The sequence below is a fragment of the Streptomyces flaveus genome, assembly GCF_014647675.1.
GTDB lineage: Bacteria > Actinomycetota > Actinomycetes > Streptomycetales > Streptomycetaceae > Streptomyces > Streptomyces flaveus.
This window is the reverse complement of record NZ_BMPQ01000001.1, coordinates 407,089-464,759: the sequence shown is the minus strand read 5'-3', so window position 1 is coordinate 464,759 and position 57,671 is coordinate 407,089. Positions and strand designations below refer to the sequence as shown.

Genomic DNA, 57,671 nt, shown 5'->3' with positions numbered 1-57,671 from the left:
GGCGAGTACGTCGGTGCCGGCCCGGAACTCGGTCACCACGGCGTCCCCGGAGCGGACCAGTGGGCCGAGCGAGCGGACCAGGTGTTCGTGGAAGCGGGGCTTGAGGTGTTCGGTGGTCACTTTGCGGGTCTGCCACTGGAGGCGGTGCAGGTCCAGCATGGTGCGCAGGGTCGAGTCCACCTCGTCGGGGCGGACGAAGCGGTGTTCCACGCCGAGTTGGCCGAGCTTGCGGATCTTGGCCTGGATGCGTCCGGCCCGGCCGGGCGGCATCCGGGTGAGCAGCTTGTCCATCGGGTGGGCGGGCAGTTCCAGGCACACCGAGTCGGCCAGCTGTCGCCGAGGGCCGGGCCAGCGTGCGTACACCTGCTCCGCGGAGCCGCCCGGGCGGACCTCGCGGATGTCGATCAGTGCGGTGCGGGCGGCCGTCCAGAGTGTCTGGGTGAGCGCGTCCGCGGCCCGGTCGGCGTGTTCGTCGTCGAGCAGTACGTCCCCGTAGTCGGAGATCGCTCCGCCGAGCGGGACCAGTCGGGGCAGTGGGACGCCGGTGCGCATCAGCGGTGCGGCGGCCCGTAGTTCGCCGCTGCCGTCGCGTACCAGTACCAGCCGTAGTCGGCCCGGGGTGCCGTACGACGTCCACCACGAGTGCAGCCAGGCGTGGCTCTGGAAGGGGGTCGCCGTGCCGCACCTGCGGTACAGCCGTTCCCAGGCCGGGGCCAGTGCGGTGAACTCGCGCTCGTCGGTGCACAGTTCGGCCCGTAGGGTGTCCTCGCCGGCCTGCACCGTCACCCCGCTCACAGCTGTCCGTGCGCGTCGGCGGCGGTGGCCGGGCCGGGTACTACGGCCGAGCCCATGCTGTCGGCGTCCGTGTGCCGTGGGCGGGCCAGCAGTGCGAGGCCGCCCAGCAGGCCGCCGGCGCTCGCGCCCACCAGGCCGGTCAGTGCGGGGGATGCCGAGGACGGCTCGGTGGGCTCGACGGCCCGGGAGAACTGGCGGAGTTCGACGTGCGTGGCGTTCTTGGTGTGGGTGGCGTGCCGGGTCATCGCGCGGGTGACCGCGTTGGCCATGTCGACGGCGAGATCGGGGCGGGCGGAGGTGGCCGTCACGGCGACCATCGGTGCGTCCGGTGAGGTCGCCGACCGTACGCTCTCGCGCAGCGTCCGCACCGGTACGCCCGCCCACACCTGGGCGTCGCCGAGCAGCGCGAGCTGGGTGGCGACCCGGCCGTACGCCTGGGCGAAGCCGAGCGCCGTCTGCGGGTCCGATTTCGCGGTCGGTACGGCGACGACGTAGGCCGAGGCCGAGTAGGCGGGCGGCGTGAGGGCGCCGTACGCGCCGCCGGCCAGGGCACCGGTGAGGGTGCCGACCGCGAGCAGGGACCAGGACGGAAGCGCTCGCAGGCGCCTCAGGGCCCCCCGCGGTCGGCGCGGCGGGGAGGTCGGGGATTCGGTCTTGAGGGTCATCAGGGGATCACTCCCAGGGGTGACGGGGACGGAGACGAGACGGCGGCTGCGTACACGTCCATGAGTTGTGCGGCGGTGCGCGTGATGCAGTAGTGGCGGGCGGCGGCGGGGGCCGGGCGGTCCGTCGGGCGGGAGGGGTCGTGCCCGGTCCGGGCACGGGTCTCGGCCAGGGCGCGGGCGAACGCGTCCGCGTCGCCGCGCACCCGGTGGGCCCCGGCGGCGAGGCACGGCGGGAGGTCCTCGACGGCCGGGCAGCAGGCGTACAGCACCGGCAGTCCCGCTGCCAGGCCCTCCACGGCGGCCAGGCCGAAGGTCTCCTCCGTGCTCGGCGAGGCGAGTACGTCCATCGCCGAGGTCAGCGAGGGCAGATCCAGGGCGTGGGTGCCGTCGGGCTCGTACGGCTGCTCGCCCGTGAACAGCACCCGGCCGGTCACCCCGGCCCGTTGGGCGGCGCGCCGCAGCACGTTCTCCTCGGGGCCGCTGCCGACCAGCAGCAGCATGTAGTCGCGGGGGAGTCGGCCGAGGGCGTCGATCAGGACGCCGAACCGCTTGCCCGCGGTCAGCCGGCCGATGCCGCCGACGACGTACGCGTCCTTCGGCAGCCCGAGTCGGCGGCGGGTGCGTTCGCGGCGGTCCGGGTCGAAGCGGAAGCAGGCCACGTCGATGCCGTTGGGCACGACCTCGATGCGCGGCTCGGGCACGCCCCAGCTGCGGAGCCGGTCGGCCACGGTGGGGGAGACCGCGACCGTGGCCCGGCCGAGGCGCTCGCTGGCCAGGTACAGGGCGCGCATGCCGGAGGTCAGGGCGCGGCCCTCCAACTGCGTGCCGCCGAGGGAGTGTTCGGTGGCCACCACGGCCCGTACGCCCGCCAGACGGGCGGCGATCCTGCCGTACACGCAGGCCCGGTAGAGGTGGGTGTGTACGAGGTCGTAGCCGCCGTGGCGAATCAGGCGGGCCAGTCGGGGCAGGGCGGACAGGTCCCGGTTGCCGGACATGCCGAGGTGGACGACCCGGACGCCGTCCGCCGTCAGGCCTTCGGCGACCTGGCCGGGGTTGGTGAGGGTCACGACGTCGCAGTCGAGGGGCAAGTGGCGCAGGAGCAGGCGGAGTTGTTGTTCCGCGCCGCCTGCGCCCAGGCCGGTGATGATGTGCAGGGCCTTCAAGCCGGGCATCGCGGGGACTCACACTCCGTCGACGGGGTGGCGGTGCAGCCGGCGCTTGAGGTGCAGCCGCCAGGCCGTGTCGCGTTCGCCGACGTGGACGCGGGGGAGGGCGTAGGGGCTGTTCAGGTCGCCGGGGCCGGTGGCGCAGGCGTAGCTGTAGCCCGCCTGGCGTACGGCGTCGGCGGTGCGGTGGTCGACTCGGCCGTACGGGTAGCAGAAGCCGTGGATGTGAGCACCGGTCACTTCGGAGAGCAGTGCTCTGCTGTCGCTCACCTCGGCGCGGAGCTGTGCGTTGTCGGCCCGGGTCAGGTCCATGTGCGTGAGGCCGTGCGAGCCGATCTCGATGCCCTCGGCGGCGGCCTGCCGGATGCCCCCCGCCGACAGCAGCGGCTTGCGCGGGCCGTGCGGATCCCAGGCGTTGTCGCCGCCCAGCCTGCCCGGCAGTACGAACAGAGTGGCGCCGAAGCCGTGGCGGTGCAGCAGCGGCAGGGCGTGCGTGAGGAAGTCGGCGTACCCGTCGTCGAAGGTCAGCCCCACCAGGTTCTGGGCCTCCCCCCTGGCGCGCGCGGCGAGCAGCTCACGCACACCGACGCCACGCAGGCCCCGGCGGCTCAGCCAGCCGAGCTGCTGGTCGAGGCGGCGGGGTGAGACGGTGACGCGGTACGGGTCGTGGGAGCAGTCGTCCACGGAGTGGTACATCGCCACCCAAGGGGGCGGGCCGGGTCTGCGTCGGGACCGGTCGGGTCGGGGTGTATCGGATCGAGGCATGTCGGATCGGGGCATGTCGGGTCGTGCGGCGGTGGGTTGAGGGGCAGTGGGTTGAGGGGCGGCAGTCGGGTCGTGGTCAGCGGAAACGGGCATGGGGAAGCCTCCGGGTGAGGGTGCGGATGGTGGGAGTGAGGCCCTGCCCGCCCGGCATCCCGGCGAGCAGGAGGAAGACGACGGTGACGGCCGTGCCGCCGGCCACGAGCCCGAGGGTGGACGAGCCGACGAGGCTCGCGCCGAACCAGCCCACCCCGCAGGCGACCACCGCGGCGCGCAACGGCCGGCCCATCGCGGCCAGCACCCGCCGGGTGCGGATCGGTACGCCGCGCGTTCCCATGCCGTACAGCAGGATCAGGGCGGTGAGGCTGATGCCGGCCGCGTTGGCCGCGGCGATGCCGAGTACGCCCCATGAGCCGACCGCCCATGCGCCGGCACCGGCCGTGGCGGCGATACCGGCGGTCATGGCGGCCACCGGGTACCAGGTGGCCCGCCCTGCCGAGAAGTACGAGCGGACGAGCGCGCCCACCAACGCCTGGCCGAGCAGCCCCAGGGCGTACACGCGCATGACGGCGGCGGTGGCCGCGGTGTCCTGCGCGGTGAACGCGCCCCGCTGGAAGAGGAGTTGGATGAGTTGCGGGGCACAGGCGATGACCGCGGCGGTGCCGAGCAGCACGACGTACGACACCGCCCTCAGGTCGCGCTCGACGCGGTCGCGGGCCCGCTCGGTGTCGCCCTCGGCCAGAGCCTGCGAGACGACGGGGAAGGTGACCGTGCACAGCATCAGGGCGAGCACCATCGGCAACTGGGCAACCTTCTGGGCGTAGTTGAGGTGCGAGATGGTGCCGGCGGGGAGCGGGGCGGCCAGGAAGCGTTCGATGAGGACCTGGGACTGGCGGCACAGGGCGAAGAGCAGGACGGTGCCGAAGAGGGCGAGGTTCACGGCGCGCCGGTCTGCCGCCGGATCCTCGAGGTCCGCCGGATCCTCGGGGGCCGCGGGGCCCGTCGCGTTCGGTGCGTCCGTCGGGGTTGTCTCGAGGTCCGTCGGTCGGCGGCGCAACTGCCGCAGGAAGGAGGGCAGTTGGGTGAGGATCATCAGTAGTCCGCCCACCGCCACGCCGATCGCCGCCGCGCGTACGCCCCAGCGGCCGCCGAGGACGAACATCGCCGTGATGACGGCGGTGTTGTAGGCGACGTAGATGGCCGCGGGTGCGACGAACCGGCGGTGTGCGCGCAGGGCCGCGCTGCAGTAGCCGGCGAGGCCGAAGGTCAGGACGCAGGTGCCGGTCAGCCGGGTGCAGTCCACCGCGAGCCGGGGATCCGGGAGCCCTGGCGCCAGCACCTCGACCAGGTACGGCGCCCCCCAGATGAGCAGCACCGACGCCACGGTGAACGCCAGTGTCAGGCGGGGCAGCGTGCCGCGGACCAGGGCGCGCACCGGGTCGCCGGCGTCGCTAGTGCCCCGGCAGGCAACGTTCGCCCTGTCGCGACGCCCGGCACGCACTCTCGCCGCACCGGGCACAAGCCCAAGTACGTCCAGTACGAGGGCTTGCACCCGGCACGCCGAGAGCACGCGCCGGACGCCGCTCCTTGACGGGCGAACGTTGCCTGCCGGGGCACTAGTGCCGCTGTGGGCGCGGCGGGCCACGGCCGCGCTGAACGCCGGTACGAGCGCGAAGGCCAGCCCGTCCTCGATCAGCAGCGTCGCCGCGAACTCCGGCACGGTCCAGGCGACCAGGAAGGCGTCCGTCTCGCTCCCGGCCCCGAAGAGATGCGCCAGTGCCTGGTCCCGGCCGAGGCCCAGCAGGGCACCGGCCAGGGAGAGGACGACGGTGACGAACGCGGCTCTGGCGAGGAAGCCGTGCGGGACGAACGTGGTTCTGCCGCCGGGGTCTTCCGGGGCGTCCGTGCCGGAGCCCGCCACGGTGACCGTGGCGTTCCCGGCCTGCGCAGGGGGGACGGTCATCGTGGAGCAGCCTCCTCGGAGATCTGTCCGGAGTCCCCCAGGGCCCACCACGCCGTCAGCCCCAGGCAGACGCCGGTGATGACGGCCACAGGCCCGCCGATGTCGGAGTACGCGAAGTTGATCAGCTGCCAGATCAGCAGCCCGCAGGCGACGAGCCCGCAGTCGAGGGACGATTCCGCCGCCGGTGCGTCGCCGGCATCCCGCGCTCTGAGGGCGCGGAGCAGTCTCCGCAGCCCCAGCACCAGCAGCGCCAGCCAGCTCCCCGCCAGCGTCAGCAGTCCGGTCAGTCCCTGCTCGCTGAGCACCAGCAGGTAGATGTTGTGCGGCGACAGCAGCGGCTGCTTCTGGTACTCCGTGCCCGCGCCCTCGATGTCGCTGCCCGACGACAGTGCCAGCGAGGCGTGGCCGTCGCGGTGCTCGGGGAAGCCCTTGAGGCCGACGCCCGTGAGCGGCCGCTCGCGCCACATGCCGGCCGCCGCCGCCCACATCGTGTACCGGTCGGTGACCGACTGGTCCGGTGCGTCGCCGACCTGGCCGATGCTGCTGACCCGCTCCTGCAACAGTGTGGAGCCGACGCCGAACCCGCCGACGAGGATCACGGCGAGGGCGGCCACGACCGCGCCTGCCACCACCGCCCGCCGCCGACCTGCGAGCAGCAGCTGCGCCCCGCAGGCGACGACCGTCGCGATCCACGTACCCCGGCTGAAGGACACGGCCAGCGGCACGACGAGCAGCAACGCGCACACCACGGCCCACACGCGCTGTCGTACGGACCCGGGCGCGAGCGCCAGCCCCACCGCGCACACCAGCCCGAACGCCACCACGGTCGCCATCCCCATGATGTCCCCCGGCCCGAAGGTGCCGACCGCCCGGATCTCCTGGCCCATGTACGAGGCGCCGGTCCCGGTCGCGTACTGGTGCACCCCGACGGCCCCCTGCCACACCGCGAGCGCCACCATCGACCAGGCCAGCAGCCGGACGTCGCGCCGGTCGCGGACGAGCAGCAGGACGGCGGCCGGGACGAGCACGAAGATCTGCAGCCAGCGCGCGAAGCCGGTGAGTCCCGCGCCCGACGTCGTGGCCCCCGCCGCTGCCACCGCGAACCCGGCCACGGGCAGGCCCAGTACCACGGCGGCGGTACGGGACAGGAGGCGCCGCCGCTGCCGCAGCAGACGGATCGCACAGCACAGGACGACGACACCGGAGGCGGCGTCGGCGGGGCTGGCGCCGCCCTCGACGCCCGGTGCGACGGGCAGCGCAAGCAGGGCGATCACCGCGACCACCGGCAGGACGGGCGTCAGACGGCGCGCGGCGGGCAGGGCGTACGCGTGGCTCACCGGCGGGTCAGCTCCCCGTCGGGCGGACCAGTGCGGCGGCCGTGCGCAGCAGGATGCAGATGTCCTGCCACAGCGACCAGTCGTCGATGTACGCGTTGTCGAAGCGGGCGCGGTCCTCGATGGAGGTGTCGCCGCGCAGCCCCTGGATCTGGGAGAGCCCGGTGATGCCGGTGCGCATGCGGTGGCGGGCGGCGTAACCGGGGTGGGTCCGGCTGAAGTGGGCGACGAAGTACGGGCGTTCGGGGCGCGGCCCGACCAGACTCATGTCGCCTCGGAAGACGTTCCACAGCTGGGGCAGCTCGTCGAGCGAGGTACGGCGCAGGAAGCGGCAGAACCGGCTCATGTCCTGCTCGCCCGCCACACTCCAGCGGGTGGCGGCCTCGTGCTCGTCGGCCGGGCGATGGGTGCGGAACTTCAACAGCGTGAAGGGGGTTCCGTCCTGGCCGATGCGCTCCTGACGGAAGACGACTCCCGGCCCCTCGCCGGCCCGCAGCACCGCCGCGCAGACCAGCAGTACGGGGCCGGCGAGCAGGAGCAGCATCCCGGAGACCAGTACGTCGAGGGCGCGCTTGGCGGGTCGCGCGGGACGTCGGCCGGTGTCCAGGCGACGGCAGGAGAAGCCGGCGATCCGCTCGCGCGGGGCGTGGGGCCAGGCCCCGTGGAGGTTACTTCCTGACGGATCGTAGGGCGGGCGGCCGGTGCGTGCGGGTGCCGTGCCGTCGGGTCCGTCGTGTGGGGCGGGGCCCTCGCCCGTCGTGGTCTCCGGCGGGTCGCAGGCCGTGTGGCCGGCTTCCTCGTACGCGGGGATCCCGGCCCGGTCGTACGACGGTACCTCCGCGTCGACCTCCCACAGCGCGCAGCCCGCCTCGGTCAACTCCCGTACCAGCGGGCCGTGTTCGCCGACAGAGCCGACGAGGAGCACGGACCGTACACCGTTCTGGACGACGGCCCGCTGCACCTCCTCGTCCGTGCTGAGCACCGGCAGCCCCGCATCGCCGGCCGGGTCGTCGGCGAGGACGCCCACCGGTCTGAGGCCGCAGCCCGGGCGGCGCAGGAAGGCGGCGGCCACGCGCTGGGCGGTGGCGGCCGGGCCCACGACGAGGGCGGCGGCGGGGTTGCGGACCAGCATCCGGCGGCGGCGCCAGTGCAGCACGCCGCGGCCTGCGCAGCTCGCCGCCGTCTGCACGGCGACGCCGGTCAGCAGCGTACGGGCGGACGGGGCGTGGGCCGGGGAGAGCGCCGCGACCAGCGCCGCGAGGGCACACCAGCTCACCATGATCCGGGCGCAGACGGCGGGGAGTTCGTCCAGTACGGCGGGTACGGCGGCCGGGCGGTACAGCGCCGCCAGCGCGTTCAGCCAGAGGACGGCGAGCAGCAGGGGCGCGGTCAGCAGGGGGTGGGGAAGAGCCGGAGCGGCGGTGAGCGCGGCCGTCGCGTCCACGACGAGCAGGGGCAGCGCCGGGCCGTGCCGGGCCACGGCCCGCTGCTTCGCGGGGAAGCCGGAGCCGCCGGGGGCCTCGTGGGGAGGGGGGACCGGGACAGGCAGGAATTCCTGCTCCGGTTGCTGGGCTGCGATGGGAGAGATGGTGCGTTCGACGGTCACGAGCGGTTGGACTCCCTGCACTCGATGGTTTTCTGGGTCACCGTGCGTCCGGCGCCGAGGAGTTCGCGGTAGAGGGCCGCGACCGCCTCGGCCGAATGCCGCACGTCGTGCGCGGTCAGTACGTGGTGGCGCCCCTGGTGGCCGAGCGACTCGAGCAGCAGCGGATCGAGCAACGCCGTTGCGAGCGCGTCGGCCAACGGGCCCGGCCGGTCGGGGGGCACCAGACAGTGCGCCCGGTGACCGGGCGGCAGACTCTCGCGCGCCCCGGCCACGTCCGTGACCACCACGGGCCGACCGCACGCCATCGCCTCCAGCGGTGCCAGCGCCATGCCCTCCCAGCGGGACGGCAGCACCACCAGGTCGGCGGCCTGGTACCAGGGCACGGCATCGGCGACGGCACCGGCGAACAGCACGCCCTCGGGCGCGTGTTCCCGCAGCTGTTCCTCGTCCGGTCCGTCCCCGACGAGGGCCAGCCGGGCCGCGGGGACCCGCCGCAGGACCGAGGGCCACGCCTGGAGCAGCACGTCCTGCCCTTTCTGCCGGCACAGCCGTCCTACGCAGACGACCAGGGGGGCGGACGGATCGAGGGTGGTGAGCGGGGTGGGGGCGGCTCGTACGGGGGTGTCGGCTTGTACGGCGTTGTCGGCGGCGGGGTGGAAACGCCGCGGGTCGACACCGTTGGGGATCACCTGCCAGTGGGCGCGCACCCCGGCACGTACACCTCGCGCGCGTTCAGCCTCGCTGACGCACACCACGCGGGCGGCCCACCGTGCCGCCCACCGCTCCCACGCCAGGGCAGCCGCCGCCGTGAGCCCGCCGACCGCCTCGAACGACCAGGCGTGCGGCTGGAAAACCGTCGGGATCCGCCCCCTGACCGCCAGTCGGGCGGCGAGCCCGGCCTTGGCGCTGTGTGCGTGCAGCACCTCGGGCCGGACCTCGTCGAGGATGCGCGCGAGCCGGCGTACCTCCACGGGAAGCGACCGTCCCGGCGCGCGGGTGGCGGGCCAGTGCCGTACGTCCGCGCCGAGTTCCCGCAGCGTCTGGGTGAGGCCGCTGTCGGGGCAGGCGACCGTGACATCGAAACCGGCCGTACGCTGCACACGCACCAGCTCGGTGACGACGCCTGCGACGCCGCCGTCCACCGGCTGGGTGACGTGGAGGACGCGCGGCGAAGTCCTCGGCCGCGACGTGCCGCGCGACGGTCCGGCAGACCGGCTGACCATCACCGTGCGAGTCGACCCGAGGGGCGGCCATCCCGCCCTGACGGGTCATTGGACGGGCGGAACCCCGTGCGGGTCGCAGTGGAAAGACCCTGGGCGTGACGCATGACCGGCGTTGCCCTTTCGCGAGGAACGTCGAATTCGGCTGATGACGCGTCACTCTATCCCGGCATACTTCATATATCGGGCAAGAGTGACGAAGTGTTTAAATTACCGCCTCGTGTCGGCGATCGCGCGGCCGGGTGCTGCCGGGATGCTGCGCCGAACGGGGCGGAGCCTCTGGGGGTCCGACGGAGGCGCTCACCAGTGACGATGCCTGGTCGTGAGGGGCGGGAGGTCGTACTGCGCGCTTGCGCGGTTGCAGTGTGCGCTCGCCGGTTCGAGGGTGGTCACGAGGCCCTGCGCACCCTGGCGACCGACACGGCGCGGGAACGCACTCGCGCGCCGGAGTCGGCTCCCGCCTCCGGCGCGGCCGGTGGCACGGCCTTTCTGAGAACGGGAGTTGCGCCTGAGGCGAAGCAGGCGCAGCTCGGCCCGGGCGCCGTGCCGACCCTGTTGCGGATCGGTACGGCGTCTGTTGCTGCGGTCGGACTCGAGCCGCTCCGCCCCGCGTTCACAGGAGGATGAGAAACGCGGATAAGACACTCCCTTCATTCGGGTGACCTTTTCTGCGGCGGACCGGAATTTGCTGTGTTCGGGTTTTCCGCGGCGTCCGGGCTTCGTTGGTCTCGGTGAAGCAATTCCCGCTGGTGACTTACGAGTTGCCGACGAAAGGAACACGATGAAGTCTCTGAAGGCTGCCGCCATCGTTGCCGGGTCCCTTGTCGTGGCCGGTCTCGCCACTCCCGCTGTCGCTGCGGACGCCGCAGGGAGCCAGCCCGCCGGCCTCAACGGAGGGGTGCGCAACCTCACTCAGGGTGTCAAGGCGCCGGGTCTTGACGGGCAGAAGATGCTCGACACGAAGCAGGGTCTGGCGCCCAAGGCCCTCAAGAAGACGACGGGCGCCGTCGGTAACGGCCGACTGGTGGGCTGAGAACCCATGCAGAACTGAGCGGTTGGGGGCTCTTTCGTCTCAGGCCTTCGCTCGCTCGGATCTCGAACCGGGTTCCTTTCCGGATCTGCGTATCGGGTGCTTGTGACCGTCCCTGGGCCGATTCCGCCGTATGCGGGATCGGCCCTTTGGCCGTGTTCCGCACAGGGACGAGGAGGAGACGGACCGTTGCCGACCAGCAGACCACTGAGGTGTACGCCGGTACGCGTAAGCGGCACGGGGCGGGTACGGGTGAGGTGTTCAGGCCTGTCCGGCCCGGTGCCCGGAGGAGTCCCGCGCCCGTGCGTAGAGGTGCGCTTACTTCTTTCGTGCCACGTAGACGGTGTTGGTCGCGGTGCGGCCCTGGAGCGGGTTGTCGAAGTCGACGACGTGGGCTTCTGGTGCGGCGAAGACCTCCGCGAGTACGGACGTGAACTGCTCGTCCGGCGGGTCGTTGGACCACAGGGCGAAGATGCCGTCGGGGTGGAGGTGGTCGGCGAGGGCGCGGAGCCCTGGTGGCTGGTAGAGCGCCGCGTGGCGTGGGTTCAGTACGTGGCGCGGCGAGTGGTCTATGTCCAGCAGGACGGCGTGGAAGCGGCGGGCCGGTGACTGGGGGTCCAGGCCGGCGGGATCGCCGGCCGCCGCGAAGAAGTCGCCCTGGACCAGTCGGCAGCGGGGGTCCGACGCCAGGCGGGCGCCGAGCGGTACCAGGTGGCGCTCGTGCCATTCGATCACCTCGCCGAGTGCCTCGACCACGATCAGGGAGCGGACCCGCGGGTCGTCCAGCGCCGCTTGGGCGGTGTAGCCGAGGCCGAGCCCGCCCACCGCGATGTCGAGACCGGCCTCGGGCAGCTGTGCCAGCCCGAGCCGCGCGAGCGCGACCTCTCCCGCGGTGAAGAGGCTGGACATCAGGAACTCGTCCCCGAGCTTCACCTCGTACACGTCGTCGCCCGATGCCGGGTCCCGCCGACGCCGGAGACTGATGTCTCCCAGGGGTGTCGGACGCCAGTCGATCTCTTCGAAGCGCGCGCTCATGCGGGCACCTTTCTCTGCGGGCGATGCCGCGTCGTACGGCCGAAGGCCGACGGCCGTACGCGGTACGCCGGTGCCCGGCTCAGGCGTCGATGATCACGGGGATGATGAGGGGCTTGCGGCGGTAGGTCCTGAACGCCCAGGACGCCACCGCGCGGGCGATGAGCTGTTCGAGTTGGTGCGCGTCGCCGACGCCCTCCTGGGCCGCGGTGGCCAGGGTCTTCTCGATCACCGGGATGACGGGCTCGAAGGTGGCGTCGTCGTGGACGAACCCGCGGGCCAGGAAGTCGGGGGCCTCGGCGAGGGCGCCGGTGTCGGCGTCGACGAGGGCCACCACCGTGACCACGCCCTCGTTGGCGAGGGTGAGGCGGTCCTTGAGGGAGGCTTCGGTGGCGCCGCCGACCTCCATGCCGTCCACGTAGACGTTGCCCGCGGGCACCTTGCCGGTGATCGAGGCGCGGCCGTCGACGAGGTCGACGACGACACCGTCCTCGGCGATGACGACCCGGTCGGGGTCGAGGCCGGTACGGATGGCGAGGTCGCCGTTGGCCCGCAGGTGGCGCCATTCGCCGTGGACGGGCATGACGTGCCGGGGCTTGACGATGTTGTAGCAGTAGACGAGTTCGCCGGCGCTGGCGTGGCCGGAGACGTGCACCTTGGCGTTGCCCTTGTGGACGACGTGGGCACCCCACCGGGTCAGCCCGTTGATGACCCGGTAGATGGCGTTCTCGTTGCCGGGGATGAGGGAGCTGGCGAGCAGGACCGTGTCGCCCTCGCCGATGCGGATCACATGGTCGCGGTTGGCCATCCGGGACAGGGCGGCCATCGGCTCGCCCTGGGAGCCGGTGCACACCATGGTGATCTTGTGGTCCGGCAGCTTCTCCAGTTCCTTCATGCTGACCACCAGGCCACGCGGAACCTTCAGGTAGCCCAGTTCGCGGGCGATGCCCATGTTGCGGACCATGGAGCGGCCCACGAAGGCGACCTTGCGGCCGTGCTGGTGCGCGGCGTCCAGGACCTGCTGGATGCGGTGCACATGGCTGGCGAAGCTGGAGACGATCACGCGGCGGGGCGCGGTGCGCAGGACCTGCTCGATCGCCGGGTTCAACTCGCGCTCGGAGACGGTGAATCCGGGCACTTCGGCGTTGGTGGAGTCGGTCAGGAAGAGGTCGACGCCCTCCTCGCCGAGGCGGGCGAAGGCGCGTAGGTCGGTGATGCGGTCGTCCAGCGGGAACTGGTCCATCTTGAAGTCGCCGGTGTGCAGCACCATTCCGGCACCGGTGCGGATCGCGACCGCGAGACCGTCCGGGATGGAGTGGTTGACCGCGACGAACTCGCAGTCGAACGGACCGAACCCGCGCCGGTCGCCCTCCCGCACCCGCACCGTACGCGGGCGGATGCCGTGCTCCTTGAGCTTGGCCTCGAGGAACGCCAGCGTCAGCTTCGAGCCCACGACGGGGATGTCGGACCGCTCGCGCAGCAGATACGGCACGCCCCCGATGTGGTCCTCGTGCCCGTGGGTCAGCACCACGGCCACGATGTCGTCCAGGCGGTCCCGGATCGAGGTGAAGTCCGGCAGGATCACGTCCACGCCGGGCTGGGTCTCTTCGGGGAACAGCACGCCACAGTCGACGATCAGCAGTTTGCCGGCGTGTTCGAAGACGGTCATGTTGCGGCCGATCTCACCCAGGCCGCCCAGGGCGACGACCCGCAGCCCTCCTTCGGGCAGTGGCGGGGCGGCTTTGAGTTCTGGATGCGGATGGCTCATAGCGTGACGTTATCGGAGAGACGGACGGAGTGATCCACCACCTGCTCGCTCGCTTCTTTCCCGACGGCAGGTGTCATGCGCGGCGAGTGCCCTGGATCACCCGGATTACACGGAGGGCCGGGACAGCCCGTGGTGCAGGTGATGGGTGATTACTGGGCTGCGGCGCGAGGGGCCGCTGAGACGGACATGGGAACAGGCCGAGCGGCACCCGTTCCTTCAAGGGCGGGCGCCGCTCGGTGATCTCGCTGTGGGGAGGGGCCTGGCTGTGTCTCAGCCAGGCCTCAGCCGGTGAGGGTGGGGACGTAGGGGGACAGGGCAGGGGCGAGCTGTACGCCGGGGGCCAGGCCCAGGGCGACCAGGGCGTCCGGAAGGCCGCGGCCGACGCGCGCCGCTTCCGCGGTGCCCGGGGCGGCCAGTGGGCGGCAGCTGGCGGAGATGATGTCGAACAGGTGCTGCACCCGGCCGGGGCCTCGGGGCAGCAGCTGGCCGTGGAAGTCCTCGTGGTGGGCGAGTACGAGGGCGGCAAGTCCGGCGACATGGGCCGAGGCCGTGCCCGTACCGTCGAGGGCCGTGTATCCGCCCTGCGGCGAGCACGACAGGACTGCCACGCCGGGAGCGGCCGCGTCGACCCCCGGGCCGTAGCAGCTGAACGGCGCGGCGAACAGCCCTTCCGGTGTCAGCTGCGGTCCCGCATGGGTGGCCTGGGAGGTGTCCTGCGGGTAGGAGCCGAAGACTCCCAGCGCGCCCACGGCGAACACGGTCGGCAGCGAGCCGGGGAAGGCGACCGGTCCGCCCGTGTCGCCCGCCGGAGCGACGCAGGCGATGCCCGCGGCGTTGGCATCGGCAAGTTTGCGGGAGACCAGCGCCGACGCATACGGGGACGCCACCGCGATGTGGGCGACATCGACCTCCTGCTCGACGCAGCGGTCCAGTGCGGCGATCAGGTCGCTGAAGCAGCCGCCGGGCTGCACCTGGCAGACCTCCAGCTCGGCGTCGACCGCGATGCCGATGACGCCCTTGCCGGTGTCGGCCCCGGCGATGACGCCCGCCGCATGGGTGCCGGTGCCCACCCTGTCCTGGGCCCACCCCTCTTCCGTACGGCGGACGAGGTCGGCCCCGGAGCGCACCCGCTGCTTCAGATCGGGGTGCTCGGAAGCGACGCCCGAACCGATGACCGCGACCTTGACCCCGAAGGCGCGGAACGTGGGAGGCAGCCGGTCCACCCGCATGGCCTGCTGGCCCCAGCCGTACTGCTGCCTCTCGTTCAGCCCTGGGTACACCTTGTCCAGTGGTGTGAGGGTGATCAGGTTCACCCGGGTCACCGACAGATCGGGACGGCTGATCCAGCGGTCCGCATAGCCGCTGGCGGGCCGGATGTAGAGGGACTGCACGGACTCCGCGGTCTCCGTGGCCAGCGTGACGGTGACCGTCCCGTCGGCAGCGGTGACGCCCTGCCCCGGCCATGACGAGCCGATCAGGTACACCCCCGCGCCGGTCAGCGGTTCGCCCTCCGGGCCGCGGACGCGCAGCGAGATCTCCACGGGTTCGTCCAGCGGCGCGACCAGCGCCGGATCGCGGAGCGGCAGGACCCCCGCGGTCGGCGTGACGGCGGGTCCGGTGCCGGTCAGCGGCAGGTCCGGCTCGATGTGTACGTGCAGCGACCGCATCGCCGGCACCTGGGCCTCGGCAGCCTCGACGACCGCGATCTCCGGGCAGGAGGGGTGCAGCCCGGCCGATTTGAGCTTCTCCGAGGGCCGGATCCTGCGGGTCACCTTGACCTCGGGCATACGCTCAAGGCGGTCGCACACCGCGTCCATGCTGAGCTCGGACACTCCTGGTGGGAGCAGATGCTGCGGCAGCGGTGCCACCATGTAGCGCTCGCGGCGCGGTTGCACCGGGCGCGGTGACTGCGCGCCTTCCTCACGTGGCCCCGCCTGCTTGCCCTCGGGTTCGGATCCGGCGGCGCCGTTCCCCTCGGATCCGCTCGCGCGGCTGTTTTCGGGCCTTTCCTTGACCATCACGTCCACCTTCACCACGCCTACCTCGTAACTTGTGCTTCCAATCCGGCGACGGGGGCGGCTCGCGCCTGCACGCTGAGGCGGTGTGCCCGGAGCTGTCCCCGGGCACACCGCGTTACGCCGCCCTCAGATCAGCCGATGCCGAAGGGCTGGCCCATCTGACCGAAGCCGAAGCCGGGCTGCTGGCCCTGCTGGCCGTAGGACTGCTGGCCGAACGGCTGCTGGCCGAACGACTGCTGTCCGTACGGCTGCTGGCCGTAGGACTGCTGGCCGAGCCCGCCGCCCCACTGCTGCTGACCCTGCTGACCCTGCTGACCCTGCTGACCCTGCTGACCCTGCTGACCCTGCTGACCCTGCTGACCCTGCTGGCTCTGCTGAAGCAGGCCCACGATCGCGGTCGGCAGCGCCTGCTGCACGGACTGCTCCACAGCCTGACGGATGCCCGCGTGCAGCGAGCGGTGCAGCGCGAGCGCCAGGTACGGGTGCGCCTGCTGGGCCAGTTCCGGCCGCTGCTGGAGCTGCTGCTGGATCTGCTGGATCTGCTGGATGGTCTGCTGCACCTGCTGCGCGGCCTGCTGCGCCGTCTGCTGGCACGCCTGCTGGATGGCCTGCTGGACCACCTGTGCGACCTGCTGCGTGCCGCCGGCCTGCTGGCCAAGCTGCTGGCCGGCCTGCTGCATGGGTTGGGTACCGGTCATCACCGACATGAATGCTCCGTTCGATGCCTTCACGGGAGAACCGACCTACGGATTGTGTCGGTCCTGTCACGTAATGTGACGTTCATGAAGCTAGGCCGACGCCGACCCGGCCGCAATTCGGACGACCGCTCCCGGAGAAGAAATCCCCCGACTGGACCGCCGACCGGCACTCGGATGCCTGGCCGCGAAAAGGGCTGCGCTACTGGCATCACGTCGCGCCCGAGTGCCCGGCCTCGCCCGGTCGGGAGCCCTGCCGCCGTCCGGAACCATGCCGCCGTCCGAGTGACACCGCCGCGCTGCTCAGCGAGGCGCTCCCCCGTGGTCAGGAGAGCGCCCGTGACGCTGAGTGTTCGCTGGTGAGTGTCCGCTAGCCCGAGGTGGCGTCCTTGCGCACCAGCCGGTCGTAGGCCTCGTCGAGCCTGTCCTCGATCTGCTCGGCGCCGGTGACGTCGAGGCCCTTCTGCCCGTTCACGGCTGCCTTCGCGGCCGAGAGCGCGGAGTCGAACAGAGCCCACGACTCGGCCGTGTAGTCGGCCTGTGCCGGACTTCCGATCTCGTCCAGGGCGCTCCGGATCGGGGTCGTGTCCACAGGGCCGTCCACGTCGCCGGGAATGGCGTGGAACGCGTCGAGAACGATCTTCCCGGACTTGAGGACGAACTTCGCCGTGTGCTTGCCGTCCCGCAGGCCGCGGAGCGTGTACGTCGCGAGGCGCTTGTCGACGGCGGCGGTCTTCGCGTCCTTGGCGACCGGCTTGCCGTCGATGTGGACATCGAGAACGGCGCTGCCGTCGTTGCCGCCGATGATGTCGATGCCCGTACCGGTGAACGGGACGGTGAACGACGCGCCGGCAGCCGTGCTCGTCGACGTCGACCGGTACCAGTCCATCGCGTCGCCGAGTGCGGCCTTCCTGCTCCAGACGCCGTCGTACGCGACCGAGCTGTCCATGTTGTCGGTCTGGGCGTCGGCGTAGGGCGTGTACCCGTCGATCTTCTCGACCTTCAGGTTGTCGAACGCCGTCTTGTAGAAGTCGCTGCCGAGCTTGACGCGGCCTTCGGTCTGCGGAGTCGGATCCTGGTACGTGGAGACGGCTTTACCGTCGACGAAGGCCGTGATCGTCGCGCCCTTCGCCTCGATGGCGAGGCGGTAGGTGCCGGACGCCGCGACCGTTCCCGTCCTGATCGCGGTGCCGTACTCGTAGAACGTCCAGGTGCCGTCCGGGCGGATACGTACGTTGTAGGCGGCGTCGCTGACCGCCATGCCCTTCTGCTGACGGACGCCCAGGGAGGCGAGTCCGCCGGCCGGGTCCGGGAAGGAGACGTCGACCGTGGCCCTGTAGTTTTCCCAACGGAAGTCGCCGACCGTCGTGTTGGGCGTGTGACGGTTCCAGGCGTGGGTGTCCTTCATGGACTGATCCATGTACTGGTACAGCACGTTGTCGCCGCGCGCGTCCTTCCCGACCTCCCAGGCGCCGGTCTGGTCGACCATGTAGCGCGGCTGGTTGCCACGGGACGTCAGATAGGGCTGGGACACCTTGCGCGCGCCGTCGGCCGTGCCGACCCGGACCCTGCCCTCCTCCTCGTACCCGAAGTCGTCGGCGTACAGGACGTCGTCGCGGGCGTTGCGCTTCTTGCCGGTCGCGTCGGTGTCGAGCACCGTGCGGTCCAGGGACTTGGGCAGACGTTGCTTCGTCGCCTTGTCGCGGCTCTTGTCCAGCGTCGTCAGGGTCACGATCGACCGCGGCTCGACCGTGTAGGTGTAGAAGCCGTCGCCGCCGGGCCGGATCTGGTCGGCGAGGTGCTTGAAGTTCGCGTCGTAGGCCTGCCCCGCGTCCGGCCCACGGGTCTCCCAGACCTCCATGGTCGGATCCGGACCGAGTCGCATGTTCTCGGCCTTGACGCGGTAAGTCCTGGGCTGGTCGCTGTCGTTGACCACGACCGTCGAGAAGTCCTTCTTACGGGGATCCGCGAGCGTCATGTAACTCGGCGCCCCGTTCGAGCCGTCGACGTTCTCGGTGCCGCTCACCCCGCTGTAACTGGCTTCCGGCACGGTGCGCCAGATGCCCGCCGTGTTCGTGTCGTTCTCCCAGCCGGTCTTCGCGAACTGGGTGAAGTGCTGCATCACATAGAGGGCAGCGTCGTAGTGGAGATAGCCCGACCACGGGTCGCGGGCGCTGACGAGTTCCTTGTGGCTGTACTGGGCGCCTTCGTAGAAGGACCCGATCGCCGGCTGGAAGATGTAGTGCGTCCGCTTGGAGTTGGCGTAGCTCTTGACGGAGCGGTTCGCGAGGTCGAGGGCGCTTTGGACGCCGCCGATGCCGGTGCTCGAACCATTCGGGCCGTCGGTGTTGTTGACGCGGTATTCGGTGTGGCCGAACGAAGCGGTTCCTTCGCTGTACCAGACTTCCTTGTCCTGGTTGTACTTGTTCTTGCCGGTCGCCAGCTTGGTGTACGGCAGGTAGGTGTCGCTGTCGGCGGCGCCTTCGCGCCGGTCATCGGTGTTGTAGTGGTAGCCCACCGCGTCGACCATGCCGAAGAGTTCCGCATCGCTGAGCATGGACGGACCGATGTGGTGTGTGGTGTTCTCGTCGGACGCGATGATCTTGATGTCGTGGTAGGCCTTCTTGGCCTTCTCCCGTTTGTCTGCCGGGATGTTGTAGCGCGGATTCGCGAAGTCCGTGTCGGTGACGATCGCGTTCTTGTACCACTTGATGAACGCCTCGTCCGGATTCCGGGTCTCGTTCTTGTCCGGGTCGACGTAGTCGACCATGTACCCGTACTTCTCGTAGGCGTCGAGGATCGTCTCCTTGTACCACTTGTACATCTCGTCGGTGCCGGTGCCCTTGTCCCATTCGTTCTGGACCCATTCGGGCATTTCCCAGCGGAGAATCGAGACCTTGAGCTTCGGGTTGACCGTCTTGGCGTCGGCGGCCAACTGGAAGCCCGGGGAGCGGGACGCGTCGGCGAGTTCGTCCGGTGTGCGCATGGTCGCAGGATCGGAACCGGTCGACGTGTTCGTGTCGGTTCCCATCTCGACCTTGACATGGTTGATCAGCGGGTTCTTTCCGCCGAACAGAACTCTGACGAGCTGCCAGTACCGGTGGGGGTTCTGCGCCTTGTAGTCCATCAGCAGGTTGGTCGTGCTGTTGCAGCTGAGCAGGCCGAGGCCCTTGTAGGTCAAGCCGTTCTTGTTGTCGCCGCGAACGTCGTTTCCGTCGACTATGACCTCTACAGGATCATCCGCGGTGTAGGCGGCGGGAGCAGTGAGCACTCCTGCTGCCAGGGCCATGGCGGCTGCCGCGGCAAGCGACATCCATCCGGGTCTTCTCTGCGTGCCCATCCGGTTTCGACTCCTTTTCGCAGCACACCAGAATTCGATATTTCGAACTACGTTCGTGTTGCCGGATGAACCGTAGGAGGGCACCTGTTTCACCGTCAATCCCCGTGCTGACACTGCCTTTTGAGGACTCGGCCCCGGTGTCGTCGAGACGCGAAACCGAGGTTCTCGTCGAGGCGCCGCCGGTCAGCCTCCCCCGGGAAGCGTCGCCGGGATGCGCTCCAGGACACCGCCCGCGAACACGTCGTACAGCGGCAGGGTTTCCAGGTGGACGTAGCCGATGTGGCAGTCGCAGACGGTCAGGGGGCAGGCGCGGGGGCGCAGTGCACTCCGGTACGAGCCGTCGTACAGGTTGCCCAGCTCCGAGCGGACGAAGTGGCAGCGGTGCACCGTGCCCTCGCCGTTCACGGATATGACGGACTCGCCCGTCCGGCAGGGCAGGCCCGCGCTGCGGTGCGGGTGGCGGCTGTACGGGAAGAGCGGATCGAGGGCGGACCACTGTTCGGCCTCGGCGTCCGTGTACGTGTGCCCCTCGGCGGCGTTGATCCAGAGGTACACGTGGGCGGGGAGGTCGGCGCGGAGGCGACGCGCCTGCTCCAGGTGCTCGGGAAGGCCGACGACGCCGACGCTGTGGCGGACGCCGCGGGTGGCCAGGTCACGGCACTTGGCCAGGAAGCGGTCGTACGGTGTCTGGCCGGGGTGGAAGGTGCACCACAGGGCAAGGGTGTCCAGGTCGGCGGTGTCCAGCCAGTCGGTGCGGCAGCTGAGGTTGGTCTGGATCGCCACCCGGTGGATGTGCGGCAGCCGGCTCAGCTCCGCGAGCGTGCGCCGGTACCAGGAACGCACCAGGCCCTCGCCCCATGGCGTGAACAGCAGGGAGAGCCGGTCCTCCCGCTGCGCCGTCGCCCACGTGGCGAAGCGCTCCAACGCGGCGCGGTCGGCGGTCAGTTGGGCGCGGCTGTCCCGGCGCTTGGCGAAGGGGCAGTACGGGCAGTCGTAGTCGCACGACGCCAGCGGGCCACGGTAGAGGATCGTGAGATCCATACGGCTCCGTCACTTCGCTTCGTACACGGCCATGCGCTCCCGCACGGCGGCGGAGAACAACGCGGGGCCCAGCGCGTCGGAGTGGGCCAGGCCCTCGGGAGAGAGCCGCAGGAGGTCCGGGGCGGCGGAGTCGTCCAGCCAGCCCCGGTAGTGGAACCGGGCCAGCTCGGTGGCGAAGTCGTCGCCGGGCGAGGTGCCGAAGCGGGTCCGGTAGTCCGCGACGGGCATCCCCTCGGCCTGCAGCAGCGACTGCAGCAGATGGCGGCGCCGGGCCTCCTCCGCGCTCATCCGCCAGCCGAAGTCGGCGTGGCGGAAGTCGTCGGTCGCGCGGCCGGTGTAGTCGTCGATGATTCCGCGAATGCGGTGCATGTCCACGGCGTAGTCGAAGGAGTAGTGCAGCGCGGAGGTGTACGAGCGGGCGCCGCAGCCGAGGCCGACCATGCCGTCGGTCTGGCACGCGTAGTCCTCAGACCGTTCGCGGCAGGCCACTGACAGGCAGTCCTGGACGCAGGACTGCCTATGGCTCAGTGAACAGGAACGGTAGAGATACAGCTCCTCCGGCTGCCAGGCGAGGGCGGCGTCCAGGGAACGGCGCCACGACTCCTCGGTCTGGCCTTCTATGCCGTAGATCAGGTCGATGTTGAGGACGGGGATGCCGGCGTCGCGGATCCGGGCGAGGGCCGCCTCGACATCTGCCCGGCGCTGAGGGCGTACGGCGGATCGCGCCTCGGCGTCGACGAAGCTCTGCACACCCAGGCTCAGGCGCGTGGTGCCGCGCTCGGCCAGCACGGCCAGCCGGTCGGCGGTCGCCGTGGCGGGCGAGGCCCCCACGGACAGCGGGATCGCGGTCAGATCCGCGCCGAGGCCACGCTCGGCGAGATCGCACAGCCGCTCCAGCTCCGCGGCCGTGAGGAACGTCGGAGTGCCGCCGCCGAAGGCCGCGGCGGCGAACCGCGCTCCGTCGCCTCGCGCACCGCGGCCGCCCGGCGTTCCAGCGCGTCCAGGCCGGAACCGTCAGGGCCGGGGCACCGGGACGCCCGCGGCGGCGAGCCGGGCATGGCAGCGCCGCTTGTCGAACATCACCGCGACATCCTCCGGGTCGGCGGAAGGCACCGCGCCCGCACGGTGCGCCGCGCTCGCCTTCCCTGACGGATTCGCGCTGCACGCCTGGCGTGGCATGCCGGTCCCCGCCGAGTTCCTCGACGGACTCGCCGGGCTGACCCCGCAGCGGATCCGTGAGGAGGAGAACGCTGAGCTGCGCCGCGTCATGCTGGAGCACTACGGCTACGAGCGCTACCTGGAGGAGTCCGGAGCCGAGCCCGTGCAGCGGGACGACGCAGGTGTGCTGTGGCGTATCGCCCTGGCGGGGGACGAGCCACTGGTGATGGTCGAAGTGCTCAACTCCACCCCGGAGCCCGACGGCACCCACCGCACGTACTGGCTACGAGTGCCGCCACGGACCCGGACCGCCCGGGAGGGCGTCGCCTGGACCTTCGGACTGGATGAGGCCGACTACACACCGGAAAGAGAGACCTGAGTCGAGTCCGGCGTGCCCGCGCCGATGAGAGCGAGACGCCCTCGGCTGTGCGGCGCGGGCACAGGGTGGCGCCCAGGGCAGGCGGGGAATCGGTCCGGCCGCACCCACTGCCACCGCCTCAACCGCGGCCTACTCGACGCCGAAGCTGTAGGACCCCGACCTCACTTCGAACACGGCGGCCCCGTCCTCCATCCGCAGGAACCTGACTCCCTCGGCGGCGTCGGCCGGCCGGCCGTTCTCGGTGACCGCCTGGCGGGTCTTCGACGGCACGTGGACCTCTGCGACGGTGTTGACCGGCACCGTCACCTTCAGGTCGAACTCGCCGTCGCGGGCGCTCCACTTGGACGACAGAAGGCCGTAGACGGTCTTGAGTTTTCCGGAGCCCTGCGTCAGGTTCCCGCCGGGCACGGGCGCGATCCTGGAGCGCTTGTAGCCGGGCTCGAGCGCGGAGAGGCCGCCGATGTTCTGGAACATCCAGTCGCCCACGGCGCCGTAGGCGTAGTGGTTGAAGGAGTTCATGTCGACCGGGCCGAAGCTGCCGTCGGGCATGATCGAGTTCCAGCGCTCCCACATGGTGGTGGCGCCGTTGGCGACCTCGTAGCCCCAGGACGGGTAGTCCTTGTGCAGCAGCATCTTGTACGCCAGGTCGTCGCGGCCGATCTTGCTCAGCGCGGGCAGCAGCAGCGGTGTGCCGATGAAGCCGGTCCGCAGGTGGTGGTCGGTGAGCGCCAGTTTGGCCACGAACTTCTCGCCGGCCTTCTCGACCAGTGCCGGATCCGAGATCAGGTCCATGCCGAGGGCCAGCGCGTATCCGGTCTGCGAGTTGCGCTTGACGGTGCCGTCGGCTGCGACGTAGGCCTTGGTGAAGGCCTCGCGGATGTCGGCGGAGAGCTTGCCGTAGTCGGCCGCCGCCGCGTCGTCGCCCAGGGCCTTGGCCACCTCGGCCATCATGCGGGCGTTCTCGGCGTAGTAGGCGGTGCCCAGGATGCCCTGCTCGGTGGGGTCGTCCAGGTGCAGCCAGTCGTCGGTGAAGAACGTGGTGCGGCCGGGCTCGAGCAGGTCCGCTCCGGCGCTGTCGCGCACGAACTGGAAGAACTTCCGCATGGCGGGGTAGTTCTCCCGCAGGATGCGGGTGTCGTCGTAGGAGCGCCACACGGAGTACGGCACGGTGATCATCACATCCGACCAGCCGACACCGCTGTCGCCGAACTGGCCCTGGGGAGTCGGTACCACCGCTGGCAAGTCCCCGTTCGCGTACTGGGAGTTGCGTACGTCCGTCATCCAGTGGGACAGGAACGCGCGGGTGTCGACAAGGTAGTTGGCCGTCGGCGCGAACAGACTGATGTCACCTGTCCATCCCAGGCGCTCGTCGCGGGCCGGGGTGTCGGTGGGGATGGACAGGAAGTTGCCGCGCTGGCTCCAGGAGATGTTGCTCACCAGTTGGTCGAGCATGCTGTCGGAGGTCTTCAGCGTGCCGGTGGACGGGAGGTCGGATCCCCATACGACGCCCTTGACGTCGGCGAGCGCGGGGGGTTCGGTCACCCCGGTGATCTCGATGTAGCGGAAGCCGTGCTGGGTGAAGGTGGGCTCGTAGGTCACCGTTCCGTTCTTGGCGAAGGTGTAGCGGTCGGTGACCTTGGCGTTGCGGAAGTTGTCGGTGTAGAGGGTGCCGTTCTTGTTGAGCACCTCCGCGTAGCGGATCTTGATCGACTGGTCCGCGGAGCCGGTGAGGGTCAGGCGTGACGCACCGACCATGTTCTGGCCGAGGTCGTAGACGTACGTTCCGGGGGTGGGCTCGGTCATCTTGTTGGCCTGGAGCACCTGGGTCCGGCGCACCGGCTCGTCGCTCTGCGGGACCAGCAGGGCGGTACGGGACTCCAGGCTCGCGGCGGGCTCCCACTTCGCGTCGTCGAACCCGGGCCGGCTCCAGCCCGCCGGCTGCAGACGGGCGTCGTAGGTCTCGCCGTCCTGAAGGTCGGCCTTGACGTAGGGGCCGTCGCCCGCCTTCCACGAACCGTCCGTGGCGATCCACTGAACCGATCCGTCGGTGTAGGTGATGCGCATCTTCGCCACGAGAGCGGGGGTGTCCCCGTACTGGCGGCTCCAGCCGAGCCCGACCTTGCCGGCCCACCAGCCGTCCGCCAGGGACGCACCGATCACGTTGCCGCCGCGGGCGAGCAGCTTCGTCACGTCGTAGGTCTGGGCCTGGATGCGCTTGTGGTAGTTCGTCCATCCCGGGGCGAGCACCTGGTCACCGACCGGCTTGCCGTTGAGCTCCAGCTCGTAGAGGCCGAGTGCCGACGCGTAGACGCGCGCGGAGGCGACCTTCTTGCCGCTCTTGGTCGCGAAGTCCTTGCGCAGCAGCGGCTGCGGCCGGGTCGCGGGTTGGTAGAGGGCGTCCGTGGTGCCGGACACGACGAGGGCGGAGTCGGCGATCTCACCGCCGGCGAACGGGTTCCGTCCGGAGGCGAAGTCGGTGTCGAGCAGGGTGGTGCCGTCGGCGCCGGTGACGACGGCGTCGTGGACCGTTCCGCGTTCCTCGCAGCACGCGTGGGTGCGGAAGCCGATGTAGCCCTTGGGGAACGTGGAATCCGTGAAGGTGTTGACCGGCTTGCCGTCGAGGGTCGTCTTGATGGTGCTGCCCGCCACGTCGTAGCGGACGGTGTGCCTGCCATCGAGGAGGCCTGCGTTGGTGAAGCCGTGGGACGCGAGATCCACCTGCTGCACCACGGAGTAGGCGCCCTTGACCTGCTTGTGGAGTCTCAGCATCGGGGTGGCGCCCGTGGCGCTGAACTGCCACATGTAGCCGTTGCTCACATCCGGGGCGCGCAGGAACATGCCGAAGGCGGCCCTGTCCAGCTCGAACTCGACCGTGGCGGTGTAGTCGGTCCACCTGTCCAGCTCGCTGGGAGCCGCAGGACGCGTGATCCACTGGGCGCCGTCCCAGTCGCCGGAGTCCAGCAGGCCGGTCTCGAAGTACGCGCTCGCACTCCACGGACTGGCAACTCCCTTGCCGTCCCAGGCCCGGACGCGCCAGTGGTAACGGGTGCCCGCCTCCAGATCGGGGCCGCCGTACCGCACGCCGACCTGACGGTCGGACGCCACCTTGCCGGACGACCACACATCGGCGGACCGCGGCGTACGTCCGACCTGGATCTCGTAGGCCTTCTGCGAAGCCGCCCGCCGGGCCGACGTCAACTGCCAGCCGAAGACCGGGTCTTCACCGCCGATGCCCAACGGGTTGACCCGGCCGTTGGTGGACAGGGCCTTGGCAGCGAACGGCGCGTCACGCACCGACGCCGCGCTGGACACGGAGCCTGGCAGGACCGCCGCGCCTCCGACCACGGCCAACACGAGAAAGCCTCTCAGGAGGACGGACAAGAGCGAGCGTTTACGGACCATGGCATCTCCACAGTGTTGAATCGTTTCATACGGTGGGCGTTCGCGGCTGACTTCGCCGCAAGGCGCAACGTGCGTTCCTGTGTTGTGTGCAACGTTCTACGCTGAAACGGCTCAACCCTGAGGTGGAGATGGCCGGCGCGTCAAGAGGAGTGGCAGGAAAATCCCGGCGGACGGACGCGGCAGGTCGTGCACCGGATCGCCTGCACGCGGTGTCGCTGCGTCCGCTCGCCTCCGCGTCGGTTCGGTGTCCGTCCGCCGGATGCGGATCCGTCCGCCCTGCGGTGAGGGCGTGGGCCGTTGATCAGGCGCCGGGCGGTGCGGTACTGCTCCGCGTCACCAGGTGCGGTGTCGAGGCCGTGACGACGGCGCGGTCACGCCGCTTCTCGATCCGTTCCAGCAGCAGCCGGGCCGCGGTCTCGCCCATCATCGCGCCGGCCTGGTCGACGCTTGTCAGGCTCACGGGGGCGAGGGCGGCGACGGAGGTGTTGTTGTATCCGGCGAGCGAGAGGTCGCCGGGGATGCGCAGGCCGAGCTCGGCGGCGGCCCGGAAGACACCGGTCGCGGCCACGTCCGCGCCGGCGAAGATCGCGGTGGGTGGGCGGGCGGAGGTGAGCAGCTCCATGGCGCCGCGGTAGCCGCCCTCGTCCGAGTACCCGGAGTGCACCACCCGGGCCAGGTCCGTCAGACCGTGCCGGGCCATCGCCTCGCGGTAGGCGGCCCGGACGTGGTGTTCGGGTCGCTGCTCCCACTGGCTGCCGCGCACTGTCGGATGCGATACGTGCGCGATGTCCCGGTGCCCGAGTCCGACCAGGTGGTCCACGACCAGGTCGACGCCGGTCCCGTCCTGGTTGACCACGCAGTCGTACGCCGGCGAGGGGTCGTGGTGGCCGATCACCACCGTCGGCACCTCGGCCGCGATGCCCATCACCTCCGCGCGGGGAACGGCGGGCGCGATCAGGATCAGCCCGTCCATCTGCCGGTCCACCATGGCGTGGATCAGCTTGGTCTGGTCCTCCATCTCGGAGGAGCCGCTGGAGCCCATGAACAGCGCGTACTCGGTGTTCCGCAGAGCCGCGTTCACGCCGTCCAGGAGGTCGGCGTAGAAGGCGTTGCGGATGCTCGCGAGCAGAACGCCGATCGTGTAGGTGCGGCCCCTCATGCCACGAGCGGCGGCGTGCGGGCGGTAGCCCAGCTCGGCCATGGCCGTCTGCACTCGCTCGCGCATCGCGGGGCTCACTCCGTAGGCGTTGCGCAGCACCTTCGACACCGCGGAGGTGGACACGTCCGCACTGCGCGCGACGTCGGTGATGGTGACCCTCTTCGAGCCGCCTGCCGGTTGCACTTACGCGCACCTCCGTTGTCGTGCACCGCTCTGCCCCTTTTGGCGTTTCCGGAACATTATTCGCGGATGACTCGACGGCTCCGGCCTGTCTGCCCGCTTCAACCTTTGGGACATCCCTTCGTGCAACGTTATACGAAAGGAGTCGCCTGACAGGGCTCATCCACGGGTGGCTGCGCCACAGCTGGGCGGCCCGCCGTGAAGGGGCGGTCCCCATGAGGTTGACGGTCCCCAGCCCCACGGGCTGCTGGAAGTGCGTGAGGGGCGTTCTGCGGCGGTGGAGATCGCCCTTGGGGCCGACGAGCCGTTCGTCCAACACAGCGCGTCAACGGGGACTTCGAAAAGGGCCTTCGCAGTGGTCCAGGCTGTTGCCGCCGCTTCTTGGCGACCCAGTCGATGCATGGTTTCGGTCCGGGTGTCGGAGGTGGCCGTGCTGCGTCGTGCGGCCGCGCGTCCCGGCCGCTGCGGCGACATGGCCGGTTTCTCTGGGGAGTGCCTGGTCGATCCGCGTGACCCGGATGGCGTCACGTGATGGTCTGGTCGAACTCGTCCTTGTTGAGCGCGGGGTGGGGCAGGGGCCTCGGAGGGTCCCGGTCGTGCCTTGGGTCATCCAGGAGGAGGGCGACGTAGCGCCGCCGTAGCTGAGGATGCCCAGGGCGCGCCGCCCCCGGCGCCACCGTCGTCCTGATCGGCCTCAACCCCGGCCGTCTGCCGTTCACCACCGACGACGTGGTCCGCCGTCAGCTGGTGATCCGCGGGTCGGTGGTCTACGACCACCCGGGCGACTTCACCGCCGCCGTCGCCGAGCTGCCCGACGCCCGGCCCGGAGCCGTCATCGAGGCGCGCTTCCCGCTGTACGAGGCCCAACAGGCCTTCGCCGACGCCGCCGAGCGCACCGGAAGCTACCCACGGGTCACGACCCTTTTGAACGCAATGAGCAAAAGCAGCAGAAGTCAGGTAACACTCATGGCCACCTCCTCCGTGTTCTGCAAGCGACGAACTCGTGAACGTGTCAACTCACGGACTGCAGAAGGGATTCATGATGACTGTGGCGTACGACGCACCGGCTGTCCGCGCGGACAGCGAGCCCTTCGTCAGCAGATCGGCGGAAGTGGACCGGCTCGACGCCGTCCTGGAACGCCTGGCGGAGGATGGACCCTCGGTCGTCGACATCACCGGTGAAGCCGGCATCGGCAAGAGCCGGCTGCTGACCGAGTTCGGCGTGCGGGCCTGGCGCCGTGGGATGACCGTGCTGCGGGGCCAGGCCACGGAGTACGAGCGGCACAGCCCGTTCCAGCCGTTCGCCGACGCCTTCGCCTGGGTCGGCCGGCGAGATCTGGAGGCGGTCCCGGAGCTGCGGGAACTCCCCGCGATGCTGCGCGGCGGTTTCGAGGAGGCGAGCAGTGGCCGGTGGACCGGCGACCGCTTCGGCCTCTACCAGGAGACGGCGGCCGTCCTTGGCCGCGTTCGTGGGACCGGACTGGTCGTACTCCTTGACGACCTGCACTGGGCGGACGCGGCGTCGCTCGAACTGCTCGACCACCTCATCCGGCATCCACTGCGGGCCCCTGTGCTCCTGGTCGTCGCGCGGCGTGACCGGCAGACGCCGAAGGTGCTCACCACCGCTCTGACCCGTGGGGTCGACACCGGCGCGGTTCTGCGGATCGCCCTGGGGCCGCTCGGCGAGCGCGACTGCGTCGAAGAACTCGCCCGCGACCTGCCTCCGCGGCGCGCGGCCGAGATCTACGCCGCGAGCGAGGGCAACCCGCTGTACTTCCTGACCCTCCTCCAGGCCCATAGAGGGGCTCGTCTGCCCCTGATGCCTTCGCCGCCGCTGTCCACTCCTGCCGAGGGTCCGACAGGAAACGGTCCGCGCACGGGGCTCGAAGCGTTGCTGCTCGACGAACTGTCGTCGCTCGAACCGCTGGAGCGGCGGATCCTCGACGCGACCGCGGTCCTCGGCGACCACGCCACCCCCGAGATGCTCGGCGCCATCACCGCGGTCCCTGTCAGCGAGGTCGTAGAGGCTCTGCACCAGGTGATGAAGCGTGACCTCATGAGGCCGGACCACGGACGCCGCCGTCTGGTACTGCGTCACCCGGTAGTCCGTGCCCTGGTTCACGACAGCATCGCCCCCTGGCAGCGCGAACAGTTGCACAGACAGACGGCCGCCGAACTCGCGCGCGTCGGCGCGCCCCTCCTGGAGCAGGCCCACCACGTCGAACAGTCGCTGAACGGATGGGACCCCCAGGCAGCCGCCCTGCTCACCGAGGCCGCCGAAGAGACCGCCATGACTGCTCCGGCCAGCTGTGCCCACTGGTCGGGCGCGGTGCTGAGAGTCCTCCCGGATGAACCCCAACACCTGGGAACACGCCGTGACTTGATGCTGCTGCGGGCCCGCACGCTGGGCGTCACCGGCGCGCTGCGGGAGAGCCGGGACCTGCTCCACGAGGTGATCGGTCTACTGGGTCCGGACGACGACGGTGACGCCGTACGTACGTCCGCCGTCGCGCAGTGCGCCCTCATGGAGCGCTACCTGGGCCGCTATCAGGAGGCCGAAGCGCTGCTGCGCAGGGAACTCGCCCGTACACCTGGCCCTTCACCGTCGCAGCAGGTCGAGCTCGGGGCCGAAGTGGTGTCCTGCGCGCTGTTCGGCTCCCGCTTCCCCGGGGCGCGCGAGGAACTCGCCCGGACGCTGGCGACCGCCGGTGCCCTGGGCGACCCGGTCGGCGAGGCGGGCGTACTGGCGCTGGCGGCGATGTGCGAGGCGTACGAGGGCGACATGGACGCGGCTCTCAAGTACGCCGAGTCTGCGGGGGCGATGACGGACGCGCTGACGGGCGACGACCTCAGCAGCCTGAGCGAGCCGCTGGCCAGGCTGGGCTGGAGCGAGTTGTTCCTCGAGCGCTTCGCCGAGGCCGAACGGCACGCCGACCGTGGCCTGGAGGTCGTCCGCCGGACCGGCCAGCTCCATATGCTTCCGCACCTTCTGCTGTGCAAGGCCTACGCGCACCTCAACACCTGCCGGATCACGACAGCGCTGGAGTTCGCCGAAGAGGCCGTGGACGTCGCGCGGGCCCTGGGCATCGGAGAACTGACCGGCTTCGCCCTCGCGATCAGGGCCCTGGTGCTGATGCAGGCGGGCGACCGGAGCGCACTGGCCACCGCCGAGGAGGCGGTCGACGCCGTCGGTGCCGGCGACTCCTGGTGGGCGACAGTGAGCAGGTGCGTGCTCGCCCAGGTGGTGCTGACGGTGACGGGCGATCCGCACCGGGCACGGGACCTCATGCTGCGGGCGGGCGACGGGAAGGATCTGGCGCGGCTCCAGCCGTCACTGCGGCCGACTCATGTCGAGGTCCTGGTCAGCGCCGCGCTGGCCACCGGCAGGACGTCGGAGGCCAAGCACTATGCCGAGCGTGCCGCCGAGGAGGCGGAACAACTCGGTCTGCCGGTCCAGCGCGGGGCGGCGCTGCGCGCTCTCGCCCAGCTCGACGCACACCGCGGTGACCCGGCCGCGGCGGCGCGGAAGTACGTAAGAGCAGCGCAGGAGAGCGCGCGGTCCGGTGCGAAGCTGCGCGAGGCGCAGTCCCTGCTGCTCGGTGCTCCGCATGTGAAAGCCGCAGGGGTTCCCCATCGGGCGGCCGACATGTGGCGACGTGGACGCCGGCTGGCCCTGGAGGGCGGAGCCCGGCTGCTGGTCGGCTTCGCCGACATGCTGCGTCCGGCGGTGCTGGAACCCGCGAAGGGTCGGGCTGCTCGGCCCGGCCCGGCCGAAAAGGAGGTGCTGGTGGCAGACCTGACCACGCTGACCGCACGCCAGCGGGAGATCGCCGACCTGGTCGGCGAAGGACTCAGCACGCAGGCCATCGCCTCCAGGTTCCACCTCAGCCCGCGTACGGTCGAGAGCCACATCGCCGCCGTCTACCGCAAGACGGGCGTGACGTCCCGTGCCGCACTCGCGTCCCTGATGGCCCGCGACAGGGCCGCCGGGCAGGCATGATGCGGGAGCTACGGGGGACGCCCGGCCCCATCGCGGACAGAACGCCTCTCGCGGGCCGGACGCCTTTCGTCAGCCGCGCAACCGAACTCGAGTGGCTCGACTGGGCCATGGACCAGTCGGGGAGAGGCGGTCCGGCGGTCGTCGACATCACCGGTGAAGCCGGCATCGGCAAGAGCCGGCTGCTGACCGAGTTCGGCGTGCGGGCCCGCCGACGGGGGGTGACCGTACTGTTCGGACGGGCGACGGAGTACGAGCGGCACAGCCCGTTCCGGCCGTTCGCCGACGCCTTCGCCGACCTCGAACCGCAAGCTCTGCGCGGGTTCGAGGCGTTGGCGGATCTCGCGCCCGTCCTGAGAGGCGCTGCCGAGGGGCCGTTGAGGGTGCCTGAGGGCCGTGACCGGTTCGGCCTCCACCGGACGATGACCGAGGCGCTGCGCCACCTCGGCGGCGAACGGCTGGTGGTGATCCTGGAAGACCTCCACTGGGCCGATCCGGCATCCCTGGAAATGCTCGACCATCTCGTCCGGCACCCGGTGTCCTCGCCCGTACTGCTGGTCGTCTCCCGGCGTGACCGCCAGGCGCCCACCGCGCTCGCCGCCTCGCTGACCCGCGGACTGGACACCGGCGCGGTACTCCGTATCCCTCTGGGCCCTCTCGACGAACAAGCCTGCGTCGAGGAGCTGGCAGGAGACCTGCCCTCGGCATGGGCCGCCGAGATCTACGCGGCGAGCGAAGGCAACCCGCTGTACTTTCTCGCGCTGCTCCAGGCACACAAGGGAGCCCGGCCTCCCCAGCCGGTTCTGGTGGCTTCCCCGAACCCTGATGTGCTCGGCATATTGGAGGGGATCCCCGCCGGTCTCGGAGCGCTGTTGCTGGACGAGCTGTCGCCGCTGGGTCCGCTGGAGCGCCGTACCGTGGAAGCCGCCGCGGTACTCGGCGACCGCACCACCGCCGATCTGCTCGGCGCGCTGACCGGGGCCCCGGTCACCGACATCAGGAGCACACTCGGCGAGTTGATGCGCCGTGACCTTCTCCGGCCCGGCCCGGGAGGAAGAGGGCTGACGCTGCGTCATCCCGTCATCCGCGCCCTCGTCCACAACAGCATCGAACCCTGGCGACGCGAGGAGTACCACCGGCTGGCCGCGGCCGAACTGACCAGAATCGGCGCCCCCGTCGCAGACCGGGCACACCACCTGGACCAGTCGGTGACCGGCTGGGACGCAGAGGCGGCCGACGTATTGACCGAAGCCGCCGAGCGGACCGCCACAACCGCTCCGGCCGCCTCGGCGCACTGGCTCGGAGCCGTGCTGCGCATCCTGCCGAACACTCCGGAGCACCTCGCCAGAAGGCGTGAACTGATGCTGTCGCGCGCCCGGGTCCTGGGGGTGAGCGGTGGGCTGAAGGAGAGCCGGGACCTGCTCCGCCAACTCATCGACATGCCGGGCACTCAGGACGACGACGCCGTACGGATCTCAGCGGTCGCCCTGTGCTCCCTGATGCTGCGCAATCTCGACGAGTACCGCGAGGCGGAAGCACTGCTGCGCCGTGAGCTGGCGCGGAAACCCGGTCCGTCGCGGGCTCAACGGGTCGAGCTGGGGCTCGAGTTGGGCACCGCCGCGGTGTTCGCCTCCCGCTACGGGGAAGTGCGGGCGGAACTCGCCCAGACTCTGGAAGCCGCCCGCTCTCTGGGCGATGAGATCGGTGAGGCGTCCGCGTTGTCGTTGGCCGCCATGGGTGAGGCGTACGCGGGTGACATGGCCGCCTCCCGGAAGTTCGCCGCGCTCGCGGCCGGTCTGGTGGACGGGCTGACCGACAGCGATGTCGCCCGCCTGTGCGAGTCCCTGGTCAGGCTGGGCTGGACCGAGGCGTTCCAGGAGAACTTCGCCGACACGGAGCGGCACGCCGAGCGGGGCCTGGCGGTCGCCCGGCGGACCGGCCAGCTGTACATGCTCTCGCAGCTCCTGCTGTGCAAGGCGTACGCCCACTTCAGCACGTGTCGCATCACGACCGCGATGGAACTGGTCGACGAGGCCGAGTCCGTCGCGCGGGCCGTCGGCAGCTCCGACCTGCTCGGTTTCACGCTGGCGTTGAGGTCCGTCATCCTGGCGCAGGCGTACCCGCAGGGTGATCCCCGTCCGCTGGCCGTCGCCGAGAACGCGGCGTCGGTGGCCGGGAACAGCCACACCTGGTGGGGAAACGCGTACAAGTCCCTGCTCGCCTACGCCGCGCTGAGCTCCGGCGATCCGCACCGGGCGCGGGACGTCATGCTCGAGGCCGGCGGGAAGGACCTGCACCGGCTGCAACGATCGATGCGTCCCAACCACCTGGAACTGCTCGTCACCGCGTCCCTGGCCACCGGCGACACGGCGGACGCCGAACGCTGGGCCGAACTCGCCCACGAGGAGGCGAGCCGACTCGGCCTGGCGGCCAAGCGGGCGGCCGGGTTGCGCAGCCTCGCCCAGGTCGCGCAACGCCGCGGCGATGTGGCGGCGGCCGCGCGCATGTACGCCGAGGCCGCGCGGCTGAACAGGCGCTCAGGGACGACGCTCAGAGAGGTCCAGTCGCTTCTGTTCGGCGCCCCGCTCATGAAAGCCGTCGGCGAAGACGCCCGTGCGCACGCCATGTGGCGCCGGGGACGGCGACTGGCCGCGGACGGCGGCGCCGGGATGCTGCTCGGCGTGGCGGAGCGGGTACGCCCGAAGGTCTTCGGCGCTGCGGACGGGCAGCCGGACGCGTCGGATCCACTGTCCGGACTGACGTCACGCGAGCGGGAGATCGCCGACCTGGTCACCGAGGGCCTGACCAGCAAGGAGGTCGCCACGAAGCTCCACCTCAGCCCGCGGACCGTGGAGGGCTACCTCGGGCGGATCTACCGCAAGACGGGGGTGTCGTCCCGGGCGGCGCTGGCGTCGCTGGTCGCGGGGCGTTCGCGTCGGTAGGCCCCCTCGAAGGGGCTTCCGCCCTTCTCGTCGGTGTTCGACCCTTGTACCTGGTCGTGGCGGCCCAGGAAACGGAACGTGCCGTCGCGGACCTGGTAGAGGAAGCGGGTTCGGTCCGGTTTCAGGGCGTGCGTGTTGTCCTGGGCGAACCGGATGGGCTTGGCCAGCCCGTCGTAGCCGGTGCTGAAGAGGTGCTCGGCGACCTCGCCGGGGTCGATCCCGGTGTCTGTGCCGGCCGCCGTGAGGGCGCGGGCGATCAGGCCGACGGCGTCGTACGCCTCGGCGGCCCACCGGCCGGGCGGCGTGCCGTGGCGTTCGCGGTAGGCGGCGGTGAACCCTTGGCGGCCTTGGTGCCTGCTGACTGCGGTTCGGTGTACGGGGCTTCGAACACCCAGCCATCGGCCGCATCACCCGCCTCCTTGAGGAAGGCCGGCCGCAGCACGGGCTCGTGGCCCAGGCGCGGGCCGGTGAAGCCCGCCGCCGAGAGCGCGCGGGCACACGCCGCGGCGCGGCCGCTGTCACGGCACGGCTGAAGTCGGTCGGCTATGGGTGCAGTTCGTTCTGGGGGAGCGCCAGGATCGGTACTCCCCGTGTGATGCGCTCAGGCCAGGGGTTCGGCGACGAGCTGGACGACCTCTGCGGGGTCGTTCAACGGGGTAGCCGGACGTCGAGGGAGTACAGGCGGGTGATCTGGGTGTCCCGCTCGTTGTCGTCGCTGACCAGCAGGATCTTCACGCGTCCGGTGATGGTGCGGCCGGTCACGGCAAGCCCTTCGATGTTGTCCAGCAGGGGGTTGGGCTGGGGCTGTTCCGCCGTGGCGCCGAGGGTCGGGCAGTCGGCGAGGTCGGCCAGCAGGGTCTTGGAGGCCAGGCGGGCCGCGCCGCCCGAGGTGAGGTTCTCGGTGCCGCTCACGTCGTCGGCCCGGCGCGGGTCGGCCAGGTAGAGGCGGACGGTGTTGCCGACACCGAGGGTGAAGCCGCGTTCGAGGACGAGCAGCCGGCCGTCTCCGGCCGGGGCGAGCTCGACGACTCCCAGGCCCTGGTCGGCCTGGTATCCGTACTGGGCACCGGTCTTGAAGGGCTCGCTCAGGCCAGCGCGATGCCAGGTCTGCAGCCGCACCACGCCGGTCTCGTCGCCGGAGAGCGAGCCTTCCATCGAGGCGACCAGGGTGCGTCCGCCGGTCTGGAGCGTCAGCCCCTCGAAGGTCTGGTTGCGTACGGCCCGTCCCGTCGGGGCGACGGCGAGAGCGGCCGGCACGGGCAGCGCCTCGACCGCCTTGCCGTCGCGGTCGTAGCGGGTGACGGAGGGTTCGGTCTCGGAGCTGATCAGCCGGCTGCCGTCCCGGTCGACGGCCAGACCCTCGGAGTCCGGCGCCGCGCCGTTCAGATCGGTCAGCGGGGCCACGGCCACCGCCTCGGCTCTCAGTGCGCGTCCCGTCTCGCGCACCTTGAGCGAGTAGAGGTACGACTCGTCCGACACCGCGGTGATCCGGCCGCCCCGGTCGACGGCGAGGGCGGACATGTTGCCGACGAAAACGCCGTCCAGCGTCTTCTTGTCGAGGTCGTCGGAGAAGGCCCGTATGCGGACCAGGTCGGAACAGTCACGCGACGCGGCGGACGAGGCCGGGGAGTCGGAGTGGGTGGCGCCCTGGGCCAGTGCGGTACCCATGGTCATGGCCACACTCATGGCCGCTACAGCAGTGATCGACGTACTCAAACGCATGCGAATACTCCTTGGGCGCCAGAACAGAAGAGGAGGGTTTGTCCGGTACGGATCTGCGCACGTTGGGCGTCCTCGGCCAACATTCGCGGGGCACATGCGCCTTGGGCATCACAGCATGGCGGCGCAGAAAGGGGTGGCTGCGCGACCACGAAGGGCAGGGCGAACGGCCGAACACCGTGCGTGTTCAACAAAATGTCAACCTACACTTCAGGTGGCCGAATGTCTCTCCCCGCGTAGCGCCGACGCGAACTGCACTGCGTACGGCCCGGCGATCCGACGACTGTGCCGAGTCGCTTCACCGTGCGCCGGCGCCGCCCAGCTGGAAGCAGGCCTCCTCCGGCTGGTTGTGCCGGAGATCAGTCAAGTCCGGTCGGACGGCTCCCGGCATCGTGCCGCACGGCGCACGCGGTGGCATCCGTGAAACTACTGCAACAGAGATCGTGTCGACGCCGGTGGAGCGGAGCGGGCAGGAGATTGCGTAGAACTACGCGATTCTCTGCTGGTATCGGCCGTAAGCAAGGCAGGAAGCGACTGGACGTGTCCGGGCACGGCTACGCTGCCGGTCATGCCTGGCTCTTTGCATGTCCACGGTTGTGTGCACGGAAGCGAACGGCGCTGAAGTGCTCAGGGCTTTTTGCGAGTTCGCAACCTCCGCCGCCAACTCGTGGCCCCGTCACCCTGTGAACGAGACGTACGCCGTACCCATGTGATGCCGCAGCGACTCGATGCCCAGCGCACCGCAAGCCCGGAGTTCACAGCGGGGCCGGCTCAGCCCTGTTCGCGACCGTGGGGCCGCCGGGCGCCGACGCCACAGTGCTCACCGGTGCAGGCTCCGATGCCCAGTGAAGCCTTTTGCCGTATCCCCGGAAAGGTGACCATGACGGATGGTTCTGGCGATGCTCCCGAAGAAGGGCACGGCGTCCTGTCGGACCCCGGACTGCTTCTCACCATGGAACCAGCGCGTGTTCTTGAGCTGTTGGACCAGGCAGACGACCCGCGGAGCCGGGCCATAGCGGAGGTGTACGGGGTCTCGGCGGATGTGCACCGGACGGTTGCGGCAGTCCACCGTCGGCAGCTGCTGGCGCTGGACGCCGTCCGGTTGGGAGATCCGGCGCTGGCCGACTGGTTCCAGAACGCGGATGTGCCGGGGGGATCCGGTGCGCAGTGGGCGGTGGGGTGGGCGAGTCGATCTACCGGTGATCCTCGACTCCTGCACTCCTTCGGAGGTCACGCCACCCCTGTCATGTCGGTGGCCGTGGCAGTCGTCGACGGCCGACCGGTCGCTGTGTCCGGGGGCCGCGATGCGCGGGTGCGCGTGTGGGACCTGGCAACGAGGCAACTGCGGCACGAGCTGATGACAGGTGGTGCCGATCCGGTGTGGCCGATGGAAAACACCTTGCTGTCGGTCGCGTCGGTTGTGGTCGACGGGCGCGCCCTGGCGCTCACTCTGCACGCGGATGACAACGAAACCGTACGGCTGTGGGATCTCGACACAGGCCGCTCGGCCGGCGAACTCGTCAGCGTCGTGGAGAGCACGACCATGGACGGGCGCCGAGTGGTTCTGACCATGGGGCCGGATCGGACGCTGTGGGTGACGGACCTGGCTACGGGGTCCCTGCTGCAGGAGGTGCGGTCGGTCGCGGCCATAGGTGTCCTGGAGGGGCGGCATGTCGCAGTCACTACCGCCAAGGACCGACCGGCCGGAGTGTGGGAGTCGGCGACCGGCCGGCAGGTCGGAGAGTGTCTGCAGGTCGTGGAGGCGTTCCTGGTCGAAGGGAAGGGCCCCATCGCCATGGCGGGGCCCCGGGGCCAAGTGCTCCGGGTGTGGGACCTCGGCACCGGCCGCCCGATCAGCGGTGCCGACCTGGCAGGGCTTGACTTCGCGGATGCCGAGCCCCTGCTGAGCGTGTCGGCCCTGGTGGTGGTCAACGACCGAGTCGTCGCCATAACGCTCGATGACCGGACCGAACCAGAGTTGGTGGGGCACTGGGCCGCCGACTACCACGACGACGGTGTCCGCATCCCCAGGCGGCAGACCGCGGTACTGGGGGCGCGTCGCGTCGCGCTCTGCAGGGGAACGGACCAGGTGCTGCGTGTCTGGGATCTGACGCCGGGTCCCGAGCCCGTCGACGGCATCCGAACCATCCGCACCATCCCTCCCGAGGAAGGGCTGTCGGCCCTGTCCCCCGACCCGGCCGAGCGGGCAGACCTGTGGGACCTGCTTGCCGGCCGTAGAGGCGCCGGAACCAGTCTGAGGAAAACGGCGGGAACCGGCCCGCACGCCACTTCCCGCCCCCTGGAGCTACAGGACCGACTGATGTCCCTCGCCGCCGAGAAGGACGGCACTGTCACCGTGCTGGACGCGATGGAGGGAAGGCCCCGGGGCCGGCCCTTGACCGGCCACACGGAACGGGTGTGCTCCATCGACACGGTGCACACGCGGCAGGACATCCTGGCGGTGACCACGGGCCTCGACCGCACTGTACGGGTGTGGGACCTGGCCACCCGGCAGCAGCGAGGCGAGCCCCTGGCCGGGCACACCGGCCAGGTGTGGGACGTCGCCACCACCTTCGCGGACGGACGCCCGGTCGCGGTGACCGCGGGCGACGACCGCACCGTGCGTATGTGGGATCTCGTCCTTGCCGACGAGGGCGGGCGGCACCGAGCCGGGCACACCGCAACCGTCCATGCCGTCGCCACGACGGTCCTCAACGGTGATCCCGTGGTCGTCACAGCAGGCGCCGACCACACGGTGCGCACCTGGGACCTGATCACCGGTGAGCAGGTCACCGCGCCTCTGGGGACCGAGGCGGCCGTCCTGACCACAGCGGTCGTGGAGGGGAACCCGGTCATCGTGACCGCTGACCCGGACGCCACCTTGCACGTCCTGGATCCCGTCACCGGTGAGCACGTCATCCCGCCGGTGCCCACCGGACACGGCAGAGTGCTGGCACTGGCCACGGCAACACCGGACGGCCTGCCGGTCGCCCTGACGGCGGGCAGCGACCGGTCCGTGGGTATGTGGGACCTCACCACCGGCACGGCCCTGGGCGATCCGTTCACCGGCCACTTCAGCCGTGTCACGGCCGTTGCCGCCACGGTTGTGGATGGCAGGCCCCTCGCGGTCACGGGCAGCTGGGACAAGTCGGTGCGGCTGTGGGACCTCTCAACCGGCCGCCGGCTCGGTGAGCCGTTGAGGGGCCATACCGACTGGGTGACCTCCGTGGCCACCGCCACAGTCGGCGACGTTCCTGCCGCCGTCACCCAGGGCCGGGACGGGACGGTGAGCCTGTGGGACCTGACCTCCATGACACAGATCAACAGCCATGAACTCACCGAGGCAGGTTCTGGTGGGACGATGGCCGTCATCCGGTCGGCCGACGGACGGCTCTCAGCGGCCGTCGGCCATGAACGCACCGTGCGCTTCATCGAGCTGACCACAGGGCGCCCGGCCGCGACCGACTATCTGCTCCCGTTCCCCGTGCACGCGCTCACGGCCGCGCCCAACGGTCATCTCGTGGTCGCTTTCGGCCCCGAGGTGGCGGTGCTTCGCCCCTACGACGGCTTCTAGCGCGCTCACATACGGCGAAAGAGGATCGGGCAACGGAAGGTCGAGAATGCCGATCGCCTGCCGATACCTGCCATGCGTACCGACCGTCACGCTCCCACTGCCGGGCAGCAGGTCCACCTTCTCCACTCCCGGCGTACGCGAAGGTGCGGCGGGACGGTGCTCAACACGGCGGTTTGGCGGCGGTTCGAGTCCCGGCCGGCTGACCGTCCGCTCTGCGGCGGCAGGCGATACGGCCATGGGTGCCTCCAGCGGCGGTAGTTGTCCGGGTGTCGGTGTGTGAGACAGCGACGGTGGCCGCTCGGTTTCACGCTTCTGGGGCGGTGTCGTGGCGCACGGCGTCGGCCGTACGCCCGGTCTGCGCCACGGTGACGGCCCGTACGACGAGGACGCCCGCCACGGCCGCGGCCACAACCGCCGTGTCGGAGAGCAGCAGCTGCCAGATGTCCGTGTAGGCACGCGCGATGACCTCGTCCGTGGAGTCGGCGTACATCAGACCCGCCCCGCTGAACATCCCGGCCAGCCACAGGCCCCACCACCAGTTCAGGGCGCGGGGCAGCGGCGCGCCCGGGGCACTCGCGCGGTGCACGTCAGCGACGATGCCGCGGGGCACCCAGAGGTTCGCGACGGGGACGATCCAGCCCAGGTAGACCCAGGGCCAGGAGTAGCGCGGGCGTTCGCCCGAGAGGGCGCGGGCGTTGTCGCGGGCGCGCACGAGCCAGAGCAGGAAGACGAGCGCGCAGAGCCCGGTGACGATGTCTCCCACGGCACTGACGATGTGGTACGCGTCCTCCAGCGAGGTCGGCGTGCGGTGATTGCCGTTGCCCTGGTCGGGCGGCCCGGACGCCGGCTCACCGGCTGCGGCGAGGCGGATCTGCCACACGGCCTGCGCCGCCCAGGCCACGCCCGCGAGGGCGAGGGCGGCCTCGGCACAGCGGGCCGCCCCGCGCGGAGGGCGCGGGGCGGAGGCGTTCTCTGCTATGTGATCATTCACCCGGTCATCCTTGCCGACGCGGGCAGTCGGGCACCATCGCCGGACTGTCCTGTGACACGGCGGGGACCGGCCTGTAGCCCAGCCGCTCTCACGTCGCAAGAGCCCGCTACCGGCCGCGGGCTTTACCGGTCGGCGCCGGTCCATGCCAGGGTGACGTCTTCGGCGTTGACCTGCGTCTGTGCGTCGCTCTGGACGACATGCCGGCCTCCGTGGCTTCGATACCTCGACCTTGGGCCGGTGCGAGCGCTGATCTATGGCAGGCCGGGTAAGAGGCTCGCCCTGATCGACTTCGCGGCCGGCTACCAGGCGCCCTACGCAACTGCCTTGCCGGCGACCTCCGTTGAACGCGACGACACCTCACACGCCGTCCTGTGTCTGGCATCCGCCGCATCGCGCTACGTCACCGGCACCGTCCTCAACGTCGACGCGAGCATGGTCGCCATCTGAGTAGGGTCGGGGACTGGCGCGGTGACTGTCGTTCCGTTTCCGGTCCCCGCCGCTTGAGTATCGAATTCAGATCTCCGGAAAGAGGTACGAATGGCCGAGCGCTACCGATCCGAGCGTGCGGCCCAGCTCGACAATCCAGTCTGGTTCTCGCTCACGGGAGCCGATGCCGCCCATGCCGTAGGCGGTGAGAAGGCTCGGCGGTACCGGTCCTCGGTCTCTCCGTTCGCCGCGGTCGCGGACGAGCGGGATCCGGCCGCGTGGGACGAGCTCGCCGAGGTGACGGGAAGCGACACGGTGGCCGTCGTCTGCTCGCAGACCCCGCCCGGCTGGCAGGAACTGCAGGTGCTGTCCGGCTCCCAGATGGTGTGGGGCTCGTCGGCGGCCGCGCTCGGCTCACGCCCGGAGGGCGGTTACCCGGCGTTCACACCGCTCGGTTCCGACGATGTCGACGCCATGGTGGCTCTCGCCGAGCGCACCCATCCCGGCCCGTTCGAGCATGAGACGGTCAAACTGGGCGGCTACCGCGGGCTGTGGGACGAGGGCGAGCTCGTCTGCATGGCCGGCGAGCGTATGCACCCTGGCGAATGGGCGGAGATCAGCGCCGTGTGCACGGACGCCGGCTATACCGGTCGCGGCCTGGGCGGGGCGATCACCCACTCGCTCGTGCACGACATCGTCGCGAGTGGGCGGCGGCCGTTCCTCCACGTCTTGTCGGACAACTCCCGCGCGCGCAGGTTGTACGAGCACCTCGGCTTCCGCGACCGCATGCACATGACGGTGCGCGTGCTTCGACCCATCGGCTGACCTTTGAGTGCCTGCTGATCTCTTCGGAGTGTTGTCGGGGGCGATGTGTGCTGATCCCTGCGGTAGGCCGGTGGTATGCGGTACGCGCAGGGTGGCGGACCGACCTCTGAGCGGCGGCGGTTTCGGGAGCGGATCCGGTACGAGGCCGGTGAGCGGTTCACACCGGGTGAGGAGACCGCGGTGAGGGCGAAGGATCTGCGGGTGAGCGAGAGGTCAGTGGAACGTCGGCGGCGTGCCTGGCGGCAGCACGGACTCGTTCAGGCCGTAGAGGAAGAGGAGCAGGGGCATCAGTGTTACCGGACGCTGAGCGTGCCGGGCGCGCGGGTGGAGCCGAGCCGCGCGGTCTCCGCGAGGGTGTGCGCCTCGCCTGAGGTTGCGTCAGGTCATGTCGAAGCAGGCCCGGGCCTGGTCGAAGCGGCGGGCTGCCAGGTCGTCCCGGCGGATCACCCAGTCGATGATGCCCAGGTCACCTTCGGTCAGATCCTCGCCGCCGAGTTCGGCGAGCAGCACCCAGTCGCCCGGGCCGTGGTCGTAGTCCGTGGTTGGATCCGCGTTCCAGACCCAGGGGTAGCCGCCCATCTGCACCGTTCCGCCCGTCTGCATCTCGTCGCAGGTCTCCCACCACACCTCCCCCAGGTCGCCGGCGTGCGGGAACTCCTGGGTTTCGTAGCCGCGGTTGGGCAGCGAGGGTTCGATCGTCAGATGTAGATCTTGGGTGGGGTGGACCGGCGGCTGGTACTCGCCGCCCGGACGGCGTTCGGAGACGGGCGTGCCGACCGGGACGTAGACAAGCCGGGACCATTCGCGGCCATTCCACGGGTTCTCCGTGCTCGCGAAGAAGAGCAGCGTGCCCTCCTTCGGGAGCGGGATGTCCGTCGCGCCGGGCGGGATGGCCGCGAGGTCGACCGAGGCGAGGAACGGCAGGCGCGGAACGGGTTCGTCCTCGGGCATCGGCGGCAGCCCGCCGAGTCGTCCGGCCACCGGACTGCCGGGCGGCGCCTCACCAGCGGTGCCCAGCATCGCGCAGGGACGGACGGTGCCGAGCCATCGCTCGACCTCGTCCTCCGGTAAGTCGCGGCTGCGGGCTTCGTTGCGGAACGGATCCATCGAATTCATGTCGCAGAGTATGCCTGGGGCGATCATGACCACCTGCCACGATGAAGTGAACCGGTCGCGGGCCGGACGACCGACGCCGCCCTGACCGACCCGGCCCGCACTGACGGGCGTTTCAAGACGCCGGAACAGGTCCCGCGGCCCTCGGTCGTTCGTGCCGTGTCCGCCGCTGCGCACACGGCAACGGTGTCTGCCGCAGCGCCCCCACTCCCAGCCCGCCCGTCCTTGTCCAGGAGAAGCGGGACCGGGCGGCGGGCCAGGTGCACGACGATGGCGAAGACGCCACCCCCAACTGTCGCAGGGCATGGAGTGAACCTCGTTGCCGGCACTCGCGTCGTGCATGGCGGTGGCACTGCCAGATGACGATGAGGGAGTCATGGGTTGGAGATCGGTACAGAGGTAACGGCCGACACCGGTCCCGGCGCGGAGGGGGAGGCGGGGCGCACCGACGGCCGTCCCTCACCGCCGTCGGCAGGGCGTCGTGTGGTGCGCTGGTCGCGTCGGCTGGTCGCGGTGCTGGTCAGTATCTGTGCCCTGCTGGGTGCGGTGCGGCTGGTCGTGCCCGCCACCGCGGGCACGGACGGCGAGCCGCCCGGGGTCCGGCGGCAGCTGGCGTTCCTGCGTGAGGCGCTGGACGACGGGGCCGGCGGCGAGGCGCAGGGGATGTTTCCCGAGGGCTACTTCTTCCTGCACGTGCTCTACGGTCTGAACTGGGTCGAGATCGGGATGCGCGAACCGGTCGGCGAGCGTTCGACGGCATTGCGAGAGGCGCGGTGGGCGCTGGGGCGGCTGGACTCTCCGTCCGGCCGTGCCCCGTTCAGCCCGAGCCTCACTCCGCCGTACGGCGTTTTCCACCGCGGCTGGAGCAACTGGCTGCGCGGCGGGGTGCTGAGCCTGCACCCGGCCGGGCAGCGCGATCCGGCCGAGGTACGGCGGTTCACCCGGGACTCGGCCGCGCTCGGCGCGGCTTTCGACGCCTCGCGGTCGCCGTATCTGGAGGCGTACGCCGGTCAGGCGTGGCCGGTCGACTCGACCGTGGCGATCGCATCGCTGCGGCTGCACGACACCCTGCTGCCCGACCGGTTCACCGAAACCGTCCAGCGGTGGCTGCGCGAGGTGCGCCAGCGGCTCGACCCGCGCACCGGACTGCTCCCGCACCGGGCCGCCCCGGACACCGGCGACCCGATCGAGGTGGCCAGGGGCACCTCGCAGAGCCTCATTCAGCGCTTCCTGATCGACATCGACCCGGTCTTCGCCCGTCAGCAATACCTGCACTTCCGCAACTGGTACATCGCCTCGCCTCTTGGCCTCGGGCCGGCCGTGCGGGAGTACCCCGACGGCATGGACGGCCCGGCCGACGTCGACTCCGGCCCGCTCCCGCTCGGCGTGAGCCTGTCGGCGAGCGTGGTCACCATCGGCGCGGCCCAGGTCCACGGCGACGCCCCCCTCACAGCCGCGCTGGCAGGCGTAAGCGAAGTAGCCGGCCTGCCGATCCACACCCCTTGGACCAAGCGGTACGCCTTCGGCCTGGTCCCGGTCGGTGACGCCTTCCTGGCATGGTCGAAGACCGCACGACCGTGGGTGGCCAAGGAGCAACCTCCGCCACCGTCGCAGGTCTCGGCCTGGTGGCGCATCCCGCTGCTGTCGCTCCTGTCCGTGCTCGGCGCCGTGCCGTGGCTGCCCACACTGGTGCGCCGCCACCGACGCCGCCGCACCCACCGAGAACCAGCCGGCCCGGCGGTCGCACGGAGCCAGTGGTGACCACGCGAGGTGAGCATCGCCGTATGCCGGGGGGAGAAGAAGGCGCACTACGTGCTGGTGGTCAAGGGGAACCAGCCGACGCTGCACGATGCGCTGCGCTCCTTGCCCTGGAAGGAAGTGACCGCGCGGTGCTACGAGCGTGAGGCCGGGCACGGGCGGCGCGAGACTCGGTGACGCTCTTTGCGGGCCAGTGGCCGACGGAGCTGGGCCGGCTCCTCAGGCTTGCCACTGCCGGGGCCGCCCCGCTCGCCGACGTCGGTCGGGCCTGGTTGATCTCCGCAACCGCACCGCGGTCTCGGTCCGTCGAAGTCATTGGCGATCTGGTCGATCGAGCGGTCGGCATCCCCAGCCGATCGGTGAGTGCGTTGGGTACCCGCCAATGCCGTGACCGCCGGTGCGTGAACGGCAGCGTCCGTGCTCCTCCGCCACACACCGGCGCCACAACGCCCCTATAGGGAGACGAGGTTGAGCACAGCGCGCTTCACGCCAGTGATGCCCTTCACTCCGTGCTCGCCCGCCGAGGGGTCGTAGTCGAAGTTCCTCTCGGCACGCCCCAGGTGGCCACAGGCCAGCGGCGAGTGCTGATAGGCATCACCGGACGTGGTCTCGTACTCGATGTACCAGGCGACGCAGTACCCGTCGGGGGAACCCAGCCCCCCACCGGGCAGGAGATCCACGACGTTGCCCTGGACCCTGGCTTCTCCGTCTTCGAAGCATGCCGAGACCTCGCCCCGTCCCCAACTACGGGTGTCGCTCGTTTCGATACAGCCGGGCGCCGCATACGACGTGGATGTCGCCGTCACGGTGAGGCCGACGGTCAAGGCGCTGAGCAGTGCTACCGACAGCAGCCGCCGCATAGTGAACTCCTTGTCCTTCTCGGGAAGCATGTCCTGCGGACACACACCACATCGGCCCGCTACATCTGCTCTTGCATGTCTCTACATCGCCGTTTGCCGGACTCGTCGCGGCATGTGGCGGCTCTACCGACACAGGTCATCGTGGACCTTCCGCAGGCGGATCGGCACCTGTCAGGGGCGGTTGTCGGCAGCGGCTGACGCCCCGTCTGCGCGGTGACGTCGGCCCCGAGACCCCGCGACACCGAGGGATCCGTATATCTCCGGCATAGACGCGCGATTCACGCTGGGCCTGCCCCGGCGCGCCTCGGATTCGGGGCCCATTCGCACAGCCCTTACGGAGGTCATCGCATGCGCCGTCACGTTGTCGGCCCCTTGCTCGCCGCGGCTCTCGCACTCTCCCTCACTTTCCTGACAGCCAGTCAGTCCAACGCCGCCCCTGCCGACAAGGCCCAGGTGCTGAGCAACTGGACACAGTCCAGCGCCGGCAACTACGACGCCTGGAACGCGGCTCGCCAGAACCAGGCCGCTTGGAGTGCCTACGAGTTCGACTGGTCCACCGACTACTGCACGACGTCGCCGGACAACCCGTTAGGCTTCCCCTTCAAGAACGCCTGTGCTCGTCATGACTTCGGGTACCGCAACTACAAGGCCGTCGGTACGTTCGCCGCCAACAAGGACCGGCTGGACAACGCCTTCTACGCCGACCTCAAGCGTGTCTGTGCGTCCTACTCCGGTGCCCAGGGATCGGCGTGTCTGGCCACGGCGTGGACCTACTACCAGGCGGTCTCCGTCTTCGGGAACTCGGCCATGGTCGACGGCGAGGCCGACGCCCGGTAATTCGCTCCTTCTGTCCCACAAGGCAAGGGCGGGACAGGGCCACGGTCCCGACCCGCCCTCTGACCGGCCGCCCCGTCACCCCCGAGACGGAGCGGCCGGTCTTCTTTGTCAGGGCGCGCTCAGCTTGAGGAGTTGACCGGACGCCTCGCCGGGCAGGAGAGGGTGCTGTCCGGTCTGTCGGCGCGTCCAGGAACGGTTCGCAGCTGATCAGCACTTCCCGCACAGTCGGAACCTCAATATGGAAAATATGGACGCCGATGCTTGGGTGAGACATCTGCGCCCTGCCACCCGCCCAGGCGGGCGCCGGCCAACACACACCGGAGAGACCCTATGCCCGCCGACCACTACGTCCTCACCCTCTCTTGTGCCGACAAGCAGGGCGTCGTGCACGCCGTGTCCAGCTACCTGTTCATGACCGGATGCAACATCGAGGACAGTCAGCAGTTCGGCGACCATGACACAGGGCTGTTCTTCATGCGGGTCGCGTTCTCCGCCGAGGCGCCCCTGTCGGTGGAGAAGCTGCGGGCCAGCTTCGCCGCCGTTGGTGACTCCTTCCTCATGGACTGGCAGATCCACCGGGCGAAGGAACGTATGCGGATCGTGCTGATGGTCAGCAAGTTCGGGCACTGTCTGAACGACCTGCTGTTCCGCGCTCAGACCGGCGCGCTGCCGGTGGAGATCGCCGCCGTTGTCTCCAACCACCCGGACTTCCACGACCTGGTCGGCACGTACGACATCCCCTTCCACCACATTCCCGTGACGCAGGACACCAAGAACATCGCCGAGCAACAGGTGCTCGACCTGGTCGAGGCGGAGCGGGTTGAGCTGGTGGTGCTGGCGCGCTACATGCAGGTCCTCTCGGACAATCTGTGCAAGCAGCTCAGCGGTCGCATCATCAACATCCACCACTCGTTCCTGCCTAGCTTCAAGGGCGCCAAGCCCTACCACCAGGCGCACGCACGCGGTGTGAAGCTGATCGGCGCGACCGCGCACTATGTGACGGCCGACCTTGACGAAGGGCCGATCATCGAGCAGGAGGTCCGACGGGTCAGCCACGCTGTCACCCCGGAACAGCTTGTGGCCATCGGCCGCGATGTGGAATGCCAAGCGCTGGCCCGAGCCGTGCAATGGCACAGCACGCGCCGAGTCCTGCCAAACGGACATCGCACCGTTGTCTTCGCCTGAGAACACCAGAGCCGGAGCCGCGCCAGGACCGAGTTCGGAGTTGCCGAAGACAACGAACATGCCACAAACGGCGGCAGGAATGCCGGACGGTGTCCACGGCCTCGGCGGCGGTGGCGGCGACCGATCGACCGCACGAACCTCAGTCGCCGCCGCGCGGGATTGTGCCGGCGCTGTCCGTATAGCCGACATGTAGGCAGGACGGCGAGGGTGCCGGGGACGGCACGACGGCCGTCTGAAGAGTCTGCGAGGAAGCCCTTGACCACGGCGGCGATTGACGTGATCTGCCCGGCTTGGAACCGGTCCGAGGCCATCCGCCCGACCATCGACAGCGTTCTGGCCCAAACCTTCGACGACTGGCGCCTGATCGTCGTCTCCGACGGCTGCACCGACGACACGGACGACGTGGTGCGCTCCTACGACGACGAGCGCATACAGCTGATCCGCACCGAGCGGCACGGCCACCCCGGCGGCCCCCGCAACATTGGCCTGGCCGCGTCGACCGCGCCAGCCATCGCCTACCTGGACTACGACGATCAGTGGCTGCCCGAGCACCTGGCCGTGCTGCGACGAGAGTTCGAAGGCGGCGCGCGCCTGGTGGCGACCGCGAGCATCGGGATGAACGCGCAGGGCGAGGAGGAATACCGGTCCCACCGCCTCAACGGCCTCTGGCACCCCGAGCTCCAGCTGTTGTGGCCGTTGTACGAGCCGTCCCGCGTAGGTCATGTGCGCGGACTTCCCGAGAGCGTCGGAGGCTGGACCACCGACCACACCGGCATGGAGGACTGGGACCTGTGGCTGCGGCTCGCCGATGCCGGAGAGCGCTTCACGACGGTGGCCGACCGCACCGTCGTGATGCTCCTCAGGGACAACTCGCGCCGCCACACCATGACCGTCAGCCACCAGCTGACCTTGGGAACGCTGCCCGACGAGGCGGCGTGCATCAAGCTCACCGAGGCCATCCAGGCCCCCGAGGTGCAGGACGAACTGCGCTCCTGCTTCGCCGAGGAGATGCTCCGCTTCTACAGCGCGAAGGCCGCCTCCGGTGAACTGGTCATGCCGAAGGGCATGACCACCGACGAGGCCCTGACCGGCATGGAGAAGTTCGTCACCGACCCGGCCACCCCCATGCTGCGCGAACTCTCCTTCGTTCAGGAGGAGGACCACTTCGCGGTCGTCCATCCCCTGCAGTGCAGCAGCGATCGGCACGCCGAGCGGCTCCGGGCGTTCCTGCGCACCCATGATGCCGGCAGACACGGCATCGTGCGCCGGCTCATCGCGACCGTGAGCCGGTAGCCCCGCGCGACTTCGACCCCAGACCGTGGTCCTTGCCGCCGGACGCTCGACGACCCCGGCGCGTTCTCCAGAGAGCTCCGTCCGGATCGTCGATGAACTGCTGGCGATACGAGGGCCGCGGAGACGGTCGATCTCGCCCTCGATCGCCACGTTCTGCCGTACTCATCGACGCTCGCAAGACCCGCTCCTCAGTGACTCGACAGCAAGGTATGGAGGGCTCCATGAAAGCAGTGGTCCTGGCCGGAGGCGCGGGCACCCGGCTGCGTCCGATCACCCACACCTCAGCCAAGCAACTGGTGCCGGTGGCCAACAAACCGGTGCTCTTCTACGGTCTTGAGGCGATCGCCGAGGCCGACATCATCGAGGTCGGGATCATCGTCGGCGACACCGCCGAGGAGATCCGCGAAGCGGTCGGTGACGGGGCGCAGTTCGGCCTGAAGGTCACCTACATCCCGCAGGCGGCCCCGCTCGGGCTGGCGCATGCGGTACACATCGCCCAGGATTTCCTCGGCGACGACGACTTCGTGATGTATCTCGGTGACAACTTCATCGTCGGCGGGATCAGCGGCCTCGTGGACGAGTTCCGTGCCGATCGGCCCACGGCTCAGATCCTGCTCACCCGCGTCTCCGACCCGTCCGCCTTCGGGGTCGCCGAGCTCGATGGGGGCGGCAACGTCGTCGGCCTGGAGGAGAAGCCCATCCAGCCCAAGAGCGACCTTGCCGTGGTTGGCGTATACCTCTTCACACCGGCGATCCACGAGGCGGTCCGCTCCATCGAGCCGTCGTGGCGCGGCGAGTTGGAGATCACCGATGCCATCCAGTGGCTGATCGACCATGAGCGGGTCGTCCGCTCCACCATGGTCTCCGGCTACTGGAAGGACACCGGGAACGCCGCCGACATGCTCGAGGTGAACCGCTCCGTACTGGAGACACTCGAGCCCTTCGTGCACGGTCGAGTCGACGAGGGGTCCGAGGTCATCGGCCGGGTGGTGATCGAGGAGGGTGCCGAGGTCATCGGCAGCCGGATCGTCGGCCCCGTGGTGATCGGCGAGGGCACCGTGGTGCGCGACGCCTACATCGGTCCCTACACCTCGGTCTCCGCCAACTGCCGGATAGAGGAGAGCGAGATCGAGTACTCCATCGTTCTGCGCGGTTCCTCGCTCTGCGGCGTACGCCGGGTCGAGGCCTCTCTCATCGGCCGTGACGTCGAGGTGACGCCGGCCCCTCGTGTACCGTCCGCCCACCGGTTCGTACTCGGTGATCACAGTAAGGTTCAGATCTCGTCGTGAGCACCAGGATTCTCGTGACCGGCGGTGCCGGTTTCATAGGCTCCCACTACGTCCGCAGACTGCTCGGCCCCAAGGGCCCGGGCGACGTCTCGATCACCGTGCTCGACCTGCTCACCTATGCCGGCAACCCGGCCAACCTCGACGAGGTCCGTGATCATCCCGGCTTCTCCTTCGTGCACGGCGACATCTGCGACGCCGAGCTGGTCGGCAAGCTGATGGTCGAGCACGACCAGGTGGTGCACTTCGCCGCCGAGTCGCACGTCGACCGGTCGATCGACGGCGGCGCGGAGTTCGTACGGACCAACGTCGTGGGCACCCACACGCTGGTCGAGGCCGCGCATTGCGCCGGCGACCGGACCCTCGTGCACGTGTCCACCGACGAGGTCTACGGATCGATCGACACCGGCTCCTGGCCGGAGACGCACCCGCTGGCCCCCAACTCGCCCTACTCGGCGGCCAAAGCCTCCAGCGACCTGCTCGCCCTGTCCTACCACCGCACCCACGGTCTGGACGTCCGCGTCACCCGCTGCTCCAACAACTACGGGCACCACCACTTCCCCGAGAAGCTCATCCCGCTGTTCGTGACCAACCTGCTCGACGGCAAGAAGGTCCCGCTGTACGGCGACGGCGGCAACGTTCGCGACTGGCTGCACATCGACGACCACGTCCAGGGCATCGAACTGGTACGCACCAAGGGCCGGGCCGGCGAGGTCTACAACATCGGCGGCGGCACCGAGCTCTCCAACAAGGAACTCACCGGCCTGCTGCTCGAGGCGTGCGGCGCCGACTGGGAGACCAGCGTCGAGTACGTCGAGGACCGCAAGGGCCACGACCGCCGGTACTCGGTGGACTGCACCAAGATCCGCGAGGAGCTCGGTTACGCGCCCCGCAAGGACTTCCGCGAGGGCCTCGCCGAGACCGTGCAGTGGTACCGGGACAACCGCGCCTGGTGGGAGCCCGTCGACAAGGGCACCGCGTCCCGCCGCGTGGTGTAGCGGGGTGTCCGCGGCAGCCCCGGCCGCGATCGGCCGGGGCGGCTGCGGACAGACGAGGGAATCCGCGACGGCCGGCGCCTCGTCCGGGCGAGGACCTTTCGGGTGGCCTCGGAACGTACGTCATCCACGACCGGTATCGGCCCGATGTCCGCCTGCGCGGACCAGGAGCAGCACACGGCGCGTCGCGCCGCAGGAAACGTATAGAGCGGCGCCCGAGAATCGTGCGGACCGCAGTTCCAGACGTACTTGTGAGGTGTCATCGTGGCCAATCCGTTCGAGAACGACGAGGCGTCGTACTTCGTACTCGTCAACGACGAGGGCCAGCACTCGCTGTGGCCGGCGTTCGCCGAGATCCCGGCAGGCTGGCGCACCGTGCACGGAGAAGACACCCGTGCCGCCTGCCTCGCGTACGTCGAGGAGAACTGGACCGACATGCGTCCGCTCAGCCTGGTCCGGGACATGGAGAGCAACGCGGCCTGATCCACATGCCGAGGGGGCCGTACGGCAGGTGCCGTACGGCCCCCTCGGCATGTGGAGCTGCCTGCCAGGACGTGCGGTGGTTATGCCGTGGAGCCCGCAGGGACCTGCCACCGCAGCCTCCTGACAAGGCGAAAGCCACCATGCGGGCCCCCGTGATCCCAGACTGGAACACCAGAAGCAGCCAATCAGGGGGTGCCATGGAGTTCCGGATTCTCGGTCCGGTGGAAGCCCGCAGAGACGACGAGTGCGTCGTCCTGTCGGGAACCAAGATCAAGACCGTGCTCGCGGCCTTGTTGCTGGCCAGGGGACGGGTGGTCTCCGATACGCGGCTGAGTCATCTGTTGTGGGGGTGGAACCCGCCGGCCACGGTGAGCGCGCAGATCTACACGTACATCTCGCGGTTGCGGATGCAGCTCGGTGACGGCGTGCAGATCGTCCGTCAGCTGCCCGGCTACGCATTGGAGGCCGGGAACGCCCGGGTGGACTTCCTGGAGTTCGAGCGGCTGGCCCGGCTCGGTGCCGAGGCCCATGAAGCGGGTGACCTGGAGCGGGCGGACGCACATCTTCGGGGCGCTCTTGAGCTGTGGCGGGGGGCCGCCCTGTCGAACGTCACCGAGCTTCTGGCGGACGCCGAACTGCCCAGGCTGGAGGAGGCGTGGGCTGCCGCGACCGAGCTGCGGATCGAGGTGGACCTGGCGCTGGGGCGCCACCGGCAGCTGGTACCTGAACTCACCCCGCTGGTCGCAGAGTTCCCGGTGCGGGAGCGGATGCGGGCGCAGTTGATGAAGGCCCTGTACCTGTGCGGCCGGCAGGCCGACGCGCTGACCGCGTACCACGAGGGGCGCCGGGTGCTCGCCGAGGAGCTGGGGGTGACCCCCGGTGCCGAGTTGGCCGAGGTCTACCAGGCGGTCCTGGCGGGGGAGCCGGTCGTGGAATCGACGGTGCTCCCGGTGACCGCCCGGGTGGTGACGCCGGCGATGCTGCCCCCGGACATCCCCGACTTCACCGGCCGCGAGGCCGAGATGGCCGAACTGCGCAGGCTGCTGCCGCCGAGCGAGGAGCGCACCTGGCACGCCCGCCGGTTCCTGCTGACGGGGATGCCGGGGAGTGGGAAGACGGCCCTCGCGGTACGCGCGGCCAACGAGTGCCTGGAGGCTTTTCCCGACGGGCAGTTGTACGTGAACCTGCGCCACCTGGACGGTTCGCCCCGCACTCCCCGGGACGTCCTGGTCGGCCTTTTGCGGGCGCTCGGGGAGCCGGTGGGAGCGGCCGAACCGGATCTGGACGAGCTGATCCGGCTGTACCGGACCCGTACGGCCCGGCGCCGGCTGCTGCTCCTCCTGGACAACGCGGTCAGCGAGCTGCAGTTGTCCGGGTTGTTGCCGGGGGCTCCGGAGCCTGCCGTGCTGATCACCAGCCAGACCGCCCTGGGACCGATCGGCGGACTGCACACCATGGTGCTGCCCCCGCTGAGCACCGAGGAGAGCCTGCGGATGCTGTCCGCGGCGGTGGACCCGATGCGCATCGAGGCCGAGCCGGAGGCCGCGCGGGAGATCGCCCGGCACTGCGCCGGACTCCCGCTCGCCGTGCGTATCGCCGCGACCCGGCTGGCCGGCCGGCCACGTTCCTCGCTGCGGCGCCTTGCGGACCGACTGGCGGACCCGCGCAGCCGGCTCCAGGAGCTGCAGGTACGAGGGTTGTCGGTGCCTCGCAGCCTGGAGATGTCGCTGCGCCGTCTGAGGCATGAGGACCGTGAGTTGCTTCTGCTGCTGTCGGGGTTGGAGCACGAGGTGTTCTCGGCCCGCTCGGCCGCCCGCTCCCTCGGGCTTGCGGCCGCCGAGATGGAGGAGGGGCTGGAGTCACTGGTCGACGAAGGACTGCTGGCGTTCTCGGACGAGCCGGGCGAGTCGGTGTACCAGCTCAACAATCTGTTGCGGCTGTTCGCCGAGACCGGTCGTCCCAGGCAGGAGCGGGCGGCCTGAGAGCCGCTGTGCCAGAGCGCTCGTGGCAGCGTTCAGAAGGGCGTCATCTCTCCGTCCCGGAGGGGACGGGGATCGCGGTGAACCCGGGAGCGGCCGGATCGACGAGCAGGACCGGTCCCGTGCTCTCGGGTTCCCGGGCCAGTGCCCCGTATGTGCCGGGCCCGAGCGGAAGGTCGTGCACGAGCCACCACTGCGGGCCGCGTGATTCGATGTGCCGGACCGGGACGGGGCCGGGGAGGTGGGGGCCGACTTCCACGGTCCGCAGGTCCGCCACGACGCCGACGCCGTCAGCCTTGACCACGGCCTCCTTGCGGGTCCATGCGCGGTAGTACGCGGCGACACGCGCCGCCTCGTCCTGCAGGCCCGCCAGGTGGCGCAGTTCGGCCGGGGACATGAAGGTGGAGGTGGTGAGCCAGAGGTCGGCGTGCGGCCGCGTGATCTCCAGGTCCACGCCGATCGGCCGCTCCGCGGTGACCGCGAGCAGCCAGTACGCGCCGGACCGGGACAGGTTGAAGTCGAGTCCCGTACGGGGGAAGACCACGCGTGGCCGACCGTGGGCGGGGTTCGGACAGCGCGGGCAGGGCCGGCGGCCCAGGCGCAGTTCCCGGGGATCGGCGTCGAGATAGCCGGCGAGGATCCGCCGGACCGCCGCGTGGGCGTGGGCGTAGCGGGTGCCGACCGGAGCGGGCCTGCGGGCGACCGCGGCCCGTTCGTCCGATGAGAGCAGGGCGAAGACCGCCGGGTCGTCATGGTCGGGGGCGTCGCCCCGCCAGACGTGAACGGCGTCCGTCTCGCGCAGGCTCCGGTACGAGGCATCGTGCATGAGGGGGCTCCATCATGTTCGGGGCGCGGTGGGCATCAGTCCGACATGGCGACGCGGACGCGGCGTGTTCCGGTGAAGGGTCGGCGGCCGTGGGCAAGAGCCACATTGTCGAGGAGCAGCAGATCGCCCCGGTTCCACGGGACGTCCACCGCCGCGAGGGCGCCGGACTCGCAGATCTGGGTCACCTCTTCCCTGAAGATCGGGGAGCCGTCGGCGAACGTGACGTTCCAGGGCAGCCGGTCCACCGACAGGACCCGTGACAGGACGTCTCCGGGGCCGCAGCCGGCCGGGTGCCAGCGGTGGACCTGGTTGAACCAGACATCGGTGCCGGTGACCGGGTGCTTGATGACGGAAGGGCGTATCCGTGAGACGTGGATGCCTCCGTCGGCCGTCCAGCACCACTCGGTCCCGGTGCCGTCGAGAAACACCTCGACCTCCTCGCGGCGGGTCGTGGCGAAGGCGTCTTGCCAGCTCGGGCCGAGGCCTGAACCGTCGTGCAGGTAGCGGACGTAGCGGACGCCCGGAGAGAACCGTTCGCGCAGGTCGAGGGCGAGGGAAGCGAGCCAGCGTTCGCTGTCCACCACCATGGTGGCGCCGCCGGCGGCGGGAGCGGTGTGGCAGAACAGTGCGATCCGGGCGGGCCAGGCGTGCGTACAGCTCATCTCGTTGTACGGCCGGACCGCGATGTGGGGCTGCTCCCCTGAGACCGTCCAGACGTCGTCGATCTTCCGGTCGCGCGCTGCGGGGCACAGAGCTCGTCCGAATCGGTTCGGCAGGATCCGGTCGAGTACGTCGTCGAGGGTCTCCGAGGTGATGTCGAAGCCCCGGAAGACGACGGCTTTCTCCTCGGTGAGGACCTGGCTCAGCGCTGCCGGGCCCATGGCGTCCAGGCGTTCGACCAGCTCCTCCGGGCCGCCGATACCCTCCGGTTCGATGTCCAGAGGCGTCCAGGGCTCCACGATCGCCACACCGGCCTCTCTCAGGAATCTCGACGGATGGCCGGACGGAGCAGGATCCCGGCGGCCTACGGCACGTCACCTATCGAAGGGCGGCCCCCTACGGGGTTCCTATGACCTCGGGCTGCTGCCCGGTCGCGGTACTCCCCGGATGCGATCGTCTCGCGTCCGGCCGAGTGCGGGGTGTAGCTGTTGTGTAGAGGACGCGGGGAGCGTGAACCGTCGACGTGGTGGCGACGGCGTGCGCCACGCGGCGCTGTGACCGTCCGCCCCCTGCCCTGTGAGGTACGCGTGAACTCGACCGCCACCGCCCTCCGCTTCGACCGGAGCCGTTTCCGGGATGTGCTCGGCCGGTTCTGCACGGGGGTGACGATCATCTCCGCCGTCCATGAGGGAGAACCGGTCGGCTTCGCCTGCCAGTCTTTCGCCTCGCTTTCGCTGGAACCGCCGCTCGTGTCCGTCGCGGTGGCGGAGACCTCGGCGACCGGGCACCGGATCGAGCGGGCGGGGGCATTCTGCGCGACGGTGCTGCGCGCGGACCAGGCCGAGCTGTGCCGGGGTTTCGGCCGCAGCGGTGCGGACAAGTTCGCCGGGGTGGCCTGGAGTCCGGCCGAGGTGACGGGGTCCCCGCGCATAGGTGGCGGTCTGGCCTGGGTGGACTGCCGGATCGAGAGTGTGGTGCCGGCCGGGGACCATCGGATCGTGGTCGGCAGGGTGGTGGACCTGAGTGTGCCCGAGGAGGGCGAGGACGCCGGTCCGCTGCTGTTCTACCGGGGCTCGTTCCTCGGTCCGGCACCGGTCGGGGCTTTGGCGCCCGCCCGCAGCGTCGCGCCGGTCCGTCGCCGCGAGGTCTGACCAAGGCCCACGGACGTCCGCCGACGGTTCGATCCGTCAGGCGTCACAGCGGGGCGTGCCGCACCGCGGAACCCAACGGGCCGTCACCACACGGAAGTTCAGCGGTCCGCCAGTCGGCGGCCGGCCACTCCCGGCCCCGGGCCGTCCGCAGCGTCGGCGGCATCGGCCGGTGTCGAATCCAGTGAACCGGAGTGGTCGGCGTCCGGTTCTCCGCCGGCACCCGGAACCTCGTCGAGCCAGCCGAGGCGGGCCGCACGCAGTCCGGCCTGGAACCGGCTCTTGGCCCCGAGCCGCCCCATCAGCTCGGCGGTGATACGTCGTCCGGTGCGGACCGAGACCCCGAGCTTGCGCGCCACGCCCTCGTCGGTGAAGCCTTCCCCGAGGAGGCGCAGGACGGCCTTCTCCTGACTGGTCAGCCCCTTGTCGTCGGTGCTGGTCCGCTGTCGGCGGGCGCTGGTGATGGGCGCCGCACGTTCCCACACCAGCCGGAAGAGCTCGGACAGGCCGGCGAGTACGCCCCTGCCGCGGAAGAGGAGGGCTCCGTCCCCGCTGTTGTCCGGGTCCATGGGCAGGATGGCCGCCTCCCCATCGAAGATGATCATGCGGGCGGGCAGCCAGGCCACGGTCCGGACATCGTTGCCCAACTCCACCAGCCAGTGGGCGTGTTCGACGGTGGCGGGGTCGTTGTAGATACTGTCCAGATAGACGGTGCGTATCGTCACCCCGCGGTCCCGGAGGGACTCGGTGAGCGGACGGCTGGCCTCCCGGTTGTCCGAGGTCTGGTGCCCGCCGGGGGCAAAGGCGACCAGGCTGCGCTCACAGCCGAGGGTGAGTTCCTCGATGCGATCACGAATCTGGTCGAGTCCCTCCAACTGCTCGACCTCGTTGCGCCGACGGCGGCTGCGGGTGGCGGCGAACTCCTCGGAAAGGCGGGCCACTTCCACCCGGGTCTCGGCTATCTGGCGCTGCCGGGCCAGCAGTGCGGATTCCTGACGGGCCAGCAGTGCCTGGAGGGCGACATCCGGGCTGACCGCGTGCACGGCGCCGGGAGTCTCCCACGAGGGCCGGATCAGGCCCAGTCGTACGCATTCGTCCAATGCGCCTCGTACGACCTCTATCGGGCGGCCGACCAACCCGGTCAGTTCCTCGACCGAGCCGCACGAACCCAGTAACGAAGCCCGGTAGACCTCTGTGGCTTCCTCACTCAGTCCTATGGGCTCAAGCACGTCTCCCCACCCCCGTCTCAGGAAACCCCCGAAGTCCTTCAAGACGGCGGCAGAGTAACACGGGTCACACGGAACAAGATCACCCCGCCCGGGGCCCCGGGCGGGGTGATCTTGTTCGTCAGGTGCCGAAAAAGGTCACTTGGTGGGGTCCACCGGAGGGTCCGCCGGAGGGTTCTGCCAGCCCGGCTCCTCGAGCGCGTCGGTGACGATCTCGCCGGCGCGCGTCACCGGCGAGTGCCAACCCGGCTCTTCGGCCGATGCAGTACCCGCGGTCGCCGGCACGAGCACCAGCGCGACCACGGCGACAGTGATGGCGGAGACCTTCTGGAATGCGGACTTCATTTATGAACTCCAATTTCTTCCGTACGTGGATCGCCGAAAAATTCCCGTATGCACCGCGTTCACCTCGGTTCAGAGGCGACATCGCGTTTGCACGAGAAGATTCTCGCTTCGCGCACCGCGCTCCACCAGGAGAAAGGCGTGACAACCTGCTGCGTTGGCAGAGAACTGACAGTGCCACGAACAGAGCTCTCCACGCGCTTGCCGCGACTGCCAGCGAAAACCGGAAGCGGAATCCTGGAGTCCCGCCCGGTCGACTCGAGAGGAACCTTGCATTCCCCATAACTGCCCCTTGCGTCTGGCAGGTTGTGGCCAGGCGATTCAGACGAGGCCGCTGCCATAGGAATGCTGTAGGCCGACGTCCGAGGGTCGTTCCGACCGCAGTTCCGCCCGCTCTTGTGAGGTGTCATCGTGGCCAATCCGTTCGAGAACGACGAGGCGTCGTACTTCGTACTCGTCAACGACGAGGGCCAGCACTCGCTGTGGCCGGCGT

The 57,671-nt window shown here is 70.2% G+C and carries 42 protein-coding genes and 3 pseudogenes (1 of these 45 running past the window's edge); 19 read left to right on the top strand and 26 right to left on the bottom strand.

Annotation, left to right across the window (positions count from 1 at the left end):
- From IEZ21_RS01870 to IEZ21_RS01830, 8 genes are all read right to left on the bottom strand, one after another.
- On the bottom strand, positions 1–795 hold the 5' portion of the coding sequence (locus IEZ21_RS01870) for a GNAT family N-acetyltransferase (protein ID WP_246567205.1). 330 nt of this gene lie to the left of the window's left edge; only the first 795 of its 1,125 coding nucleotides appear in the window; its start codon is at positions 793–795; its stop codon lies beyond the left edge, outside the window.
- Positions 792–1,460 (bottom strand): YveK family protein, encoded by a 669-nt coding sequence (locus IEZ21_RS01865; RefSeq protein WP_189320112.1) that lies wholly within the window; start codon positions 1,458–1,460, stop codon positions 792–794. Before IEZ21_RS01865 ends, IEZ21_RS01870 begins: the two co-directional genes overlap by 4 nt.
- Positions 1,460–2,623 carry a glycosyltransferase gene (locus IEZ21_RS01860; RefSeq protein ID WP_189320369.1) on the bottom strand — a complete coding sequence of 388 codons (1,164 nt, stop codon included), beginning with the start codon at positions 2,621–2,623 and terminating at the stop codon, positions 1,460–1,462. Before IEZ21_RS01860 ends, IEZ21_RS01865 begins: the two co-directional genes overlap by 1 nt.
- A gap of 18 nt (positions 2,624–2,641) precedes the next feature.
- On the bottom strand, positions 2,642–3,322 hold the full coding sequence (locus IEZ21_RS01855; protein ID WP_373302149.1) for a polysaccharide deacetylase family protein: 681 nt from the start codon (positions 3,320–3,322) through the stop codon (positions 2,642–2,644).
- Between the two features lie 145 nt (positions 3,323–3,467).
- A complete protein-coding gene (murJ, locus tag IEZ21_RS01850) occupies positions 3,468–5,351 on the bottom strand; it encodes a murein biosynthesis integral membrane protein MurJ (protein WP_246567202.1) in 1,884 nt (627 codons plus the stop codon).
- Entirely contained in the window at positions 5,348–6,688 is a 1,341-nt protein-coding gene (locus IEZ21_RS01840) for an O-antigen ligase family protein (RefSeq protein WP_189320110.1), read from the bottom strand. Before IEZ21_RS01840 ends, murJ begins: the two co-directional genes overlap by 4 nt.
- Before the next feature lie 7 nt (positions 6,689–6,695).
- Positions 6,696–8,291 carry a sugar transferase gene (locus tag IEZ21_RS01835; protein ID WP_189320109.1) on the bottom strand — a complete coding sequence of 532 codons (1,596 nt, stop codon included), beginning with the start codon at positions 8,289–8,291 and terminating at the stop codon, positions 6,696–6,698.
- Positions 8,288–9,514: a glycosyltransferase gene (locus tag IEZ21_RS01830; RefSeq protein WP_189320108.1), complete on the bottom strand. Its 1,227-nt coding sequence runs from the start codon at positions 9,512–9,514 to the stop codon at positions 8,288–8,290. Before IEZ21_RS01830 ends, IEZ21_RS01835 begins: the two co-directional genes overlap by 4 nt.
- A 778-nt stretch (positions 9,515–10,292) precedes the next feature.
- Between IEZ21_RS01830 and IEZ21_RS01825 the strand changes: the two genes are divergently transcribed.
- Positions 10,293–10,544, top strand: a complete 252-nt coding sequence (locus tag IEZ21_RS01825; protein WP_189320396.1) for a hypothetical protein — start codon at positions 10,293–10,295, stop codon at positions 10,542–10,544.
- 315 nt (positions 10,545–10,859) lie between these two features.
- Here the strand turns inward: IEZ21_RS01825 and IEZ21_RS01820 are convergent, their stop codons facing one another.
- From IEZ21_RS01820 to IEZ21_RS01790, 7 genes and pseudogenes are all read right to left on the bottom strand, one after another.
- On the bottom strand, positions 10,860–11,576 hold the full coding sequence (locus tag IEZ21_RS01820) for a polyamine aminopropyltransferase (protein WP_189320107.1): 717 nt from the start codon (positions 11,574–11,576) through the stop codon (positions 10,860–10,862).
- 79 nt (positions 11,577–11,655) lie between these two features.
- The gene (locus tag IEZ21_RS01815; protein WP_033325139.1) at positions 11,656–13,341 is read right to left on the bottom strand and encodes a ribonuclease J; all 1,686 of its coding nucleotides are present in this window, start codon (positions 13,339–13,341) and stop codon (positions 11,656–11,658) included.
- Positions 13,342–13,622: 281 nt separating this feature from the next.
- A complete protein-coding gene (locus tag IEZ21_RS01810; protein ID WP_246567201.1) occupies positions 13,623–15,359 on the bottom strand; it encodes a S8 family serine peptidase in 1,737 nt (578 codons plus the stop codon).
- Between the two features lie 131 nt (positions 15,360–15,490).
- Positions 15,491–16,066, bottom strand: a complete 576-nt coding sequence (locus tag IEZ21_RS01805) for a hypothetical protein (protein WP_189320105.1) — start codon at positions 16,064–16,066, stop codon at positions 15,491–15,493.
- 358 nt (positions 16,067–16,424) lie between these two features.
- Positions 16,425–19,394, bottom strand: coding sequence for a glycoside hydrolase family 30 protein (locus IEZ21_RS01800; protein WP_189320104.1), 2,970 nt, complete (start codon positions 19,392–19,394; stop codon positions 16,425–16,427).
- 183 nt (positions 19,395–19,577) lie between these two features.
- A complete protein-coding gene (locus IEZ21_RS01795) occupies positions 19,578–20,435 on the bottom strand; it encodes an STM4011 family radical SAM protein (protein ID WP_189320103.1) in 858 nt (285 codons plus the stop codon).
- A 9-nt stretch (positions 20,436–20,444) separates the two neighbouring features.
- Positions 20,445–21,457, bottom strand: a pseudogene (locus tag IEZ21_RS01790) (radical SAM protein); the annotation flags it as partial.
- 110 nt (positions 21,458–21,567) lie between these two features.
- On the opposite strand from IEZ21_RS01790, the pseudogene IEZ21_RS01785 reads away from it, so the two are divergent.
- A pseudogene (locus IEZ21_RS01785) lies at positions 21,568–21,972 on the top strand (DUF6745 domain-containing protein); the annotation flags it as partial.
- Positions 21,973–22,101: 129 nt separating this feature from the next.
- On the opposite strand, the gene IEZ21_RS01780 reads toward IEZ21_RS01785, so the two are convergent.
- The gene (locus IEZ21_RS01780; RefSeq protein ID WP_189320102.1) at positions 22,102–25,374 is read right to left on the bottom strand and encodes a family 78 glycoside hydrolase catalytic domain; all 3,273 of its coding nucleotides are present in this window, start codon (positions 25,372–25,374) and stop codon (positions 22,102–22,104) included.
- A 301-nt stretch (positions 25,375–25,675) separates the two neighbouring features.
- Positions 25,676–26,716 (bottom strand): LacI family DNA-binding transcriptional regulator, encoded by a 1,041-nt coding sequence (locus IEZ21_RS01775; protein WP_189320101.1) that lies wholly within the window; start codon positions 26,714–26,716, stop codon positions 25,676–25,678.
- Between the two features lie 1,036 nt (positions 26,717–27,752).
- Here IEZ21_RS01775 and IEZ21_RS01770 point away from each other — a divergent pair.
- Positions 27,753–30,713 (top strand): helix-turn-helix transcriptional regulator, encoded by a 2,961-nt coding sequence (locus IEZ21_RS01770; RefSeq protein ID WP_246567200.1) that lies wholly within the window; start codon positions 27,753–27,755, stop codon positions 30,711–30,713.
- Positions 30,710–33,652 (top strand): helix-turn-helix transcriptional regulator, encoded by a 2,943-nt coding sequence (locus IEZ21_RS01765; RefSeq protein ID WP_308429599.1) that lies wholly within the window; start codon positions 30,710–30,712, stop codon positions 33,650–33,652. The genes IEZ21_RS01770 and IEZ21_RS01765 overlap by 4 nt, the downstream gene beginning before the upstream one ends.
- Here IEZ21_RS01765 and IEZ21_RS01760 read toward each other — a convergent pair.
- Both IEZ21_RS01760 and IEZ21_RS01755 read right to left on the bottom strand, forming a co-directional pair.
- Positions 33,583–34,047, bottom strand: a complete 465-nt coding sequence (locus IEZ21_RS01760; RefSeq protein WP_246567238.1) for an ABC transporter substrate-binding protein — start codon at positions 34,045–34,047, stop codon at positions 33,583–33,585. The genes IEZ21_RS01765 and IEZ21_RS01760 overlap by 70 nt on opposite strands.
- 253 nt (positions 34,048–34,300) lie before the next feature.
- On the bottom strand, positions 34,301–35,374 hold the full coding sequence (locus IEZ21_RS01755; RefSeq protein WP_189320100.1) for an esterase-like activity of phytase family protein: 1,074 nt from the start codon (positions 35,372–35,374) through the stop codon (positions 34,301–34,303).
- An 877-nt stretch (positions 35,375–36,251) separates the two neighbouring features.
- Between IEZ21_RS01755 and IEZ21_RS01750 the strand changes: the two genes are divergently transcribed.
- Positions 36,252–38,945 carry a WD40 repeat domain-containing protein gene (locus IEZ21_RS01750; protein WP_189320099.1) on the top strand — a complete coding sequence of 898 codons (2,694 nt, stop codon included), beginning with the start codon at positions 36,252–36,254 and terminating at the stop codon, positions 38,943–38,945.
- 304 nt (positions 38,946–39,249) lie between these two features.
- Here IEZ21_RS01750 and IEZ21_RS01745 read toward each other — a convergent pair whose 3' ends face one another.
- Positions 39,250–39,936, bottom strand: coding sequence for a DUF4328 domain-containing protein (locus tag IEZ21_RS01745; protein ID WP_246567198.1), 687 nt, complete (start codon positions 39,934–39,936; stop codon positions 39,250–39,252).
- Between the two features lie 237 nt (positions 39,937–40,173).
- On the opposite strand from IEZ21_RS01745, the gene IEZ21_RS01740 reads away from it, so the two are divergent.
- The 3 genes and pseudogenes from IEZ21_RS01740 to IEZ21_RS49090 all read left to right on the top strand — a co-directional run.
- Positions 40,174–40,383 carry a hypothetical protein gene (locus tag IEZ21_RS01740; RefSeq protein WP_189320097.1) on the top strand — a complete coding sequence of 70 codons (210 nt, stop codon included), beginning with the start codon at positions 40,174–40,176 and terminating at the stop codon, positions 40,381–40,383.
- 90 nt (positions 40,384–40,473) lie between these two features.
- A complete protein-coding gene (locus IEZ21_RS01735) occupies positions 40,474–41,187 on the top strand; it encodes a GNAT family N-acetyltransferase (RefSeq protein WP_189320096.1) in 714 nt (237 codons plus the stop codon).
- A gap of 75 nt (positions 41,188–41,262) precedes the next feature.
- Positions 41,263–41,442 (top strand): annotated as a pseudogene (locus IEZ21_RS49090) (IS630 family transposase); the annotation flags it as partial.
- Between the two features lie 123 nt (positions 41,443–41,565).
- Here the strand turns inward: IEZ21_RS49090 and IEZ21_RS01730 are convergent.
- Positions 41,566–42,303: a DUF1963 domain-containing protein gene (locus IEZ21_RS01730; RefSeq protein ID WP_189320095.1), complete on the bottom strand. Its 738-nt coding sequence runs from the start codon at positions 42,301–42,303 to the stop codon at positions 41,566–41,568.
- A 378-nt stretch (positions 42,304–42,681) separates the two neighbouring features.
- Between IEZ21_RS01730 and IEZ21_RS01725 the strand changes: the two genes are divergently transcribed.
- Complete coding sequence (locus IEZ21_RS01725) at positions 42,682–44,061, top strand: hypothetical protein (protein ID WP_246567197.1); 1,380 nt, start codon at positions 42,682–42,684, stop codon at positions 44,059–44,061.
- Positions 44,062–44,070: 9 nt separating this feature from the next.
- The gene (locus IEZ21_RS01720) at positions 44,071–44,235 is read left to right on the top strand and encodes a hypothetical protein (RefSeq protein WP_189320094.1); all 165 of its coding nucleotides are present in this window, start codon (positions 44,071–44,073) and stop codon (positions 44,233–44,235) included.
- A gap of 275 nt (positions 44,236–44,510) precedes the next feature.
- Here the strand turns inward: IEZ21_RS01720 and IEZ21_RS01715 are convergent, their stop codons facing one another.
- Positions 44,511–44,948: a hypothetical protein gene (locus tag IEZ21_RS01715; RefSeq protein ID WP_189320093.1), complete on the bottom strand. Its 438-nt coding sequence runs from the start codon at positions 44,946–44,948 to the stop codon at positions 44,511–44,513.
- Positions 44,949–45,266: 318 nt separating this feature from the next.
- Between IEZ21_RS01715 and IEZ21_RS01710 the strand changes: the two genes are divergently transcribed.
- The 7 genes from IEZ21_RS01710 to IEZ21_RS01680 all read left to right on the top strand — a co-directional run bounded on the left by IEZ21_RS01710 (position 45,267) and on the right by IEZ21_RS01680 (position 52,979).
- Positions 45,267–45,755, top strand: a complete 489-nt coding sequence (locus tag IEZ21_RS01710; RefSeq protein ID WP_189320092.1) for a phospholipase — start codon at positions 45,267–45,269, stop codon at positions 45,753–45,755.
- A gap of 330 nt (positions 45,756–46,085) precedes the next feature.
- Entirely contained in the window at positions 46,086–46,940 is an 855-nt protein-coding gene (gene purU / locus IEZ21_RS01705) for a formyltetrahydrofolate deformylase (RefSeq protein WP_189320091.1), read from the top strand.
- A gap of 255 nt (positions 46,941–47,195) precedes the next feature.
- On the top strand, positions 47,196–48,233 hold the full coding sequence (locus tag IEZ21_RS01700; protein ID WP_189320090.1) for a glycosyltransferase family 2 protein: 1,038 nt from the start codon (positions 47,196–47,198) through the stop codon (positions 48,231–48,233).
- A gap of 221 nt (positions 48,234–48,454) precedes the next feature.
- Positions 48,455–49,522, top strand: a complete 1,068-nt coding sequence (locus IEZ21_RS01695; protein WP_189320089.1) for a glucose-1-phosphate thymidylyltransferase — start codon at positions 48,455–48,457, stop codon at positions 49,520–49,522.
- On the top strand, positions 49,519–50,517 hold the full coding sequence (gene rfbB / locus IEZ21_RS01690) for a dTDP-glucose 4,6-dehydratase (protein WP_189320088.1): 999 nt from the start codon (positions 49,519–49,521) through the stop codon (positions 50,515–50,517). The genes IEZ21_RS01695 and rfbB overlap by 4 nt, the downstream gene beginning before the upstream one ends.
- 261 nt (positions 50,518–50,778) lie before the next feature.
- A complete protein-coding gene (locus IEZ21_RS01685; protein WP_281399366.1) occupies positions 50,779–50,997 on the top strand; it encodes an MbtH family protein in 219 nt (72 codons plus the stop codon).
- 221 nt (positions 50,998–51,218) lie between these two features.
- Complete coding sequence (locus IEZ21_RS01680; protein ID WP_246567196.1) at positions 51,219–52,979, top strand: AfsR/SARP family transcriptional regulator; 1,761 nt, start codon at positions 51,219–51,221, stop codon at positions 52,977–52,979.
- Between the two features lie 43 nt (positions 52,980–53,022).
- Here IEZ21_RS01680 and IEZ21_RS01675 read toward each other — a convergent pair whose 3' ends face one another.
- Positions 53,023–53,802 (bottom strand): 4'-phosphopantetheinyl transferase family protein, encoded by a 780-nt coding sequence (locus IEZ21_RS01675; protein ID WP_189320086.1) that lies wholly within the window; start codon positions 53,800–53,802, stop codon positions 53,023–53,025.
- 35 nt (positions 53,803–53,837) lie between these two features.
- Positions 53,838–54,770: a TauD/TfdA family dioxygenase gene (locus IEZ21_RS01670; protein WP_189320085.1), complete on the bottom strand. Its 933-nt coding sequence runs from the start codon at positions 54,768–54,770 to the stop codon at positions 53,838–53,840.
- Positions 54,771–55,049: 279 nt separating this feature from the next.
- Here IEZ21_RS01670 and IEZ21_RS01665 point away from each other — a divergent pair, with 279 nt between their 5' ends.
- A complete protein-coding gene (locus IEZ21_RS01665; RefSeq protein WP_189320084.1) occupies positions 55,050–55,613 on the top strand; it encodes a flavin reductase family protein in 564 nt (187 codons plus the stop codon).
- A gap of 98 nt (positions 55,614–55,711) precedes the next feature.
- Here the strand turns inward: IEZ21_RS01665 and IEZ21_RS01660 are convergent, their stop codons facing one another.
- The gene (locus tag IEZ21_RS01660) at positions 55,712–56,839 is read right to left on the bottom strand and encodes a helix-turn-helix transcriptional regulator (RefSeq protein WP_189320083.1); all 1,128 of its coding nucleotides are present in this window, start codon (positions 56,837–56,839) and stop codon (positions 55,712–55,714) included.
- Positions 56,840–56,974: 135 nt separating this feature from the next.
- Positions 56,975–57,181: a hypothetical protein gene (locus IEZ21_RS01655; RefSeq protein ID WP_189320082.1), complete on the bottom strand. Its 207-nt coding sequence runs from the start codon at positions 57,179–57,181 to the stop codon at positions 56,975–56,977.
- Between the two features lie 408 nt (positions 57,182–57,589).
- Here IEZ21_RS01655 and IEZ21_RS01650 point away from each other — a divergent pair.
- On the top strand, positions 57,590–57,671 hold an 82-nt coding region (locus tag IEZ21_RS01650), incomplete at its 3' end, for an MbtH family NRPS accessory protein (RefSeq protein ID WP_189320364.1).

What these genes read in the sequence shown, in the direction of transcription:
- IEZ21_RS01865 (WP_189320112.1), bottom strand. Translation starts at nt 1,460, where the DNA reads ATGACCCTCAAGACCGAATCCCCGACCTCCCCGCCGCGCCGACCGCGG.
- IEZ21_RS01855 (WP_373302149.1), bottom strand. Translation starts at nt 3,322, where the DNA reads ATGTACCACTCCGTGGACGACTGCTCCCACGACCCGTACCGCGTCACC.
- murJ (WP_246567202.1), bottom strand. Translation starts at nt 5,351, where the DNA reads ATGACCGTCCCCCCTGCGCAGGCCGGGAACGCCACGGTCACCGTGGCG.
- IEZ21_RS01830 (WP_189320108.1), bottom strand. Translation starts at nt 9,514, where the DNA reads ATGGTCAGCCGGTCTGCCGGACCGTCGCGCGGCACGTCGCGGCCGAGG.
- IEZ21_RS01825 (WP_189320396.1), top strand. Translation starts at nt 10,293, where the DNA reads ATGAAGTCTCTGAAGGCTGCCGCCATCGTTGCCGGGTCCCTTGTCGTG.
- IEZ21_RS01820 (WP_189320107.1), bottom strand. Translation starts at nt 11,576, where the DNA reads ATGAGCGCGCGCTTCGAAGAGATCGACTGGCGTCCGACACCCCTGGGA.
- IEZ21_RS01815 (WP_033325139.1), bottom strand. Translation starts at nt 13,341, where the DNA reads ATGAGCCATCCGCATCCAGAACTCAAAGCCGCCCCGCCACTGCCCGAA.
- IEZ21_RS01810 (WP_246567201.1), bottom strand. Translation starts at nt 15,359, where the DNA reads ATGGTCAAGGAAAGGCCCGAAAACAGCCGCGCGAGCGGATCCGAGGGG.
- IEZ21_RS01805 (WP_189320105.1), bottom strand. Translation starts at nt 16,066, where the DNA reads ATGTCGGTGATGACCGGTACCCAACCCATGCAGCAGGCCGGCCAGCAG.
- IEZ21_RS01800 (WP_189320104.1), bottom strand. Translation starts at nt 19,394, where the DNA reads ATGGGCACGCAGAGAAGACCCGGATGGATGTCGCTTGCCGCGGCAGCC.
- IEZ21_RS01795 (WP_189320103.1), bottom strand. Translation starts at nt 20,435, where the DNA reads ATGGATCTCACGATCCTCTACCGTGGCCCGCTGGCGTCGTGCGACTAC.
- IEZ21_RS01780 (WP_189320102.1), bottom strand. Translation starts at nt 25,374, where the DNA reads ATGGTCCGTAAACGCTCGCTCTTGTCCGTCCTCCTGAGAGGCTTTCTC.
- IEZ21_RS01770 (WP_246567200.1), top strand. Translation starts at nt 27,753, where the DNA reads ATGATGACTGTGGCGTACGACGCACCGGCTGTCCGCGCGGACAGCGAG.
- IEZ21_RS01765 (WP_308429599.1), top strand. Translation starts at nt 30,710, where the DNA reads ATGATGCGGGAGCTACGGGGGACGCCCGGCCCCATCGCGGACAGAACG.
- IEZ21_RS01755 (WP_189320100.1), bottom strand. Translation starts at nt 35,374, where the DNA reads ATGCGTTTGAGTACGTCGATCACTGCTGTAGCGGCCATGAGTGTGGCC.
- IEZ21_RS01750 (WP_189320099.1), top strand. Translation starts at nt 36,252, where the DNA reads ATGACGGATGGTTCTGGCGATGCTCCCGAAGAAGGGCACGGCGTCCTG.
- IEZ21_RS01735 (WP_189320096.1), top strand. Translation starts at nt 40,474, where the DNA reads ATGGCCGAGCGCTACCGATCCGAGCGTGCGGCCCAGCTCGACAATCCA.
- IEZ21_RS01730 (WP_189320095.1), bottom strand. Translation starts at nt 42,303, where the DNA reads ATGAATTCGATGGATCCGTTCCGCAACGAAGCCCGCAGCCGCGACTTA.
- IEZ21_RS01715 (WP_189320093.1), bottom strand. Translation starts at nt 44,948, where the DNA reads ATGCTTCCCGAGAAGGACAAGGAGTTCACTATGCGGCGGCTGCTGTCG.
- IEZ21_RS01710 (WP_189320092.1), top strand. Translation starts at nt 45,267, where the DNA reads ATGCGCCGTCACGTTGTCGGCCCCTTGCTCGCCGCGGCTCTCGCACTC.
- purU (WP_189320091.1), top strand. Translation starts at nt 46,086, where the DNA reads ATGCCCGCCGACCACTACGTCCTCACCCTCTCTTGTGCCGACAAGCAG.
- IEZ21_RS01695 (WP_189320089.1), top strand. Translation starts at nt 48,455, where the DNA reads ATGAAAGCAGTGGTCCTGGCCGGAGGCGCGGGCACCCGGCTGCGTCCG.
- IEZ21_RS01675 (WP_189320086.1), bottom strand. Translation starts at nt 53,802, where the DNA reads ATGCACGATGCCTCGTACCGGAGCCTGCGCGAGACGGACGCCGTTCAC.
- IEZ21_RS01655 (WP_189320082.1), bottom strand. Translation starts at nt 57,181, where the DNA reads ATGAAGTCCGCATTCCAGAAGGTCTCCGCCATCACTGTCGCCGTGGTC.